Annotated in this window: 56 protein-coding genes and 3 tRNA genes (1 of these 59 running past the window's edge); 24 read left to right on the forward strand and 35 right to left on the reverse strand. The window is 42.4% G+C overall.

Translation table 11 applies throughout. From position 1 onward, the window contains the following. Window positions 1-79: 79 nt before the first annotated feature. Window positions 80-466, reverse strand: a complete 387-nt coding sequence (locus tag KXD93_RS11585) for a response regulator transcription factor (protein WP_258137262.1) — start codon at window positions 464-466, stop codon at window positions 80-82. Between the two features lie 164 nt (window positions 467-630). On the opposite strand from KXD93_RS11585, the gene KXD93_RS11590 reads away from it, so the two are divergent. Beyond that, window positions 631-792, forward strand: coding sequence for a hypothetical protein (locus KXD93_RS11590; protein ID WP_258137263.1), 162 nt, complete (start codon window positions 631-633; stop codon window positions 790-792). Window positions 793-869: 77 nt separating this feature from the next. Here the strand turns inward: KXD93_RS11590 and KXD93_RS11595 are convergent, their stop codons facing one another. Then, window positions 870-2,459, reverse strand: coding sequence for a capsule assembly Wzi family protein (locus KXD93_RS11595; protein ID WP_258137264.1), 1,590 nt, complete (start codon window positions 2,457-2,459; stop codon window positions 870-872). A 281-nt stretch (window positions 2,460-2,740) separates the two neighbouring features. On the opposite strand from KXD93_RS11595, the gene KXD93_RS11600 reads away from it, so the two are divergent. From KXD93_RS11600 to KXD93_RS11625, 7 genes are all read left to right on the forward strand, one after another. Further along, the gene (locus tag KXD93_RS11600) at window positions 2,741-5,791 is read left to right on the forward strand and encodes a glycosyltransferase family 117 protein (protein ID WP_258137265.1); all 3,051 of its coding nucleotides are present in this window, start codon (window positions 2,741-2,743) and stop codon (window positions 5,789-5,791) included. Between the two features lie 76 nt (window positions 5,792-5,867). Next, window positions 5,868-6,083, forward strand: a complete 216-nt coding sequence (locus tag KXD93_RS30550; protein ID WP_308726286.1) for a GDCCVxC domain-containing (seleno)protein — start codon at window positions 5,868-5,870, stop codon at window positions 6,081-6,083. An 86-nt stretch (window positions 6,084-6,169) separates the two neighbouring features. After that, complete coding sequence (locus KXD93_RS11605) at window positions 6,170-6,499, forward strand: ArsR/SmtB family transcription factor (protein ID WP_258137266.1); 330 nt, start codon at window positions 6,170-6,172, stop codon at window positions 6,497-6,499. A 47-nt stretch (window positions 6,500-6,546) separates the two neighbouring features. Further along, entirely contained in the window at window positions 6,547-7,113 is a 567-nt protein-coding gene (locus tag KXD93_RS11610) for a DUF6428 family protein (RefSeq protein WP_258137267.1), read from the forward strand. Between the two features lie 10 nt (window positions 7,114-7,123). Further along, window positions 7,124-7,561: an arsenic resistance N-acetyltransferase ArsN2 gene (gene arsN2 / locus KXD93_RS11615; RefSeq protein ID WP_258137268.1), complete on the forward strand. Its 438-nt coding sequence runs from the start codon at window positions 7,124-7,126 to the stop codon at window positions 7,559-7,561. Beyond that, on the forward strand, window positions 7,558-8,643 hold the full coding sequence (gene arsB, locus KXD93_RS11620) for an ACR3 family arsenite efflux transporter (RefSeq protein ID WP_258137269.1): 1,086 nt from the start codon (window positions 7,558-7,560) through the stop codon (window positions 8,641-8,643). Before arsN2 ends, arsB begins: the two co-directional genes overlap by 4 nt. Continuing rightward, window positions 8,640-9,053 carry an arsenate reductase ArsC gene (locus KXD93_RS11625; protein ID WP_258137270.1) on the forward strand — a complete coding sequence of 138 codons (414 nt, stop codon included), beginning with the start codon at window positions 8,640-8,642 and terminating at the stop codon, window positions 9,051-9,053. Before arsB ends, KXD93_RS11625 begins: the two co-directional genes overlap by 4 nt. A 116-nt stretch (window positions 9,054-9,169) precedes the next feature. On the opposite strand, the gene KXD93_RS11630 is transcribed toward KXD93_RS11625, so the two are convergent. Further along, window positions 9,170-9,706: a hypothetical protein gene (locus tag KXD93_RS11630; RefSeq protein ID WP_258137271.1), complete on the reverse strand. Its 537-nt coding sequence runs from the start codon at window positions 9,704-9,706 to the stop codon at window positions 9,170-9,172. 156 nt (window positions 9,707-9,862) lie between these two features. On the opposite strand from KXD93_RS11630, the gene KXD93_RS11635 reads away from it, so the two are divergent. Both KXD93_RS11635 and KXD93_RS11640 read left to right on the forward strand, forming a co-directional pair. Beyond that, window positions 9,863-11,155, forward strand: coding sequence for a DoxX family protein (locus tag KXD93_RS11635; protein WP_258137272.1), 1,293 nt, complete (start codon window positions 9,863-9,865; stop codon window positions 11,153-11,155). 68 nt (window positions 11,156-11,223) lie between these two features. Beyond that, the gene (locus tag KXD93_RS11640; protein ID WP_258137273.1) at window positions 11,224-12,030 is read left to right on the forward strand and encodes a hypothetical protein; all 807 of its coding nucleotides are present in this window, start codon (window positions 11,224-11,226) and stop codon (window positions 12,028-12,030) included. A gap of 94 nt (window positions 12,031-12,124) precedes the next feature. Here the strand turns inward: KXD93_RS11640 and phoU are convergent, their stop codons facing one another. From phoU to KXD93_RS11670, 6 genes are all read right to left on the reverse strand, one after another. Then, window positions 12,125-12,814 carry a phosphate signaling complex protein PhoU gene (gene phoU, locus KXD93_RS11645; protein ID WP_258137274.1) on the reverse strand — a complete coding sequence of 230 codons (690 nt, stop codon included), beginning with the start codon at window positions 12,812-12,814 and terminating at the stop codon, window positions 12,125-12,127. A gap of 103 nt (window positions 12,815-12,917) precedes the next feature. Beyond that, window positions 12,918-13,676 carry a phosphate ABC transporter ATP-binding protein PstB gene (pstB, locus tag KXD93_RS11650; protein WP_258137275.1) on the reverse strand — a complete coding sequence of 253 codons (759 nt, stop codon included), beginning with the start codon at window positions 13,674-13,676 and terminating at the stop codon, window positions 12,918-12,920. Next, complete coding sequence (pstA, locus tag KXD93_RS11655) at window positions 13,658-14,503, reverse strand: phosphate ABC transporter permease PstA (protein WP_258137276.1); 846 nt, start codon at window positions 14,501-14,503, stop codon at window positions 13,658-13,660. Before pstA ends, pstB begins: the two co-directional genes overlap by 19 nt. Window positions 14,504-14,507: 4 nt before the next feature. Beyond that, on the reverse strand, window positions 14,508-15,422 hold the full coding sequence (gene pstC / locus KXD93_RS11660) for a phosphate ABC transporter permease subunit PstC (RefSeq protein ID WP_258137277.1): 915 nt from the start codon (window positions 15,420-15,422) through the stop codon (window positions 14,508-14,510). 117 nt (window positions 15,423-15,539) lie between these two features. Beyond that, window positions 15,540-16,589, reverse strand: coding sequence for a phosphate ABC transporter substrate-binding protein PstS (gene pstS, locus KXD93_RS11665; RefSeq protein WP_258137278.1), 1,050 nt, complete (start codon window positions 16,587-16,589; stop codon window positions 15,540-15,542). Between the two features lie 118 nt (window positions 16,590-16,707). Further along, on the reverse strand, window positions 16,708-18,111 hold the full coding sequence (locus KXD93_RS11670) for a porin family protein (RefSeq protein WP_258137279.1): 1,404 nt from the start codon (window positions 18,109-18,111) through the stop codon (window positions 16,708-16,710). A gap of 307 nt (window positions 18,112-18,418) precedes the next feature. Between KXD93_RS11670 and KXD93_RS11675 the strand changes: the two genes are divergently transcribed. The 7 genes from KXD93_RS11675 (at window position 18,419) to KXD93_RS11705 (ending at window position 26,271) form a co-directional block, all read left to right on the forward strand. Then, complete coding sequence (locus KXD93_RS11675; protein WP_258137280.1) at window positions 18,419-19,057, forward strand: DUF47 domain-containing protein; 639 nt, start codon at window positions 18,419-18,421, stop codon at window positions 19,055-19,057. 68 nt (window positions 19,058-19,125) lie between these two features. Then, window positions 19,126-19,497, forward strand: coding sequence for a hypothetical protein (locus KXD93_RS11680; RefSeq protein ID WP_258137281.1), 372 nt, complete (start codon window positions 19,126-19,128; stop codon window positions 19,495-19,497). A 120-nt stretch (window positions 19,498-19,617) separates the two neighbouring features. Then, a complete protein-coding gene (locus tag KXD93_RS11685; RefSeq protein ID WP_258137283.1) occupies window positions 19,618-20,085 on the forward strand; it encodes a MarR family winged helix-turn-helix transcriptional regulator in 468 nt (155 codons plus the stop codon). Next, window positions 20,072-20,443: a hypothetical protein gene (locus KXD93_RS11690; RefSeq protein ID WP_258137284.1), complete on the forward strand. Its 372-nt coding sequence runs from the start codon at window positions 20,072-20,074 to the stop codon at window positions 20,441-20,443. Before KXD93_RS11685 ends, KXD93_RS11690 begins: the two co-directional genes overlap by 14 nt. Before the next feature lie 109 nt (window positions 20,444-20,552). Next, the gene (locus KXD93_RS11695) at window positions 20,553-21,938 is read left to right on the forward strand and encodes a TolC family protein (RefSeq protein ID WP_258137286.1); all 1,386 of its coding nucleotides are present in this window, start codon (window positions 20,553-20,555) and stop codon (window positions 21,936-21,938) included. Between the two features lie 6 nt (window positions 21,939-21,944). Further along, the gene (locus KXD93_RS11700; RefSeq protein WP_258137287.1) at window positions 21,945-25,187 is read left to right on the forward strand and encodes an efflux RND transporter permease subunit; all 3,243 of its coding nucleotides are present in this window, start codon (window positions 21,945-21,947) and stop codon (window positions 25,185-25,187) included. A gap of 1 nt (window position 25,188) precedes the next feature. Further along, window positions 25,189-26,271 (forward strand): efflux RND transporter periplasmic adaptor subunit, encoded by a 1,083-nt coding sequence (locus KXD93_RS11705; protein ID WP_258137288.1) that lies wholly within the window; start codon window positions 25,189-25,191, stop codon window positions 26,269-26,271. An 82-nt stretch (window positions 26,272-26,353) separates the two neighbouring features. Here KXD93_RS11705 and KXD93_RS11710 read toward each other — a convergent pair whose 3' ends face one another. The 8 genes from KXD93_RS11710 to KXD93_RS11745 all read right to left on the reverse strand — a co-directional run bounded on the left by KXD93_RS11710 (window position 26,354) and on the right by KXD93_RS11745 (window position 31,653). Beyond that, complete coding sequence (locus tag KXD93_RS11710; RefSeq protein ID WP_258137289.1) at window positions 26,354-26,851, reverse strand: VOC family protein; 498 nt, start codon at window positions 26,849-26,851, stop codon at window positions 26,354-26,356. A 78-nt stretch (window positions 26,852-26,929) separates the two neighbouring features. Further along, window positions 26,930-27,292, reverse strand: coding sequence for a helix-turn-helix domain-containing protein (locus KXD93_RS11715; RefSeq protein ID WP_258137291.1), 363 nt, complete (start codon window positions 27,290-27,292; stop codon window positions 26,930-26,932). 189 nt (window positions 27,293-27,481) lie between these two features. Then, window positions 27,482-27,877, reverse strand: coding sequence for a hypothetical protein (locus tag KXD93_RS11720; RefSeq protein ID WP_258137292.1), 396 nt, complete (start codon window positions 27,875-27,877; stop codon window positions 27,482-27,484). Window positions 27,878-28,131: 254 nt separating this feature from the next. Further along, a complete protein-coding gene (locus KXD93_RS11725) occupies window positions 28,132-28,641 on the reverse strand; it encodes a GNAT family N-acetyltransferase (RefSeq protein WP_258137294.1) in 510 nt (169 codons plus the stop codon). A gap of 275 nt (window positions 28,642-28,916) precedes the next feature. Then, on the reverse strand, window positions 28,917-29,516 hold the full coding sequence (locus KXD93_RS11730; protein ID WP_258137295.1) for an HI_0983 family protein: 600 nt from the start codon (window positions 29,514-29,516) through the stop codon (window positions 28,917-28,919). 38 nt (window positions 29,517-29,554) lie between these two features. Next, window positions 29,555-30,328, reverse strand: coding sequence for a DUF5995 family protein (locus KXD93_RS11735; protein WP_258137296.1), 774 nt, complete (start codon window positions 30,326-30,328; stop codon window positions 29,555-29,557). A 56-nt stretch (window positions 30,329-30,384) separates the two neighbouring features. Next, on the reverse strand, window positions 30,385-30,843 hold the full coding sequence (locus KXD93_RS11740; protein WP_258137297.1) for an STM3941 family protein: 459 nt from the start codon (window positions 30,841-30,843) through the stop codon (window positions 30,385-30,387). A 108-nt stretch (window positions 30,844-30,951) separates the two neighbouring features. Beyond that, window positions 30,952-31,653 carry a S24 family peptidase gene (locus KXD93_RS11745; protein WP_258137298.1) on the reverse strand — a complete coding sequence of 234 codons (702 nt, stop codon included), beginning with the start codon at window positions 31,651-31,653 and terminating at the stop codon, window positions 30,952-30,954. A gap of 239 nt (window positions 31,654-31,892) precedes the next feature. Here KXD93_RS11745 and KXD93_RS11750 point away from each other — a divergent pair, with 239 nt between their 5' ends. From KXD93_RS11750 to KXD93_RS11765, 4 genes are all read left to right on the forward strand, one after another. Next, window positions 31,893-32,078, forward strand: coding sequence for a hypothetical protein (locus KXD93_RS11750; protein WP_258137299.1), 186 nt, complete (start codon window positions 31,893-31,895; stop codon window positions 32,076-32,078). Between the two features lie 136 nt (window positions 32,079-32,214). Continuing rightward, on the forward strand, window positions 32,215-32,637 hold the full coding sequence (locus KXD93_RS11755; protein ID WP_258137300.1) for a hypothetical protein: 423 nt from the start codon (window positions 32,215-32,217) through the stop codon (window positions 32,635-32,637). 76 nt (window positions 32,638-32,713) lie between these two features. Beyond that, window positions 32,714-33,439, forward strand: a complete 726-nt coding sequence (locus KXD93_RS11760) for a hypothetical protein (RefSeq protein WP_258137301.1) — start codon at window positions 32,714-32,716, stop codon at window positions 33,437-33,439. Window positions 33,440-33,527: 88 nt separating this feature from the next. Continuing rightward, window positions 33,528-34,304 carry a hypothetical protein gene (locus KXD93_RS11765; protein WP_258137302.1) on the forward strand — a complete coding sequence of 259 codons (777 nt, stop codon included), beginning with the start codon at window positions 33,528-33,530 and terminating at the stop codon, window positions 34,302-34,304. Window positions 34,305-34,401: 97 nt separating this feature from the next. On the opposite strand, the gene KXD93_RS11770 is transcribed toward KXD93_RS11765, so the two are convergent. The 7 genes from KXD93_RS11770 to KXD93_RS11800 form a co-directional block, all read right to left on the reverse strand. Then, entirely contained in the window at window positions 34,402-34,977 is a 576-nt protein-coding gene (locus KXD93_RS11770; protein WP_258137303.1) for a pentapeptide repeat-containing protein, read from the reverse strand. A gap of 215 nt (window positions 34,978-35,192) precedes the next feature. Continuing rightward, the gene (locus KXD93_RS11775) at window positions 35,193-35,408 is read right to left on the reverse strand and encodes a YodC family protein (protein ID WP_258137304.1); all 216 of its coding nucleotides are present in this window, start codon (window positions 35,406-35,408) and stop codon (window positions 35,193-35,195) included. Window positions 35,409-35,423: 15 nt separating this feature from the next. Further along, the gene (locus tag KXD93_RS11780) at window positions 35,424-35,756 is read right to left on the reverse strand and encodes a hypothetical protein (protein WP_258137305.1); all 333 of its coding nucleotides are present in this window, start codon (window positions 35,754-35,756) and stop codon (window positions 35,424-35,426) included. A gap of 46 nt (window positions 35,757-35,802) precedes the next feature. Further along, window positions 35,803-36,498, reverse strand: a complete 696-nt coding sequence (locus KXD93_RS11785; RefSeq protein ID WP_258137306.1) for a CPBP family intramembrane glutamic endopeptidase — start codon at window positions 36,496-36,498, stop codon at window positions 35,803-35,805. A gap of 262 nt (window positions 36,499-36,760) precedes the next feature. Next, window positions 36,761-37,057 (reverse strand): RNA recognition motif domain-containing protein, encoded by a 297-nt coding sequence (locus KXD93_RS11790; protein WP_258137308.1) that lies wholly within the window; start codon window positions 37,055-37,057, stop codon window positions 36,761-36,763. 194 nt (window positions 37,058-37,251) lie between these two features. Beyond that, the gene (locus KXD93_RS11795; RefSeq protein ID WP_258137309.1) at window positions 37,252-37,842 is read right to left on the reverse strand and encodes a hypothetical protein; all 591 of its coding nucleotides are present in this window, start codon (window positions 37,840-37,842) and stop codon (window positions 37,252-37,254) included. A 208-nt stretch (window positions 37,843-38,050) separates the two neighbouring features. Further along, the gene (locus KXD93_RS11800; protein WP_258137310.1) at window positions 38,051-38,437 is read right to left on the reverse strand and encodes an energy transducer TonB; all 387 of its coding nucleotides are present in this window, start codon (window positions 38,435-38,437) and stop codon (window positions 38,051-38,053) included. A 197-nt stretch (window positions 38,438-38,634) separates the two neighbouring features. Between KXD93_RS11800 and KXD93_RS11805 the strand changes: the two genes are divergently transcribed. Then, entirely contained in the window at window positions 38,635-39,096 is a 462-nt protein-coding gene (locus tag KXD93_RS11805) for a terminase small subunit (RefSeq protein WP_258137312.1), read from the forward strand. A gap of 4 nt (window positions 39,097-39,100) precedes the next feature. Here the strand turns inward: KXD93_RS11805 and KXD93_RS11810 are convergent, their stop codons facing one another. From KXD93_RS11810 to KXD93_RS11820, 3 genes are all read right to left on the reverse strand, one after another. After that, on the reverse strand, window positions 39,101-39,658 hold the full coding sequence (locus KXD93_RS11810; RefSeq protein ID WP_258137313.1) for a hypothetical protein: 558 nt from the start codon (window positions 39,656-39,658) through the stop codon (window positions 39,101-39,103). A gap of 366 nt (window positions 39,659-40,024) precedes the next feature. Continuing rightward, window positions 40,025-40,108 (reverse strand) — tRNA-Leu (locus KXD93_RS11815). Window positions 40,109-40,199: 91 nt separating this feature from the next. Then, window positions 40,200-40,283: transfer RNA gene (locus KXD93_RS11820), tRNA-Leu, on the reverse strand. Window positions 40,284-40,448: 165 nt separating this feature from the next. On the opposite strand from KXD93_RS11820, the gene KXD93_RS11825 reads away from it, so the two are divergent. Then, window positions 40,449-41,468 carry a WD40/YVTN/BNR-like repeat-containing protein gene (locus tag KXD93_RS11825; protein ID WP_258137314.1) on the forward strand — a complete coding sequence of 340 codons (1,020 nt, stop codon included), beginning with the start codon at window positions 40,449-40,451 and terminating at the stop codon, window positions 41,466-41,468. A gap of 112 nt (window positions 41,469-41,580) precedes the next feature. Next, window positions 41,581-41,653, forward strand: a tRNA-Lys gene (locus KXD93_RS11830). Window positions 41,654-41,845: 192 nt separating this feature from the next. Here the strand turns inward: KXD93_RS11830 and KXD93_RS11835 are convergent. The 8 genes from KXD93_RS11835 to KXD93_RS11870 form a co-directional block, all read right to left on the reverse strand. Further along, entirely contained in the window at window positions 41,846-42,328 is a 483-nt protein-coding gene (locus KXD93_RS11835; RefSeq protein WP_258137315.1) for a hypothetical protein, read from the reverse strand. A gap of 24 nt (window positions 42,329-42,352) precedes the next feature. Further along, window positions 42,353-43,030, reverse strand: coding sequence for a YiaD family glycine zipper/OmpA-like lipoprotein (locus KXD93_RS11840; protein ID WP_258137316.1), 678 nt, complete (start codon window positions 43,028-43,030; stop codon window positions 42,353-42,355). Window positions 43,031-43,299: 269 nt separating this feature from the next. Continuing rightward, a complete protein-coding gene (locus KXD93_RS11845) occupies window positions 43,300-45,459 on the reverse strand; it encodes a glycoside hydrolase family 3 C-terminal domain-containing protein (protein ID WP_258137317.1) in 2,160 nt (719 codons plus the stop codon). A 59-nt stretch (window positions 45,460-45,518) separates the two neighbouring features. After that, complete coding sequence (locus tag KXD93_RS11850) at window positions 45,519-47,249, reverse strand: alpha-L-arabinofuranosidase family protein (RefSeq protein WP_258137318.1); 1,731 nt, start codon at window positions 47,247-47,249, stop codon at window positions 45,519-45,521. Window positions 47,250-47,327: 78 nt separating this feature from the next. Beyond that, window positions 47,328-48,554 (reverse strand): glycan-binding surface protein, encoded by a 1,227-nt coding sequence (locus KXD93_RS11855; RefSeq protein WP_258137319.1) that lies wholly within the window; start codon window positions 48,552-48,554, stop codon window positions 47,328-47,330. A gap of 40 nt (window positions 48,555-48,594) precedes the next feature. Then, window positions 48,595-50,196, reverse strand: coding sequence for a RagB/SusD family nutrient uptake outer membrane protein (locus KXD93_RS11860; protein WP_258137320.1), 1,602 nt, complete (start codon window positions 50,194-50,196; stop codon window positions 48,595-48,597). An 11-nt stretch (window positions 50,197-50,207) separates the two neighbouring features. After that, entirely contained in the window at window positions 50,208-53,381 is a 3,174-nt protein-coding gene (locus KXD93_RS11865; protein ID WP_258137321.1) for a SusC/RagA family TonB-linked outer membrane protein, read from the reverse strand. Between the two features lie 602 nt (window positions 53,382-53,983). Continuing rightward, a protein-coding gene (locus KXD93_RS11870; protein ID WP_258137322.1) for a hybrid sensor histidine kinase/response regulator transcription factor crosses the window boundary here: on the reverse strand, window positions 53,984-57,671 show its 3' portion. Its footprint extends 500 nt past the window's final position; 3,688 of the gene's 4,188 nt are visible here — the last part of the coding sequence; the start codon falls outside the window, past its right edge — the gene reads right to left on this strand; the stop codon is at window positions 53,984-53,986.

A 57,671-nucleotide genomic window follows, 5' to 3' on the forward strand; every position in this document is an offset into this window, starting at 1 on the left:
CGAGCGATCGAAGAATGAATATTACATTTAACAAATGTTAGGATTATATAAGGTGGGTTTTGTTTTTGTCTTCCGGACTTTACCGACTTTCCGGACTTCCGGACTTTTCCAAATAAACCAGCCCATTAACCGTATTAACCAATTCCTCCAAACCGAATGGCTTTGTTATGATGGCATCGCATCCGCAGGCAAGCAGGTCGTTTTTATTTAGATAGGCAGAGCAAATTACTACAGGAATATTATTGAGCTGGTGGTGCGCTTTTAATTGGCGACAAATATCATCGCCGCTGTTGCCGTTCAGTTTGTAGTCAAGCATTACCAGGTCGGGTTTATAGGACAGGATCGCCTGAATTATATTGTCGCCATCAGAAGTTATCCGCACTTCAAAGTGTTCGTATAACAATGCTTCCTTAACAATATCCAGGATATCCAGGTTGTCGTCAAGCATCAGGATCCGCTTTAGCATAGTAAGTTCAGTTAGTTGATGTAGAGTATTGGCTATACTATGTTGGATTTAAAAATTAGCGATTGGTTTAACTCTATAACGAAATAAAACCAGCGATATTTGATTTTACCCGGCTAAAATTTGGCACCCAGTTATATTTCGATAAAAAAGCTACCTTTATTATAATGATGTACAAAAGCACCTTACTGTTTTTTGCCGCCGGGGTAGCTTTGGGAGTCGGGGTTGGCCTGATCATTAATAACCTGGCAATAGGTATGGGCTTAGGCGCCGCTCTGGGATTAATATTTGCGCGACGATATAGGGAGAGTCGTAAAGTCAAACGTTAGTTCATAGAACAAAAGGATTATTTAATTCTGAGAAACCAAGGCATCTTTCGGACTTTCCTGACTTTCGGACTAATAAATCAAAAATCATGATACATGCTTCTGAACGTGCTGCGGATACCAAAAGTTATCTGGGTGGTCTTCCGGGTGCCTAAATCATTCTTTTCATTACGCACTAATCCGCCAAGTTCAAAACGCATATTGTATTTAGGGTTTATCAGGTATGATACTGTTCCCTCGGTGTAATACAAGGAGGTTGTTATCCCCTGGCCTATGTTGGTTGTAGTATTTGACGGCGTAGGCAAGGCAACATCCTTACCATAATTCATAATTGCAGAGTTGAGGCCGTATTTTGCATAATTTACCTGTCCCATAAAGTCAAACCTGCCGTAGGTATAATTAAGGATCCCGATAAATTCCCTGAAATTCGCGCCAATAGGATCCGCGAGTGGTTGGCTGTAATCGGTATAACTTGTAATTGCCTGCGGGCTTGAATAGGTATACGGCTTAACCGTATTATATTCAAACAAATAGTTAAAGCCTTCAACCTTAAACAAATCAGCGCCGCGGATACCTACCTGGAAGCCGTTTGCGTTATCTGACAGGCTGCCGGAGAATGCATCTCCTGTTTTAATATTATCTAACAACAGCTGGGCGTATACCGCTGTTTTGTCGAAGATCTTGTATTTGCCGGTGAATCCCACAAGCACATTGTCAGGTTGGGATGATGGGCCGAGCGAACTGGCAAAAAATACGGGATTAATATAATTCGCATCAAAGCCATGGAATTTTCCGTTATCGTCAGCCTCCTGAGCAATCAATGCATTAAAGAAACCCAGCGACAGTTTGTTGGTAACATTCCAATCTAAGTAATGAAAGGCAGCCCATTTACGGCGATTGCTACCAAATGTGTCGAATTTTGGCAGTTGCATATCTTCAAGGTAGGCCCACATCATCATATATTGAACCTTACCAACATTCGCAGTTAACCGAAGCAGCGGGTAATTGGCCGAATAATCAGACAAAAGCAAGGACCGGTAACCATCACCTATAAAGGTTTTATCAGTTCCCAGGGTAATATTTAATTGCTTAATTGGCGAATAAGACATAATTGCCGTTACGTACGACCAATCAGTTAGTCCCGGAGTTTTACCATTATAATTCCTGTCGTAAGCCTGACCGGGCACAAATCCGTACCTGGTTACAACATCTTTATAATATCCCGCAAACTTACCCGAGTTTTCAAAGCCGCTGGTATAAAAGAAGAACTTATCGCCCACGGTACCTCCAAACTGGAAACCACGGGTATTAATATTGGTAGTTATTTTATCCGAGAAATCACGACCATATCCAAAATCGGTTAAATAATCGCCATAAAAAGTGTACTCCTTTGTTTTTACATCGAACAAATGTTCGTTAAATAATTTACGCCACGCCCATGCCTTACGGTTGGTATCAACGCCGCGGTTCATTATAGCATTATACGTAGGGCGTAAAGTACTATCGAGTAAAAATGGCTTTAGCGATGTATGTATCGAACTGTTTGTTGAATAGACGCTTGAATTAAATTTTTGGTCGAGCTGATAGGAATAAGGGATGTAAACAGCCTGTGCCTTACTTAAATTTACTGAAAACGCTATAATTACAAGGAGAAGTATTAGTTTTTTCATAGATAAGCATTTGATGTTTTACACCGCAACAAAATAAGTATTATTTATGATGAAATAAAAATTTGATTTATTAACAGGTAAAATATCGGCGTTAAAACGAACACACAACATACTTGCCGCATTTCAATACTGAATAATACACTATATTTTACCATATTTGCAACCTTTTAAACGGCAACGCATTTTAAATATGTTAAAAGATGTTAAGCCGAACTTGTTTTAGTAAAAAAAGTGTTAAAAATCCTGATATTTACCCTGCAATAAACCATTATTTGTGATCCATGCAATACAAAAAAATAAATAATCTTTTAGGCTGGCTTTGTTTCGCCATAGCGTCAATTACTTATATTTTAACGTTAGAGCCGTCTGTAAGTTTTTGGGACTGCGGTGAGTTTATCTCATGCGCATATCGGTTACAGGTAGCTCACCAACCTGGTTACCCGGTGTTCGCCATGTTGGGTAAAATGTTTTCATTACTATCATTTGGCAATGCTGCAAAAGTTCCTTATTTCACCAATATGGGCTCTGCAATTGCAAGCGGTGCAACCATCATGTTCCTGTTTTGGACCATTACCGCATTGGCAAAAAAATTATTAGCCGGCAAACCTGGCGAAGAAGAAAATCAAGACAGAACCATCCTGATTATGGGTGCAGGCCTGGTAGGCGCGCTTGCCTTTACTTATACCGATACTTTTTGGTTCTCGGCTGTTGAAACCATCGTGTTTGCCCTATCATCATTGTGTACAGCTATAGTTTTTTGGGCGATACTTAAGTGGGATGCAATTGCTGACGAGCCCGGTGCTGATAAATGGATAGTGTTTATCGCATATATTATAGGCCTTTCAATAGGGATCCACCTGTTAAACCTGTTAACCATACCGGCAATTGCCATGGTTTATTATTTCCGCCGTGGTAAAAACATTAATGTTCGCGGGGCAATTGGCACGTTTTTAATTGGCGTGCTTATTTTGGTTCTGGTGCAATATGGTATCAGGGGTTATACTATTAAAATAGCTGCTTACTTCGATCTTTACTTTGTAAATTCATTGGGTACTGGTTTCTGGAGCGGCGCATTTGTTTGGTTCCTTATGATTGTTGCTGCTTTGGTTGCCGGCATTTATTACAGTATCAAATACAAAAAGCCGCTAATGAACCTGGCTTTTTTATGTGTGACATTCGTATATTTTGGCTATAGTTCATTTGCTTACATCCCTATCAGGGCTACCGCAAATCCCGATTTGAACAACTCACATCCGGACAACGCCTTTATATTATACGGTTACCTGAACCGGATCCAGTATGGTGAAAACCCATTGTTATTCGGCCAGTATTTTGACGCTAAGGTTGTTGGCCAAACGGAAGGCGCCACCCTTTATCGTAAAGGTAAAACCAAGTATGAAGACGCGGGCAAAAAACAAAACTACGAATACGATCACACCACATTCCTGCCGCGTATGTATAGCGCCGAGGGTCAGGATCCGCAGTTTTACCGCGAATGGCTTCAAATGGACCCTAGTGCCGCGCCTACGATGGGCGACAACCTGAAATGGCTTGCCAGCTGGCAGATCTATCAGATGTATGTTCGTTACTTCCTGTGGAACTTCGTAGGGAGATATAACGATTCGGACGGGCAGCAAAGCATGGCCGGAATCGATGGCAACTGGACCAGCGGAATATTAGACGGTACCAGGCATCTGCCAAAATCAGTAGTCGGCGGTACGCCAATCCCTAACCAGGGTTACCAGGACGGGCAAACTTATACACCATTATTTTTCTTACCATTGATTATTGGCTTAGCAGGCGCTATTTACCACTTTCAACGTAAAAAACGTGATGCACTGGTAGTATTGCTGCTATTCTTCTTTACTGGTATAGCTATCGTATTATACGTAAATCAACCAAGCATTCAGCCGCGTGAGCGTGACTATTCATACGTTGGCTCATTCTACGCCTTTGCCATTTGGATAGGTTTGGGCGTAATCGCTTTAGCCGAGCTGATCCGTGTTAAGCTAACACCCAAAACTTCTGCATTGGTAGCAACCGGCATCTGCCTGATCGCAGCCCCGGTAGTTATGGCAAAGCAGGAATGGAAGGCGCATGACCGCTCTACTAAGATGACGCCACATGATATGGCCTATAATTACCTGATCTCGTGCCCGCCAAATGCTATATTGTTTACTTATGGCGACAATGACACCTACTCGCTATGGTACGACCAGGAAGTAGAAGGCATCCGCCCTGACGTCCGCATCGTGAACCTCAGCTTGTTTACCGGCGACTGGTATATCCGCCAGATGCAGGGCAAAATGAACCAATCTGAACCATTGCCTATCACCATGCCGTATGATAAGTATAAGGAAGGTGTACGCGATGTGATCTATTTTGAAGATAAAAAGATCCCGGGATCGGTTGATATCAAGGAAGTTTTTGATTTCATTTCTTCCGACGATCCTTCGGTTCAGGGTAACTACGGCAATTACCTGCCAACTAAAAACCTTAAGATCACCGTCAACGCTGATGACGTCTTAAAGAACCATGTTATCACACCGGAACAGAAAGACAAGCTGGCCACCACTATGGAGTGGAAATATACTTCCAATTACGTAACCAAGGAAAACCTGGCCATGTTTGATATATTGGCGCACAACAACTGGAAAAGGCCTATTTGCTTTACCACTACCATTGGTAACGAAAACCTGATTGGTTTGCAACCATACCTTTATAAGGAAGGGTTTACCTATCATTTAATTCCGTTTAAACCGGACACTACTACACACGATCAATTGGGCAAAACCAACAGCCTGGTGATGTATGATAACATGATGAACAAATTTAAATATGGCAACTTTAAAACAGCTAAATATTTGGATCATGAGTCTACCACTATGTTTTACCCGGTTATGGTTACCACTTTCCTTGACCTGGCAGATGGCTTGATAAAGGATGGTCACCCTGACCTGGCTTTAAAAGCGCTGCATAAATATGACGAGGTAATGCCTGATATTAATCCGGGACTGGAAGTTGCAGACCGTAAAATATTTATGGCGCAAACTGCCTACAACCTTCATGACCTGGGCTTGGGAGATAAGTTTATTAAGAGTGTTGACGCTTACCTTGTTGATCAGCTTGATTACAACTACAGGCTGCTTAAAGACAACTCCAGTCAGCTTGATATGCGCACCATTCAATACGGCGTATCGTTCATTAATGCAATGGTTGGCATTACAGGCGACAATCACCAAACTGCTTTAAACAAACAGCTTACTGCACAGTTAAAGGATTACACCAATAAATTTGGCCCTGTGTTGCAAAGGCAACAATCGCAGCAATAATTGTTAAGACGATAATATTTGAAAAGCGGCCTTGTGAAAATAGGGCCGCTTTTTTATTTATCTTGGTCTTTAGTTTATGGCGATAGAAATTCAACTACAATCCACCCTTACCTGCCCTGTTTGCAGTTATCACAAAACGGAAACAATGCCGGTTGATGCTTGCCAGTATTTTTATGTTTGTGATGGCTGCGGCGCTGTTTTAAAACCAATAACCGGTGATTGTTGTGTGTTTTGCAGTTATGGTACGGTTAAATGCCCACCGATACAGGCTGGAGATTCGTGTTGTGGGTAAACTCTAAACGACATACAAATTTTTAACACAGAAATTGAGAAATTAATTTGCAGATTAAACAATATATCGTAATATTGCAATATATAATGGGATTAACAAAAACAGAAATATTCACCGAGGAGCAAAACAGGCTGGCTGTAATGCTTAAAGCGCTGGCGCATCCGGCTCGCATTGCCATTTTGCAGCAGATCATCAATGCAAATGCCTGCATCTGTGGCGACTTGTCTGTTGAGCTTGGCTTGGCGCAGGCTACCATCTCGCAGCATCTAAAAGAATTAAAAACTGCCGGATTAATCCAGGGAACCATTGAAGGCGTGAGCGTTTGTTATTGTATTGAACCAAAAGCGTGGGCCTTGCTTAAGGCACAGCTTACCGGCTTTCTGAATTCTCCTGATCTGCAACCCGGCTGCTGTTAAAAAAATTTGAATTAAACCATCGTAATATTGCAATAAACATTAAAGCCATGAATAAGATAGAATCGATAAACTGGAAGACTTTTAAGGATACATTATTACTAAATCCGGAACTTGACCTGCAATTTCAATACGCGGAAGGTAAGTTAGTAGATGCATCCTACCATATCACAGAAATTAAACAAGCACCCATAACGTCTGTTGATTGCGGCGGCGTGATGAATGCGTGGACAGAAATTATCGTTCAGCTTTGGGTTCCTGAAAATCAGCAGCAAGCGCGATCGATGAAGGTTAAAAAAGCTTTGTCTATTGTTGAGGTGGTAGAAAAAATGCTGCCACTTAATCCCAACGGAACGGTTAAGATCGAGTTCGGCAATTCGGAGTTTGATACCCGCCAGATGTTTCCTAATGAGATCACTGTCGACGGGGAGAACCTGGTCATCGATCTGCGCCCCGATGCGGTACAATGCAAAGCAATTAGCCGTGGCGGCAGCTGCGGAACAAACGACAAAGGTGAGGAATGCTGCGCACCCGTCGCTGAAAAACCAAAAATCCAATTAAAAAACCTTGCTGTTGCTGCCGAAAGCTGCTGCACACCCGGCGGAGGTTGCTGCTAATATTATTACCATGAAGACTCAACAAGCCGACAACTATCGCGAAGCCGTTATTGCCTTATTAGCTGCGGAAAAGCTGCCGACCGACGACCTGCCCAAAACCCTCGAAAACTTTGTAGTTACAACACAAGAGGAAGATCTGACTGGTGTAATTGGATTGGAGCTTTATGGCGACTATGCCTTACTACGTTCACTGGCGGTAAATAAAAATTATCGCAACCAGGGAATAGCCGGTAAACTACTGCAACAGGTGGAAGAACTTGCTACATCTAAAGGAATTAAAGCCATCTACCTGCTTACAGAAACTGCTCCTGCATATTTTAGCAGCAAGGGTTATGATACAATTACCAGGACAGACGTGCCAGCGAAAGTGCAGCAATCGTCCGAGTTTAGCTACGTTTGCCCGCAGTCGGCAATAGTAATGCAGAAACTACTTAACCAGGTACTATGAGCGCTAACGATTGTGCCCCTGCGGCAGAAAGAAAAAAACTAGGTTTCCTTGACCGGTTCTTAACCCTATGGATCTTTTTAGCAATGGCGGTAGGTGTCGGTATTGGCTACTTCATCCCCTCATCGGCGGGATTTATCAATTCCTTTTCCAGCGGGACCACAAATATCCCTTTGGCTATCGGATTAATATTAATGATGTACCCACCGCTTGCTAAAGTGAAATACGAGAATATGGGCGAGGTGTTTAAAGACACCAAAGTGTTGAGCGCATCTTTAGTGCTTAACTGGGTAGTAGGCCCGATACTGATGTTTGTTTTAGCTATCACCCTATTGCGCGATCACCCTGCTTATATGGTCGGCTTGATCTTAATCGGCCTTGCCCGCTGCATTGCCATGGTAGTAGTGTGGAACGAACTGGCCGAAGGCAACCGCGAATATGCTGCCGGATTAATTGCGCTAAACAGCATCTTCCAGGTATTATTATACAGCGTTTATGCCTATGTTTTCATTACCGTACTGCCGCCGCTGTTTGGCTTAAAAGGGTTGGCGGTAAACATCACCATATCCGAAATTGCGAAAAGTGTAGGTATTTATTTGGGTATCCCGTTTGCCGCCGGCATCATTAGCCGTTACACATTGATTGCCGTTAAAGGCGAACAATGGTTCAGGGAAAAGTATGTACCCTTTATCTCGCCGATAACCCTTATTGCTTTGCTGTTCACCATAGTGGTGATGTTCAGTTTAAAAGGGAACCTCATTTTGCAGATTCCGTTTGATGTTATCCGGATTGCTATTCCGCTGGTAATTTATTTTACCATCATGTTTTTACTAAGCTTCTTTATCGGCAAATCATTTGGGGCTGATTATTCACGAAGCACATCTATTGCATTCACTGCCACGGGCAACAATTTTGAATTGGCAATTGCTGTTGCTATTGGTGTATTTGGCATCAATTCGGGCGAGGCCTTTGCAGGGGTTATCGGGCCATTGGTTGAGGTACCGGCATTGATCGCCCTGGTAAATTTAGCCTTCTGGCTGCGTAAAAAATATTATCCAACAAAACTAACAACCAAAACAACATGAAAAACATACTGGTACTATGCACCGGCAACAGTTGCCGCAGCCAGATCGCCGAGGGTTATTTAAGATTTTTTGCCGAAGGTAAAGCCAATATTTACAGCGCAGGAATTGAAACCCACGGCGTAAACCCAAAAGCTATCCAGGTAATGACTGAAGATGGTATTGACATCAGTAAGCATACTTCAAATAATGTTGATGAGTATATAGCGATCCCATTTGACTATGTAATTACCGTTTGCGACAATGCAAATGAGGCTTGCCCGTTCTTTCCGGGTAATGTTAAGCGCTTTCACCAAAACTTCCCCGATCCCGCAAAGGCCACCGGCGATGCGGAACAGGTAATGAATGAATTTAGAAGAGTAAGGGACATGATAAAAAATTATGCCCGTGATTTTATAAGCCGCGAACTTTAAATTTACCAAGCTAATTATCAACAGGTCAAATTACCAACCCTGCCAAACTCGCCACCGGTGTTAAAATGGTGGGGGTAGTGATAGTTGCGGAATGTGCTGAATACTTCTTTATGTGTTTAGTTAGTCTTTGTAAAATAAGTTGTTTGGGCAATACTCAACGATCCGCCCTGGATATTTGGTGATGTGCCCATATAGTTATAAACAGCGGTTAAAACCAAATGTGTATCGTCAAGCTGGTTAATGGTGTTGCTGGATGAAAAGGAACTATTGCCATGAAGCGTTTGCGGTATAGCATCTGTAAGCGTTAATTTTAAATTATTGCTGCTGATATCATATTTGTAATGGTTGGCGCTGATCAAAACGGTGCCGCCCGCAATAGTTTCCTCCTTGCCGCCAAACGAATAGGTGCCACTGTATGAAATAAGGGCGGTATTGTCGCGGTTAAACTCATAAAAGTCGCCGGCTGTAAAAGCATTGCTGGTAAAAGTTGTATCGTGTGCCGATGTCGAGGCATCGGTAACCTGGTGCAAGGTTAATTTAGTAACCTGCCATTTGCCAATAATCTGTCCCATTTGAAAGGCGCTTTTATCTTTGTGACATGCCGATAAACCAAGCAGACAAACGAACATAAAGAGCAGGTACTTATTTTTCATGTTATATAATTTAGGCGTTTAGCTATTAGTATTACGATGGGGTAATCGCTTTCGCTACAAACGATGAAAATCAATTGTTATTTTCTGTGTTTGAGTACTATAATTTATTTTTCACTATTTTAGGTGTTACTATCACAGTTTAATAACCACCTGATTATGACAACCACAGCCGCCGAACCTGCTTACTGGTCATCCATCCAAAAAATAGCCTTTCGCTTTTTTACATTATTTTTTGTTCTGTATATATTTTTTAACCCTAACGGGGTAATACCGTTTACCGATGGGTTATTTAATTTTTACATTCAGCCCTTTCACACATTTATACCCTGGCTGGCAAAGCATGTGCTTCATCTGGGCAAAGCAATAACCATTTTCACCAACGGCAGTGGAGATACCACTTACGATTACTTGATTATCCTTTTCCTTACAACGGTATCTTCAGCGGGTGCAATAATTTGGTCAATAACTGGTAGGAAGACCCGTAACTATAACAAACTGCTTTACTGGCTTACTGTGGTGATCCGGTATTACGTAGCGATTACCATGGTAAGTTATGGCTGTGCTAAAATAATTAAGCTACAGTTTCCGTCACCGTCATTTGGCAAACTGACGGAACCTGTGGGGAACATGTCGCCGATGGGCCTGGCGTGGACCTATATGGGGTACTCAACCGGTTTTAATTACTTTACCGGCTTTGCCGAGCTGATTGCCGGACTGTTACTATTTTTCAGAAAAACTACTGCGCTGGGGGCTATTATAGGACTAGTAGTTGCAGGGAATATAATGGCCATTAATTATTGCTTTGATGTGCCTGTAAAACTGCTTTCAACCTTCCTGGTTTTAATGTGCCTGTTTTTGATGATAAGAGACACAACCCGCCTGATCAATTTCTTTTTCAGGAACAGGGAGGCCCTCCCATCAAACCTGTCGCCGCACCGTTTTAAAGCCCGGTGGAAGAACATTACGCTTTGTGTAATTAAATTCATTTTAATAGCCTTCACCATCTGGTCTAATTTTGCTAATTGCGTGTCGCTGGCAAAACAGTATGGCGATAACGGAAAAAAACCGCCACTATATGGGCTTTACAAGGTAGAAAGCTTTGCAATTAATAATAATATACTCCCTCCGCTGACAACTGACACCACCCGGTGGAATAAATTTTGGATAAGCTACCCTGGTGGCTTTACAATTAAACTGATGAACGACAGCACAAAATACTATCCGGCAAAAACTGATACTATAAAACATCAGATTGTTGTAAATCTTCCCACAGATACTGTGCGCGTGTATACTTTAAATTATAGCTTTGAAAAACCTGATATAATGATCTTAAAAGGTAACTGGAAGCAGGATTCGGTATTAATCCGCCTGCATAAAATGGATCCAAAAAACTTCCCGCTTTTAAAGCGAGGGTTTCATTGGGTTAATGAGTTTCCGTACAATAAATAGGTTTAAGTTTTTTCGTTCTAAACATATGCTCGCATTTAACAATACATTTGCTTAACTTAATTTCTAAAATGAAAAAATACCTTATCACTGGAATTACATGCTTTTGCATCGTAATTGCAGCTTGTAAAAAATCAAGCCACAACCCTAAACAAACCAATACCGCCTCAACATGTAAGTTAACGTCTGCTATATTAAATGCTACCAGTAACACACCAACTACAGAAAATTTTACTTATGATGCGAAGAATCGTTTGATAAAAGATTCCCAAGGAACTTCGTCGTTTGATTTTTCCTACACAGACAATAAAATAACGATTATAACCGCCATTGATACAAAAGAGTTAACCCTCGAAAACGGCAGAGTAATTTCGTATTCCGATAATACAGGAGAAACAGGAACAATTACTTATAACAATGATGGCTATTTAGATAAAATAACTTACTATTTTAATGGCGTATTAGACGCTACCGACACAAGAACTTATGTTAATGGTAATTTAACTGGCTATATAGAAACCCCGAGCGCAAACAACCCACAAAATCCGACTTTAACCGAAACATTTGCGTATGATACAACAATTACCGCAAGTAGTTTCTACGAGGTTAGCCCGTTATATTACTCAACTCCTTTTTATATTGCAGGTTTATATGGTAAGGAACCTAAAGGCCTTTTGATAAAATCATCTATCACATATAACACACCAAATGAACCAGTCAACAGCGTGAATAATGATTTCAAATATGATAAAGACCCGGTAACAGGTAATTACAGTACCATAACTACACATCAAATTGGCACGCATGATATTAGGGGAAAAGCAGTTAATTTCGATTTTACAAATATAACTAAGCTGTCTTACGCCTGCGACAAGTAAACAACAAAGGCGGATATCACTACCCGCCTTGCTCTCATTTATTAATCAATCAACCTAATTAATATCGTTTTAGAATTTCGGAAATCCAAAATCATTAATCTTCTTCGCCTTCAATGTGTTTCTGGCTGCTTTCCAAATGCTTCAGGATCTTGGCCTCTACGTAAAATATAATCTCTTCTGCAATGTTCTTCGACTGATCACCAACACGCTCCAGCTTGCGGATAACCGAAAGAATATACAGCGCCTCGGGGATGCTGTTCATATCAGCCTTAATTACTTCAGCAACTACCAATGGTGCATTTTCGTTAATGGCGTCCAGTACATCATCACGTTTAAATATGCTGCGGGCTAATACAGTATCTTCCTTTTCAAAAGCTGTACGGGTATCTATCAGGATATTAACAGCCTCGTCGTACATGCGGATAAGCGAAGTGCTTTCCAATGCCTTTACATCAAAGTTTACTGACGATTCAACAATGTATAATGCAATACCTGCGGCAATATCACCGATACGCTCAAGGTTTGTATTGATCTTTAACGCTGCCAGTAAAAACCTTAAGTCAACAGCCACCGGGCAATACAGGGCGAAGATATTTTCGCAATCGCGATCTATCTTCAGCTCAAATGCATTTACTCTTTTTTCCTTTATTAAAACCTCGCGGGCCAGGTCCTTGTCAAACTGAACCATGGCATCCTTTGCCTTGTTCAATTGCGACTGAACCAGTATCCACATGCTGATCAATTCCTTTTTCAGCGCGGTAATTTCGTTTTCTAATGGTGTCATTTTCTGCCCCCTAACCCCCTAAAGGGGGAATTTTTAAGTTTATAAATATTTTTAACAACTCTATCTCAGCCTCCGTTTTTTACTCCCCTTTAGGGGCCGGGGGCTAACTGAACCTTCCTGTAATATAATTCTGTGTCCTAACATCGGTTGGCGCGGTAAACATTTGTTTTGTGTCGTCAAACTCAACCAGTTCGCCCATGTAAAAGAACGCTGTTTTATCGCTTACGCGCGCCGCCTGCTGCATATTGTGTGTTACTATAATAAGGGTATAATTTTCCTTTAGTTCATGAAACAGCTGCTCAACGCTCGATGTCGAGATCGGGTCGAGGGCCGAAGTTGGCTCATCAAACAAGATCACTTCAGGCTCCATAGCAATAGCGCGTGCAATACACAAACGCTGCTGCTGCCCGCCAGAAAGGAATGTTCCCTTTTTGTGCAGCGAATCCTTAACTTCTTTCCACAATGCGGCTGATGTTAATGATTTTTCAACAATAACGTCCATATCGGCCTTAGCCATTTTAAGGCCGTTTAGCTTATAACCCGCAACCACGTTATCATAAATGCTCAGGTTTGGGAATGGGTTTGGCCTTTGGAAAACCATACCGATCTTGTACCTTACGTAGATGGGGTTCATGGTATAAACCTCATCGTCATATAACTTTAAGCTTCCTTTTGCCGTTGCGCCGGGTATTAACTCGTGCATGCGGTTTATGCAGCGCAAAAAGGTAGTCTTGCCGCAGCCCGACGGGCCCATAACGGCAATAACCTGGTTTTTTTCAATGCCGATAGTCACGTCTTTTACTACGTGATTATCGCCAAACCAGGCATTAAATTTTGATGCGCTTACAACTGTATGTTCCATTTTCTTGTGATCAGTTTTGTAAATATGTTTAATACTAAAACAAACATTAATAATATAAATGATGCGCCCCAGGCAAGGTTATGCCATTCGTCGTACGGACTGGTGGCATAAGTAAATATCAAATGGGGCAAACTCTCCATTGGCTTGGTGATTGAAGTTGAGAGGTAAGGGTTACCAAACGCGGTGAACAACAATGGCGCTGTTTCGCCAATGATACGCGCTACCGAAAGCATTATACCCGATAAGATCCCGGCAAAACCGCAGGGAACAATTACCTTCATAATAACCCGGTGATAAGGCACTCCTAATGACAGAGCAGCCTCCTTTAGCGATGGTGGCAATAAGCGCAATGTTTGCTCGGTTGAGCGAATAACTATCGGCAACATCATGATGGATAATGCTATACTACCAGACAGTGCGCTGAAGGTCCCCAGCGGCTTTACTATCCAGAAGTAAACCACAATACCCACAACAATTGATGGTACACCCTGCAAAATATCAACACACAAACCGCTGTAATAAGCCAATTTGGTATGCGGATTTTCGCTCAGGTAGATCCCGGCAAACATGCCCACAGGTATTGCAATTATTGATGACATGATCACCATGATAAAACTACCTATCAATGCATTGCTGATACCACCGCCCGCTTCGCCAACCGGCGCAGGTACGTGCGTTAAAAAGTGCCAGTTTACCTGGGTAACACCTTGCTTAATAATGTATAGTAAAACTATTATTAAAGGTATGGTAATTAAAAAGGCTAAAAAAACGATAAGCCCTTTAAATAGCATACTTTTTGTATTTCTTATTCCTATGCGTGCATCCATATCGTTAACTGTTAGTAAATCTGGTGATTATCCTTTTACCTATTAGGTTGATGATCACGGTAACAAAAAATAACACCAGGCCAAGTTCTATAAGTGCCGAAAGATAAACGGTATGGTCGGCCTCGGTAAATTCATTGGCTATAACGGAGGCCATGGTATTGCTCGGGCCGAAGATCAGGTCCTTAAAGGTATGTGCCAGCGTACTGGTATTACCTATCAGCATGGTTACTGCCATGGTTTCGCCCAGTGCACGACCTAATGATAACAGCACCCCTGCAAATAATCCCGACCTTGTATACGGCATAATGACGCTGCGGATAACTTCGAAACGTGTTGCGCCTAAAGCGTAAGCACCCTCCTTTAACGGTGATGGCACCATACGGATAAGGGTGATCCCTAGCGACGCTGCGTAAGGAATGATCATAACAGCAAGCACCAATGATGCGGTAAAAATGCCGATACCATAAGGTGCAACGCCAATTTTCGCCTCAAACGTGCGGATAACCGGCACTAAAACAAACAATCCCCAAAAGCCATAAATAATGGAGGGAACAGCAGCAATAAGCTCGATACTGTTTTTTAACAGGTTTGATAGCCAGCCCTTAGGGTTATACTCGCCAAGGTAAATTGAAACCGCGTATGAAAAAGGTATAGAGAGGATAAGCGCGATGAACGAAGTAAGCAACGTACCTATTAAAAAAGGATATGCACCATAAATATTTGCCACCGGATCCCAAACCTTGCCCCATAAATATCCTATTCCTAATGATTTGATGGACGGCATTGATTCAATTATCAGTGTTATTAAAATACCGATAACAATCAGCACCAAAATAACACTCATAAAGATCAGGATCCGCCTAAAAACGGTTTCCCATTTCATCTGGGTGTACGAGAGGTCTAATCTTTTATTTTTCACAAAATTGGGTTTTGTTATTTAACACAATTACCAGCCCCGATGATTTCAGGAAACTGGTAATTGTATCTTAATTTTTGAAGTTATTAATTCAATATTAGCAACTCCCTAATTTACTAATTATAATATTGGTTTACCATCATAAGTGGCTGACTTCAATATTTTCTCAGCAACTTTTAAGGCAGATTTTGAAAGCGGCGCATAGTTTAAAGGTGCGCAGTTTTTCTGTCCGTCATGAATATTAAACCAAAGTAACTTTAAAAGTTGTTTAGCCCTGTCAGCGCTGCGGTCGCTATATTTCTGCTCTTTGTAAATTAAAGCCCAGGTAAAGCTGGTGATAGGGTAACCTTTTGGGTTATCAGTATTTGTTAATGAAACCTCAGCGTTAGCAGGTAATTCAACGTTGCTTGATGCTGTAGTTGATTCAAGAGTCGGGGTAATAAATTTACCGGTCTTGTTCGCGATATCAGCATAGGCCATTTTATTTTGGATAGCGTAAGCAAGCTCGTTGTAGCCAATAGCTCCGGGAGTTTGTTTTACTAAACCGGCAACACCTTCGTTACCTTTACCACCTAAACCGGCCGGCCAGTTTACAGCAGATGCCTTACCAACTTTAGCAGCCCAATCAGGGTTTACCTTAGTTAAGAAATCGGTAAAGATGAAAGAAGTACCGCTACCGTCTGAACGGTGGATAACTACTATCGGTGTTTCAGGCAATTTAGTGCCTTTGTTTAATGCAGCAATTTTAGGGTCGTTCCATGTAGTGATCTTACCTAAGTAAATATCACCCAAAACAGAACCGTTTAAGTTTAAACCGGTTGTAAGGCCCGGTACGTTGTAAGTAACAACAACAGCGCCTGATGCCATTGGGATATGCAGAACCGGGACACCGATCTTTTTAGCCTGGTCGGCATTCAAAGGAGCATCTGATCCGCCAAAGTCAACAGTTTTGTTGGTAAGCTGCAGGATACCGCCGCCTGAACCAATTGACTGGTAATTAACTTTTACGTTTGTTTTAGTAGCATACTCAGCAAAGATCTTTGAGAACAACGGGTACACGAATGTACTGCCTGCGCCCAGCAAAGTATTGTCTTGCGCTGATGCTGATAATGATAGTGCGCTTGCAGCAATCGCCACAGCAGCTACCTTTAAACTTTTAATTACTTTCATTTTTTTGTTTTTTGTATGAGTTTTAGTTTGTTCCCTTAAGTTCTTTATTGGCTTCTCTTTTTTGTTATGCTGATCAGCCCCTATAGCAAATCAGCATAACAAAAGGAGTATCTTATTATTATTTACCAAAAGTGAAGAAGAAAGTCATTCTGTAAACCAAAGTATGGTTATCAGGTAAATAACCCGCTGTAGTTGGTGCTAACTTGTCTTTGTATTGTGTAAACCAAACGTTTGGCATGAAGTGTATGTTTTTAGCAGGAGTAAAATCTAAACCGGCTGTAACAAATTGCTCTTTGGTAGTTGGATCGTAAGAGCCATAGTTAGTATTAACAGAATAAGGATCAGCACTGTTAAATTTAGTATCCGGGTTATAAGTATCATAACGGGCGAAGTAACCCCATTTGCCTTGTACAATTGCACCTCTGATCCATACCGAAAAGCCCTGAGCTGTTGCATCTTCTGCCTGGGTAGTCGTTTTATTTGTAACCCCATTTTTAAACTTCTGGGTATAAGCTTCAGCACCTATAGTAAAGTATTTAGCATTATAGGCTGCAAATATCTTATACATATTATGAGATTGTTCAGCCAAAGCAGCAGTGTTCGGCGCAGTTTGTGCGTAATCTGCGTAAATGTCTACATATAATTTTTTGTCCAAGAACTTACCCCACAAAGTACCGTAGAATATTTTATAGAAACCTGTATTAGCATTAGCTGCTGATAACAAGCTTGCAGTACTGTTATTACCAACCATTGCAACATAACCAAAGTTCTTAGTTTGCGGATCAAAAGTTCCTTGCAAGGCAGCGCCAACATCGTATGAGTTGTCTTTGTGGTAATCAGTAATTGTTCTTTCAATTGAACGGTAGCTCCAGGTTGCTTCCGCCAATGAAGTTGGTGCATTTGTACCAGGCTCATTTAATGCGAAAGTAGGAGTGCTCATTTCACCAATAACTAAATCCGTTCCGTTCCAAAGATCTCTAACTCGTAAGTTGAAGTTTTTGATGTAAAAACTCATCTTGCCATCAACCAGGTTATCACTGTTTTGTATAGCTGTTGTACCATTAACGCCTGTATTTGCACTTGGCTCCGATGCCAGCAATACTTCAGCCTTAAACTTTTTGGTTATATCATAATCATAACCTAAATAAAGACGACGGAATTGGAAAGCATTTCTGCCGGTAGGTACTCCTGTGTAGTTATTTTCCTTGCCCTGGCTTGAAGTTATTGCCGGAGAATGTGCGTTATAGTAAAAATCACCAAAAGTATAACCCCATAATCTTCTTTGAGGCTTCCATGAGGTATCTTCAGCAGCCTTAACTTCCTTCTTTGCAACAACAGGTGCTTCTGCTTTTGCTTTGTCGTCGGCTTTAGCTTCCGTTTTCTGATCGGCAACTGTAGTAGTTACCTTTGCAACCGGTGCTGCGTCTGAATTTAAATTTGTTTGAGCTTTAACAGAATAACCTACCAGTGTTAAGGTTACTACTGCGGCTATGCTAAAAAGTCTTGTAAACATTGTTTTCATAATCAATTAAGGATTAAATAAATTTTGCCTCAAAAGTGGGGCAGCAGCATTATCTTAATGTTAAGACATCATTAATCTTTGATGATATTATTTAAATGTTAACTTAACGTACACATCACTCAAAAACAGTATAAAAATGCGACTTTGGCAATTTTAACATTTGTTAAATAATTGATTAGCAATAACTTCCATCCACTTTTCGTTACACGAAAATTGATAACACAGATTTAACATTGAGCATATTCTGTTTAATATCCACTTAACATTCCAGCGTTATTTTTGGGTTTTACTAATAATAACAGTGTTTATGAGGGTTTTACTGCAGGATTTCCTGTCAAATAGGGGTTTGTTCTTTAATCAACTGGATCTGGCCGCGAAAAACGCGTTGGACATGGCAACCTGCCTCAATTCAATTGTAAATATTACGGCTGCAGAAGAACGCGAAAACCTTTTTAAACAGGTTAACCGTATGGAGCATATTGGCGACGATATTACCCACAAACTAAATCTTGCCCTCGACAGGATAATATTTACGCCATTAGCCCGCAACGACATTCATGCACTTGCCGCCGCTATGGACGATGTTGCCGATATGATAAAGGAATCAGGCAGCCATATCATACTTTATAATATAGACGAGTGTACCCAACCAATGGTAAGCCTTGCAGCGCTGATATTAAAGGCATGCGTGGAGATACAAAATGCGGTGAACCTATTAAAGGTTAATAATGCCGATAACAATATATTGCTGGCCTGCCGCCAGGTGAAGCAATACGAACGCCAGGCCGACCGTACCTATTATACCGCAGTTGCCGAACTTTTTTTGAATGATAAGGACGCTATCAACCTTATAAAGCACCGCGAAATACTGCAATCGCTTGAAACCACTGTTAACAAATGCAAAACAGCCGCCGAGGTGCTGGAGGTTACGCTGATTAACAGGTAACAAAGAAAATACTTTGATAAAAATTCTTCGGCTTGCTTTTTGCTTTCTTTATTACTTAATTTTGCATCGTGAAAAATAAAATCAATTATGTGTTCAGTTTTAAGGTATTAGCCATTATGGCTATTTATCTTTTTATTGCTGTAGCGCATATCTTTTATCTTTCAAATAATACAGCTGCAAAAATTAGCCACAGCACATCTTTATTTAAACGTAAAGTTGAAAATGTACAATGCGTTAACGCTGTTAAGCGTACCGATAAGGCTACAATTGAAGAAAACAGCGTACAGTCTGTAGTTAAAATTGCGGTTTTAGATCTTTCATTCCCTTTTATTAGCCGCGGCGAGCCTGCCAATAAAACTAAACAGCCGGTGCCGGAAAGCACACTTACTTTCGGCGGCGACCGCTACGCTTACCTCTCGCTCTGCACCTTCAGAATCTGAAAACTTTCCTGATTTGGATATTGAATAACCCTGCCAGTTATTCAATGTTCCTTAATTTTTAGGCGTTTTTAATGCCGAAAAATTGAATTGATCCCGGTTTTTCACTTCAATACTATTGAAATGCAGCCTCTTAAAAAGATCTCAAAAAGTTTAAAGCACGCAAGCTTATTATACAACAAGCTACTTTACCAGCAGCTAGCCGGAATGGGCCTGGATAATTATGCGGAAATACTTCTTATTATTTCAGACTCAGAACAGCCACTTAGTCAAAATCAACTGGCTGAACTGTTTCAAATTGATAAGTCGAGAATGGTAAATATCCTGTTTAAATTATCGCAAAATGATTTCATCACGATAAAACAGGATCCGGACGACAGAAGAAGGCATAACATCTATTTGACGCCAAAAGCAAGGAAAATCATTCCCGAAATAGAAAATATATTAAATAACACAACAACAATGGCAAGCAACGGAATCCCAAGTGAAAAGCTGGACTGTTGTATTGATGTTTTAGAAATAATGCGAAAAAATCTGTCGACCATATTGGCAAAAAAAACCATCAAAATGTTTAACGATGCGACGTTATAAATTAGCCAAAATTTATTTCTGCCTGGCAGTATTGCTTTTTGTTGCAAAACCATTTATCGGCTTTGCAATACTTTGCCATGGCAATTTGCCGCCTGCCAATAACATCCTTGTTAAAGCATTTACCAAACGAAAGATAGAGAACTCTGAAAACGACAGCTCAAATATCATCGCTGATCAAAAAAAGCTTCGCGACAGGCCAAATCTATTTTCGCCCCGCTTTTGCTTTTTCCTGGGGCTACTTTTTGCCTCTGTATTTTATACTACAAACGGTAACATAAATAGTTACCTGCGCCGACTGCTCTTTGGCTTGCCTGTGCAACAACTTGCCTACCTGCAAAACCGCGCACTTCTCATTTAATTTTCGCAACAGACCGCTCTTTTTGGTAAGTGCGGTAGTTTTTCATACGGGGCAAATTGTCCCTGTTTCCTATTGTTCATTTTTCCTCAAATTAATTCTGAAAACAAAAATGTTAAGTTTTAAAAAATGCGCGGCTGTGTTGCTATTGCTTTTTATTGCGATAGCTGCAAATGCCCAGCAATCATCCCCTGTAACGTTAAAAGAATTGCTGAACCGGGTGGACCAAAAAGCGCCTGAGCTGATTACCGATTCGGCAGCAATACTCATCAGGCAGTCACAAGCTGCCGAAACCCGCAGCAACTGGCTGCCCAATTTGAAATTAAATTACCAGGCTGATATAGGTACCAGTAACAATACCACCGGCCCTTACTTTGGCTTTGGCATTATCCCGTCAAGTTCTGGCGGCATCCATAACAGCAACGTAACTACGGCCGTTGGCGACAACCTTGGCATAGCCGCGCTCGACTGGGAGATCTACAACTTCGGCAAATACGGCGCCGAAAACAGGGCAGCAAATGCTGATGTAAAAGTTGAGCAAAACCAGTTTGCCCAATCAAAGTACCAGCTACAGGCTTATACCATAGGTAACTACCTGTTGTTATTGCGCCTGCAGGATTTTCTCAATATCCAATACCGCAACATCGAGCGCAACCAGCAGATAAGGCGATCAATTGAATCGCTTGCTAAAAGCGGCGTGCGTGCCGGTGTTGACACCAGCATTGCCGAGGCCGAACTATCAAAGGCGCGCTTAACTTATATCGAACTAAAAAATCAATTTAAGCAGCAGCAATTACAGCTATCGGCAATCACGGGCCTCCCCTATCAGTCTATTGTTCCTGATAGCACGGTTGAAGCCTCGCTGATCAGCCAGCCCACCGCTTATTTGTTTAATGCTGATACTGCTAACCATCCGCTTATTAATTTCTACCGGTCGGTTTACCAGGACAACCTGCAACGGGAAGATGTAGTAAAAAAAATGTACAACCCTAAAATATCGCTGGAAGCAGCAGTTTGGGGCCGCGGATCGAGCGTTAACGCCGCCGGCGACTATAATGAAGTATCATCCGGCTATGGCTTTCAACGCGGTAATTATTTGGTTGGATTAGGCATCTCGTACAATTTGTTTGACCTGCGCCGGCGCCAGTTAAAACTGCGTACTCAAAAGGCCAGCACCAATTACGCCCTTAAAAAGCTTGAAGAACAACAGCAACTGCTGACAACAAGCTCAAGCCAGGCAGATGTGGAAATGCAAACCGCTTTGGAGCGCCTTACCGAGATCCCCAAACAACTGAAGGCTGCAAACGACGGCTACCGGCAAAAGCTCTCGCTTTACAAAAGCGGGTTAACCGATATTATTGAGCTTAACGCTGCACTAAATATCCTTTACCGCGCCGAAACAGATTACATGCAGGCCAAATACCAGTATGCAAATGCGCTTTTCCAAAAGGCCATTACTCAAAACCAGGTAAGTACAGTTTTAAACTTTATAAAATAACCAGCTATGTCAATGGTAACATCAGCACTTAAAAGGCCCATCACCGTTGTGGTGATAACGCTTAGCCTTTTAATTTTTGCAGTGCTTAGCGCAATAAACATACCTATAGATATATTCCCGCAGCTTAACCTGCCCACTATCTATATTATTGAATCGTACGGGGGCATGTCGCCCCAACAAATGGAGGGCTTTTTCTCTACTCGTCTCCAGGATCAGTTCCTGTATGTAAACGGCATCAAGAACATCAGCAGTAAAAACATCCAGGGATTAACGCTCATCAAGCTCTCGTTTTACGAAAGCACCAACATGGCCGAAGCATCGGCCGAAGTTGCGTTGCAGGTAAACCGTGCCCAAAGCTTTTTCCCGCCGGGTGCATTGCCGCCGCAGGTAATTCGTTTTGACGCCTCATCCCTGCCCGTAGGCGAATTGGTGATGGACAGTAAAACAGAGAGTTTGAAGGACATTTACGATATGGCGGCTACCAAGATCAGGCCCATGTTTGCAACTATCCCCGGCCTGTCGGCGCCGCCACCGTTTGGGTCAAACGCGCGGTCTATCATCCTGAGTGTTGATCCCAACAAGCTCCGCAGCTTTAACCTTACACCTGATGAAGTGGTTGAAGCCTTGTCAAAATTCAATGTGATGTCGCCATCGGGCAACTTAAGGCTTGGCGACCAGATGTATTTAACCACAATGAATTCGCTGATAAAGAGTGCGGATAACTTTGGCAACATCCCGGTGATCACAAAAAATGGCGTGCCTGTTTATGTAAAGGATATTGCCCGCGTTTCGGATGCAGCCGATATCACCGTTGATTATGCCCTGATAAATGGCAAGCGGTCGGTTTATATCCCTGTAGTTAAAACCGCCGATGCCTCCACATGGACGGTGGTACAGGATTTAAAAAGCAAGCTGCCCGAAATGCAGAACCTGCTGCCGGATGATGTAAAGATCTCCTATGAGTTTGACCAATCCGTCTTCGTGGTAAACGCAGTAAAAAGTTTAATGACAGAGGGCGGCTTAGGTGCCTTGCTCACCGGCCTGATGGTACTCTTATTCCTGCGCGACTGGCGAAGCAGCCTGATTGTAGTAATAACCATCCCGGTGTCTATATTAATAGGTGTGTTGCTGCTGAGCCTGTTCGGGCAAACTATCAACATTATGACGTTGAGCGGCCTTGCTTTAGCGATAGGGATTCTGGTTGACCAGGCAACGGTAACCATTGAGAACATTCACCAGCATTTGGAAATGGGCAAATCAAAACGGTTGGCAATTTATGATGCCTGCGAGGAGATTGCATTCCCGCTGTTACTGATCCTGCTTTGTATTTTGGCAGTATTCGCACCATCGTTTTTGATGAACGGCGTGCCAAAGGCGATGTTCCTGCCGCTGTCAATGGCTATTGGTTTAACCATGATCGTATCATATGTAATTGCCCAAACGTTGGTACCCATTATGAGTAACTGGCTGATAAAGGCCGAACGTTACCAGCATTATCACCACGACCAGGTACATGCCCATGCCGGCGAAGCCCTTGACAAACGGGAAGAACAACAAATAGAAAAGCATCGCCAGGAAGAAGAAAGTCATCCGGAACAAAACGACCTGTTTGAACGGGTGAAGGTGCGCTTTGTAGGAATTATAACACGACTGATGCCTGGCAAAAAGCTCATCATTTTGGTTTATTTATTTGGGGTGATCATACTTGCCGGCGTTGGCTTTGTGGTCATTGGCAAGGATATGATGCCGAAGCTAAACAATGGCCAGTTCCAGGTGAGGCTAAAGGAACCGCAGGGCACCCGGCTTGAACGTACCGAAGATAAATTTAAACAGGTGCTGCAGATCATCGACAAAACGGTTGACCACCACGTAAAGATCACCTCGGGTTATATTGGTTTGATCCCGAGCAGCTTTGGCAGCAGTAACCTGTATGTATTTAATACCGGTACGCATGAGGCCGTTTTACAGGTAAACCTTGATGAAGATTACAAGGTGAATATGGACGAGCTGAAAGATGCCCTCCGCAAAAACATTGCGGCCGCCATGCCCGAAATGAGCATCAGCTTTGAACCTATCGACATGACGGAAAAGATCATGAGCCAGGGTGCATCAACACCCATACAGGTACAGGTTGCCGGTAAAAATATGCAACAGATTGAGGCTTACGGTAACAAGGTTTTGGCAAAGCTGAAACAAATCTCTTACCTGCGCGACGTGGAGATCGATCAGCCGCTTAAATTCCCGGCTATTGCCATCACGCTCGACAGGCTTAAGGTGTCGCAGCTTGGTTTGAACATCAAGGACATCTCCCGCTCGGTTACAGCAAGTACCTCATCCAGCCGGTTTACGGAAAAGAACCTTTGGCTTGATGATAAAAACGCTTATACCTATTCGGTACAGGTGCAAATCCCGGAGTATGTAATGAATACGATGGATGAGCTAAAAGAGATCCCGCTGGTAAAGGGCCAAAGCAGCCCTACCCTTGCCGATGTGGCCGACTTTAAGGTGAGCTATGTTCCCGGCGAGTATGACCGCAGCGGGCCAAGGCGTTTCATCACCATTAGCGCTAATATTTATAAAAAGGATTTGGGTACAGCCACGGCAGATGTCCAAAAGGCGGTAAAATCAATCGGCGACCCGCCAAAAGGTTTGCTGGCGCAGATAGGCGGTATGTCGAGCTTGTTGACGGAGACGTTAAACAGTTTACAGAGCGGCCTTGCATTTGCCATATTGGTTATATTCCTGTTACTGGCGGCAAATTACCAATCGTTTAAAGTATCACTTACCGTTTTGTCAACCATTCCTGCGGTCATATTAGGGTCGTTAACGGCGCTGCTGCTTACCGGGTCTACCCTTAACCTGCAATCGTACATGGGTATGATCATGTCCACAGGGGTATCCGTAGCCAACGCTATCCTGATAGTAACCAATGCCGAGAAGTTGCGGCTGGAATATAAAGACGCCACAAAGGCGGCCATTACCAGTGCATCCATCAGGTTAAGGCCTATATTAATGACGAGCCTTGCCATGATAGCAGGTATGATCCCAATGGCATCGGGCATGGGCGAAGCCGGTGAGCAAACCGCGCCGCTTGGCCGCGCTGTTATTGGTGGCTTATTTGCCTCAACACTTGCCGCCCTGTTTATTTTACCGATGGTGTTTGCATGGGTACAAAACAAAACCACCTACGACGAACCATCCTTAATGCCCGAAGATTTAACCACAACCACACCTTTAAATGTACAGTAACATGAAATACGCACCATATTTTATAACGGCAGCCGCCTGTTTGTTCGCTGCCTGCTCGGGCAACCAAAAACCGGTAGACCTGACCAATCAATCCAAAGAAAAAACCGCTAAGTACACCTTTGCACCCGTATCTGAAAAAGCTTTATCAAGCTCGGCACGGCTACCGGGGCAACTGGTACCTTTTAACGAGGTAAACATTTTCCCCAAGGTTAACGGCTTTGTAAAGCAGCTTTATGTAGATCGTGGTTCCATCGTAAAAAAAGGCCAGCTGCTGGTAACTCTGGAAGCACCCGAAATGGAATCGCAATTGCAGGCTGCTAACTCGCGCTACCTGCAAGCCAAAGAAAATGCGCAGGCCAGCAAGGAAAAATACCAGCGCCTGAAACAAGCTGCAAGTGAGCCCGGCTCCGTATCGCCCCTGGATATTGACAACGCCACCTCAAGGATGAAGGCCGACGAAGCGCTTGCCCAATCCGAACTCTCCAACATGGCATCGGTAAAAACAATGCAGGGCTATTTGAACATCTATGCGCCTTTTGATGGCATGATCATTCAGCGTAATGTATCGCCAGGCGCCCTGGTTGCTCCCGGCAAAGCTACCGACCAGCCCATGCTGATCCTGCAGGACATCCACAAAATGCGTTTGGAAGTTTACATTCCCGAAGATTATGTAGACAAGGTTGATTTGAGCCAGCCTGTTTCATTTACGTTTAACGCCATGCCGGGTGGCAAGCAAACCGCTAAAATAAGCCGGTCAGCAAATGCCCTTGGCAGCATGCGATCGGAGGCCATCGAAATTGATGTGCAGAACACCAACGGCACCCTTAAACCGGGCATGTACGCCGAAGTGAACATCCCGATGGTATCGGGCGCGAAATCACTGCTGGTGCCGAACAATGCCATCATCCGCTCAACCGAAAAAGAATATGTAATTAAGGACGACAACGGCAAAGCCGACCTTGTTGAGATAAAAGAGGGATTGGTAAGTAACAACGATACCGAAGTATTTGGCAACCTAAAGGCTAATGATAAGGTAATACTCCACGCCTCTGACGAAATAAAGCAGGGCGACAAGATTCAATAAAATAAGAGGTTGTTTTATTGTTTTATGAGCCGGCAGCTTTAATAGTTGCCGGCTTTTTTATAGAGAATGTCTATTATGCAGGCTACTTCGTAGTGTTTGTGCTCATTTTAGCAAATTCAACATCGTTAGGCTCCCATAATTCAATCATATTGCCTTCCGGGTCCATCAGGTGAACAAAGCTGCCGTAGCTTACCTTTTGTACTGAATCTGTGGGCAAAATTCCGGCCGTTTTAAGCTTAGCTAACAGTGCACCCAACTGCTCCACGCGGTAATCAACCATAAATTGCTTTTCTAAAGGGAAGTATTTGGTAGTTGCTTTAAAAGGCACCCATAAGGTAAAACCCTTTTTTGTGCTATCGGCACCCTGGTGCCATTCAAAGTTAGTGCTGCCCTGTACCATGTGCATGCCCAGGTTTTTTTCATACCAGGCCCCGAGAGTTTTAGGATCTTTGGCCCTGAAGAAAACACCGCCGATGCCGGTTACGCGCGGGCCGGTATTGGCCGGCATGGTAAGGCGGCTGAAGCCATAGCCCAGTAAAAAAGCAACGCAAAGCAAGCCCATAAGTGTAAACTTTTTCATGAATCTGATTTTTGATTTAAAGATAAAGAATCTGCGGATCTTTTTTCCTAAACTAAACAAGGGTGATTTGTGAAGAGCTTAGCTTGCTTTTTGCTCGTTCAGCAGGCCGTTTTCCTTAAGGTCTTTTATTTCCAGCTCGTAGGCGCGCATCCGGGCATGAAGGATATCCAGTTCGGTACGCATCATCTGGATCTCGGTAATAAGCTTGGCCGATTCGGGTTTGTTGATCTTCTTTTCGCCGGTGCCGAGGATGAGCCATTCGGGCGAATATTTTAGCTGGAAGCAAAGCTTGCGGATAAGGTAATAGCTAACATCCTGCTTTTTGTTGATCACCTTACTGATAAAGCCCTGGTCTACACCAATTGCCCCGGCAAGTGCTAGTTGGCCACCATGCTCCTTTACAATTACCTTTAACCGTTTTACTATTGCTTCGTCCGACATTTCGCCTGCAATAATAAACAAAGTAGCGGGATTGTCAAATGTTAGTTTTAAGAAGTTGATCTGTTAAAAAACATGACACCGTTTTGCTTGTAAAACGACCGTAAAACAAAAAAGGTTGTAAAAATTATTGCTAATCTTTACAACCCTAACAACCTTGAAAACTAAACTATTTATTCAACCAATTACCTATTATCCTGCCATTACAAACTCACCGCTGTGCTGATGAACCACATCAAGTAATTCATCAAGCTTTACATTGTAAGCTTCGATAGAGATTTGTCCGTTATTATATTTTGATGAAAGTACTTTAAGCTCCTGTACTTTTGACAACCTTAAGGTTTCATTTTTGCTGCTGTAAACCGCCGACATTGCTGCTGCAGCCATATTTTGCGGGATATCGTCATAACGCAGTGCAGCCTTTAGCGTGGCTATTTTTTGCTCCGTTAATTTCAATAAGAACATTGGCGGTACGCTTCTGCTTTCACGTAAAACTGTATTAACTTTTACAGCCTGTTTTTTGTCGAACTTTAAGATTAAGACTATTATGGTTACCCCTGCTACCAAAAAGAAAAAGAATACGTCCATCGTTTTAAAACTTATCAATAACCAACCAATATTTGATTCCTGGTGTATTTTTACGATAGTGACAACTAAGTAGTTACGTTATTTTAAAATTTATTTTCACGATAGTTCATGGTTCATAGATAATGGTTCATGGTTTTTAGAAAAGGCCATATTTTGGCCACTTCAAAACGATATTAATAGTCATTATCAACTACAAACCATTGCCAGCAAACCACAACTAACTACCTCCTTTTCCGGCCATGATCCATGAACCATCAACTATGAACCAAACGTTTCTCGTAACACAAAAAGCGCATTCCGGGCCTGAAACCGAGGCCGATCTCGCCCGAATATTGGTAGCCCAGCTTTGGGAAAAGCCTTTGTGTGGCCTGGTTTTGGGTATTGGTATCAACACGTAATACTTTTATGCCGCGGTCCTTTGCCACCTCCTCGGCCTGCTGCATCAATGCACCGGCAACTCCCCTGCCCTGGTATCGCGGACTAACAGCCAAACGATGGGTTACAATAGCAGTTTCGTTAATATCCCAGCCAACTTCGGCATACTCGGGTTCCTGGTCGGTTGTGATGGCGCTGATGCCGGCAACATTGCCATCAATTTCGGCAACCCAAAGCTGGTTAAGGGCAATGTCCTTTTCAAAAGCTCCGGCATTAGGATAGGTGTTGTCCCATTGCATGTTGCCGGCGGCGTTCATTAAGGGAACCACTTCGGCAATTAGCTGCATTATTTGTGGGATATCGGTAAGGGTTGCGGGGCGGATGAGCATAGGGGTAAAATTAAAAATATTTTCAGTGACTTTCGAAAAGCTTCAACTCAAGTCGTCATTGCGGGGAACGACGCAAACTCTGCACAGAACAATCAATGGACCTTTATGCTGATTTGATCTTACAGCAGCTTGATTTGTAACCACAATTTTATTGCTCCATGATCTGCATAGCTTATAGATTGCGTCGTTCCTCGCAATGACGACGGTTGTAGATTATTCTTAATTAATAAGTATCAACACCGTAATCCCTAAACTAACTCATTACATCTACCAATCTATTTCACCTCCACCCTCGGAAAATCACTTTTAGCAACTGCGTTTATTATGTTCATCCGCTCATTCTTCAGGTTTCTCATAAACGGCGTTACGTCATCGTCATAGGCCCTTTTGCTTAGTCCGAATAGCAGCACGCCTTTATGCCCGGCCTTATCGGTGTAGTTTTTGTACCGGTACGCGTTTAATTCAACGGTGGACATATTACGGCCATCGCCGTCGCTCAATATAAAGTCCAGCAAGTATTCACCGGTTTCTGATTTTTTTTGCACCATGAAATTAGCCACGGCATCTTTTTTCTTGCGTTCCCTCAGTTCGTTAATTTTTACGCCTACAATATTTTTCGCCGGCGTATCTATCAATAAATATTCCACCATTAGCATGCTTTTATAACGATCGGGGTTTTCTCCTGCCGGCAGATATTCTTGTTTATAATAGTTGGTTCCCGGACGCGAACTCCACGACAATTTGTATTCCTGGCCGTTTACCGTGAGTGTTTCGCTGGTATTGAGATAGTTTACCACCTCATCTTTTTTTGTGCGATTAAAACTTGCCGTTATAATAAGCAACGCGGGCAGCAAATAAACCATTACTTTTTTCATTGAATCTGATTTTAGGTTTGGTAAAGCTATACAATCATTTATCCCACCACAATCTTTTGCTTGCTATCTTCATGCAATGCATTAATAATCTTTGCCGCGTTTTTCCATTCAAACAGGTGGATAACCCAAACCGTGAGGCGCATAAAGCCTTTCATGTGGATCAATCCGTCGGCCAGCTTTGTGATGGTTTGATCGCGCTGGGTAATGCAGGTATTGTAATCCGCGCCCTGCTTTGTTACCAGCTCTTCGGCGAAGCACCAGGCGCCATCGCGGGCATTATCAATGCTGAACTGGATGAGGATAGATGTTTGGTCGTTATAATGCAGCCCCAACAGCGATAATAGGGGCGACATCCGGTCGATATCATTAACTACCTGGTAGGTAAGCGCCGATATTATGGTATTTATAGCATCGAAATCCTTTTGCACACCGGCCAATTGCCCGCCCGAAACTTCGGCAGCGGCAATGCCAAGATCGAGGTTGATATGAGCGTTCATGCCGAGCAGCAACTGCTGCAAGATCAATGCTGATGAGCTTCTTGTAGCCTCAAAAGCAACCTGCCACGATGCCGAAAGCGGCTGCTTATTTTTCCAGGCCGACAAGGCGTCCAAATAACGACTGGCAAAAATGACATCAAATTTCTCCATTTGCACGCCATCGGTGAATAGGCCTTTAGCAATCCCGGCCCTAACGCTGGCGGTTACCTTATAATACAGCGCAGCAAAATAACCCATGCGGTCGTTGGTTTTAATGCTGTCGGCAATAATATCCGCTAACTGTTCAAGTACATCATCAATAGTAGTGGCTGCCATGGCTTGTGGGTTAAGGTTCAGGACGTTATTAAAAGAGCGATGATCAAAAATAATACTTATAAAATGATATCGCCGCTGTATTGCGCAAAATATTCAAGCACTTCGTCATAAATCGCCTCATCCTTGCCCTTAACAAAACGCAGCGGGATATCGATCTCGCTGCCATAATCCGACACCCACTTAAGGCTCACCCTGATCAGCGACGAGCTCCTGCCCCGCACCAGGCCGATCTCCTTAACATCCGTCCAGTTGATGGTGATATTGCGGATATAATCTATTATGCAGTTTTCATTAAGTTCGAGGGCGGTTTTGCCCTGCATTGCGGGAATCAGTCGTTTTACAACCAGCAAGCCACATACCAAAAAGAAGATCACCGCGAACACCCCATAAATTGCCCATGCCCAGGTACTGTTGCTGCCTTTAACATTGGTAAATAACATCAGCATCAATACCAGCATCACCACGATAGTAGCGAGGGTATAACTTAAGCTGTAGGGGAATTCTTTTGATTTCATAATACTTAGTTTTGGTCCATGGTCGATAGTCCATGGACCATGGTTTTTTATTTTTCAAACATTGACCATGGACTATGGACCATCGACTATGGACTCCTTCCTCCCCTCTCAATGATTATGCTTCTTATGAATATCCTTTACCAGGCAAAGCTTTTTGATCTCTTCAATTTTGATGACAAAGGGGGCATACTTCAGGCGGTTGCCGATCAGTTCGGTAACATTGTCGGAGTGGGCAATCACCTCGTCTTCATTATCACCGGCCAGCAGGCGCTTGTACATGCGATAGTCGCCCCATTCAATGTAATAAACCTCACCGGGCAGGATCTTCTTATCATGAATAATCTTGAGTGCCACCCAACAACCATTCTCCAAATAAGGATACATGGAATGCCCCCAAACAGGAAGCGCAAAATCACATTCCTCGATGCCCGGGAAGTTCATGTGACCCACCGGGTGCGAGTCGTTGATATCATTATACACCTCGACGCCCGAGGCAGTGGCTATAATTTCGTACATCGGGATGCCCTCAAATAGCTTGGCGGGACTACTTTTTTCAGAATTAGCTGTATTTTTCTTCGGCGTTAAGAAATCACTGTATTTCTCCTTAAATATCTTTAATTTTTCGGGATCGATGTTCTGCCGGCTCTTTATTATCTCTGTAATTGAACTTGTGGAGTTAAAGCCGAGCACTTCGGCCAGCTCAGCATTACCATTAAAGGCCTTACCGCGAAGTTGGTTATAGAGTATAATAAACTCCAAAGTTTCGGGCCTTACCGTTTTAATTTTATTGGGTTTTGATTCTTCATCCATAGCAATAAAAATTAATAAAGATTTTTCTTTGTTTTAATAAAGAATATTCTTTATGTTTGTAGTGTAATAATTCACTAAAGTACTACAATTTTTATCAATACCAAATACAATGCATAAAGAATATACAGAATATTTTACAGGAAGAGAACCGCCCGGGTGAGAATGAGCACAAAACGTTAAGCAACTTCTACCACTAACAACGACCATGGTCCATAGACCATGGACTAAACGACGACACCATGCACCTAGCCTACTCAGCCATCGGCACAACAAATAATAACCCGCAAAACGGAACAACACAACATGAACCCGAAAACGAGCAGCTATTGCGCTACCTGGCTTACCAAAGCACCTGCGAAAAGTTTAGCCGCGAAATTGCCGCCATACAGAAGTACCTGCCTGGCTGGAAACCGGAATTCAGGTAAAGTTCACTGGTTCAATGGCTCATTAGTTCATTGGTGGTATGGCGTACGGGCCCTTCAGCAGGAAATGCCACCGGAACTATCCATTGAACTATCGAACTCTTCAACTAATGAACAAATAAACTAATGAACTAAAAAAATGATAAAGATCTCTCAAAAACTAAAAGACAAACTGTGGTGGCTCATCATCTCGGTTGATTACGATTACAGCCGCATCACCATTGCTGACCACGACCTTACCGCCGACGCCCTTACCCTTTGGCTGGAAGACAAGCACGATTTTAAAAACACGCTTGACGAATGCCTGCAGGTTGATATCCCCGTAAAGCAATTCGCCAGGATAATTAAGGAGGAAAACCTGAACAGCTACTTCGGCTCAAAAATGCATGAATCGAAGAACTACGTTTACAAGGCGCAGATTGAAATAAACCCGCCCCTAACCTGGTACCGCGATGATGCCAGCCTTTACGAACAACGCCACGTGCGCGAAACCGTATTGAAACACCTGCTAACCCAATTAATAGAAAGCCAAACGATAGGCGATGACATGATTTTATATTGATAGAATTATGCCAATAAGCATATAATACATAAACACTAAATCCGACATCGAACATCCGAACTCCGAAATAAAAAGCATGAACTACATCACACAAATAAAAGGCTTCTGGCTACTTCACGAGAAGCACGCCTTTAACGCCACAGATACTGCCCTGTACTTTTACCTGCTGGAAGTATGCAACAGCACCAACTGGGTAAACCCGTTTAAACGCAACACCGCCAAATTGCTGGCCGATTTGAAGATCTCCAGATCCTCGCTCGAAAGATCGCGCAAGCGGTTAAAGGCGGTGGGCATTTTAAAGTTCAGATCGGTTAATGGAACGGCGAATGTCACTTATCAATTATCCGACCTGGAGGCAATCTTCAGGGATAAATTTACCACCACTGAACAGGGTGCTGACAAAGCTGCTGACAAAGGTATTGACAAGGCTGCTGACCAACTAAATAAAAACAGTAAACCAAAACAAGAAGTAGTAGTAAGCTGCCAGCAAGCTTTTGGTTTTTATGTGGAGACAAAGAATAACCGCATCCTTAGCGACCGTTTCAGGCTCGACAACTATGCCATGCAGGATTATTTTAAAATTTTTTACGATTCAAAAATTGATCTTGGCGACCTTAACAACAAAACCATTGAGGAAATTGCCCGGAACTTTTATTACTGGCTGCCTAAACACCTTGCGGCGAATCAAAAAGAAAAAAGTTGCGCCAAAAAAGAAAATTATGGTCGCACGGCTAATGCCCAGCCTTTAAGGGGCGTTGCTGCCGCGATGAAGTTTGCAGGTGTTGAAATGCGGGAGGGATAATATGGAAGAGAGATTAGAGACTAGCGATCAGAGATTAGTTATCGGAGAGAGATTAGAGACTAGCGATCGGGCTATTCTAAGGCAGGAGATGGTTAGGAACTTACCCAAGCGGGACTTGTTTACAACCGTATTAGCCGCTGTTGCAAAGGCGTTTGCCGATACCAATACCAAGGAGATCAGCGAGGCCGACTGCGATTACATGGTGAATGTGCTTACTGACAACATTATTAAATATCACCCGGCTATCCGTTTAACCGAGATCCCGGAGGCTATTGCGCTGGGTATCCGCGGCAGGTATGGTGAGTTTTATGGTTTAAGCGTGGTAACTATCCTGAAGTTTATTGAACAATACCTGCTCTCGGAAAACCGCACCACCATTGTTAAGGAACGCGTGATCGACGATATACCGAAGCCTGTACCCGGTCTGCAAACGCAATTTGAAACGGCTAAGCAAAATGCGCTTTATGCCCTGCAACGCAAAAAGGATAAAAAGGACAATTCGACCATAGCAACTGCGGTTTATGATTTTTTAGACCGGGTAAAGCTCATCCACTTCACAACTGCCGAAAAGCAGGACATGATGACCGATGCCGTGCGCGAATTGATAGAAGAATTGAAGTATAAACTGCTAATCTCGGCTTATATCGAGCGGGCAGCCATTAAAAAGGATATTGAAGCCTACACTGCAGTGATCACCGAACACAGCGCCGTTAACGATCGCCTGTTTACCCTCGCAAAAATGCGCGCTAAAAAACTGGCACTCGATGCTTTTTTGAATGGGGTTATTTTGGATGAAGCTGATTTGGATAAAATGATTGAGGAAAAGCGGGAGGTATTTTTAGGCCAACAAAATCTAACAACATGAACTTAATTAAACAACCTGGGCCGTGGTTAACACCCATTTTATTTATGGTGATATTGATAGTGATGCTGATCATCGTTAAACACCATAATGCTATCAACTAAACTATCTTCAACTGGTACTTACTCAGCAACCCATGAATGCCCTGTGCTGAAAAAGCGGCTTTTTTAACGGAGTTTATTTCGGGGTCGATGTCGTAATTGTAGGCGGTGATAAAGTTGGCCGAACTGATATCGGTGCGGTTAAAGATGGCGCCGTTAAGGTCGCAGTCGCGAAATACCGAGCCGGCAAGGTTGGCCTGGGTAAAGGTTACTTCCTTTAAGGTGCATTTGCTGAATTTGGTTTTCAGCATCTTCTTTAGCATAAACGACGAATAATCCAGGATGCAACCCTCAAACCCAACACTGAACAGGAAATCGATACACTCGGTAAAGTTTACACCAAGGATCTTGCAGTTTTTAAATTCAACAGCGCTCATTGTACAGCGCGTAAGCTTCATAAGCGACAGGTTGCAGCCATCAAAAACGCAATCAATAAACTTGTTATTGGCAAAGTTACTGTTACTGAAATCGCACTTTTTAAAGGTGCAGTTATTGAACTCCTTGCCGCTTACGGTGGTGCCGGCATAGTTTTGGTCTTCGAATGTTTTATCGTCGTGTGTGAGTGAGGAGAGCATTAATTAATTGTGAATTGGTGAATGAGTGAGTTAGTGATTTGGGGAGAGAATGATTTAGTGATTTTTAAATATTGATGAAATGTGTCATGCTGAGGCACTCGAGCACGACACGCGGGCAAAGGCCTAAGCACCATGCTCAGCGCGCGGATTTGGCCATTGCGCTCATCCTTCGAGTGCCTCAGCATGACAGCCACCTAAGACTTTCGGACTCAAAACTACGCCTCTACCTCGTCAACAAACAACAGTAGGTCCTGGTGGAAGACGTCGCGTTTAAATTCGGTGCCTGTAAAGTACACTACGCTCACGTATTCGTCGCTTTCTATCAGTTCGCCGGCGGTAGGGCCATCACTCACCGAGTAGCCCTCAACGGCCATTTTAGGCCCATCGGCCACCATCACAACAACATCGCCTAAAACAAATTTCTTTTCCATGATATTTACAATTAGCTATCGTTCAATTTTAACCAGTTCCTGGGCTTCTTTAACCAGTTCCTCTACTGCACTTTCGGCGGCGGCAGGTGCACTTGCATATTGCAGCTTGCGGAAGCGCCAGATGGCAAAGGCAGGCTCCTGGAAACGGTTGATCAGTTTAAAAAACTTGGGGAAGTTATGCACCTCGTCGAGCAATACACCGGTAACTATTCCATTGTTGTCCAGGATCTCGCGAATGGTATATTCCTTGTCCCGCGTTATCCAGATCTCAAAATCCCGCCTGATCTCCTCGCTTTTGTCGGCATCGATCTTGTCGTTGATACAAATTACTTTATCTCCGGGTTTCATACTGCAAATTTAAGCACAGAAATCGGGAATTTGTTTGAATTGAGGGTCATTTTAATGGCAGATGGTAATGTATAGCCAGCCTGAAAACGAGAAAAGAAACAAGGTCGACAATTGCGTGGCTCACTATCAGGATCCTAATATTGCGGTACCATTGATAATGAATGGCGAATACCACCCCAAAAAGCGAAGCGAAAATAACTTCCTGGTAGCTATGGTACCTGAAATGGATTAGCCCAAACGCAAGGGCCGAGATAATTACCGGCATGTATTTGTTGTTAAAGATAAGCTCCAGCCTTGGCACCAGGTATCCCCTGAAAATAAGTTCCTCGGTGGCACCCGCAGTTACGGCGCTAAAAACAAGCAGCGGCAAGCTTTTATTAAGGATCGTCATCATGTGGTACAAGATCCCCCGATTGTCGCGCAAGCCAAGCAAAGCAGGCGCTTTTGATACGATCCCGGCGCCTATTGTCAACAAGTATAGCGCACCAAACGAAGCCGGGTAAAACCAAAATTTCTGTTTGCTTTCTGTCCACAGCAGCAGCTTTGATTTTTCAGCATAGGTGGCGTACAAGTACAATATCACCACCTCGAACCAGATCACCAGCCGCGAGATAAACAGTGTATTTACCGTATACCCATTACCGCGGAAACTGATGAAGCCAACCAGCGGATAGTAAAAACAGGCAATAAGGATGCCGGCTGTAAGGATGATCTTGTGACGGTTGGAGAGGGTAAGGTCCATGAATAAACTTCAGGCGTTTTTGTTTAGCCTAAATGTATGACAATATAATGGATGGATAAAAGGTCAAAGAAATAATATCGAATAATGAATTTCGAATATCCAACTCCGAAGTTTTTCATTCAATATTCAACATTGGACATTCGGTGTTCGATATTAAATCAATTGGCGTTCCCCTTTAGGGGCCAGGGGCCGGTGCACAAAAAAAGCCCCCCGATCCATCGGGGAGCTTTTCTCAACAAAAAAAAATATTTTTATTTGGCAATTAATTACGCCTGAAACCACCTTTGTTACCACCGGCGCTACCGTTAAAACCAGGACCTTTGTCCTCGGCAACGTTAACCGTGATACGGCGACCATAATAACTTGCTCCGTTCATGCACCTAATCGCTTCCTTTGCCTCGTCATCATTAGCCATTTCTACAAAACCAAAACCTTTACTCTCTTTTGTTTCGCGGTCTTTAATGATCCTGAGCGATGTAACGGGCCCAAAATCACCAAACACAGCAGTTAATTCGGCCTCATCCACCTCAAGTGGCAAGCCTGCAATAAATACTTTCATCAATGTTTTTAAATTTATGCAAAGATACGCAAAAAAGGCCGAATTTCGGGTACCTCATTACGAAAAGGCAGTGGCCTCAGGGTTTTATTACGTTGGGATTACTTTTGGATTTAGGATGCCGGATTTTCGTTTCGGAATTAGCGAACAATGTTCTAGACTATGGACTATGGACCATCGACTATGGACTTCCTCCCCTACTTCAGCTTTAAATTAAAAGAGCCTTCAGCTTTGTAAACGGGAGCGTTGGCTTTGTCGCCGGTTGAAAGGAAGGCGTGGAATGTTCCTTTGGCAAGTACGCTGTCCTGGTAGTATTTATCAACGTGGATATTTCCAAAATCCTTTTGACCGTCAAACCGGCTCAGCGAATACTGGAACCCGGGCTTCATGCTTTCAGCGTTTACCAGGAACTGGCTGCCGGCAATATTGCTATCCTTGTTCTCATGCACAATGCCTGATGAACTGATGCCGAAGCTCATGGTATGTTCCTTGTTAATTGCAGTTATGCCGAAGTACCTGTTGTTTTCCTCAGCATCGTCATGCACGTTAATAAATGCAATTGAATCTTTGGACGCATCAAACACATAAGTTGAATCTTTGATCTTTATAGAGAGTGTTCCCGAAGCGGCTAAGAAGTTGCCGGGTGATGTGGCCGCTACACTATCGGCAAGGGTTGTTTTCAAAGTTGCAGGATCTTTTTGGTCACTATCCTTCTGGCACGATGCAAGCACCGACATAAAGGAAATTGTGACAAAAAGAATAAGGTAAGTAAACCTCTTCAACTGCATATTTAAATTATTAATTAAATCTACAAAATTATAAACGAAGATAAAACGCCAAAAGTTGCCTCGCTGCCAAATTTAACTAACAATTTAACATTTTTTAACCATATAAAGGTAACAATATTATAACTGGTTTTGTTCCCGCAATTTATTCATTTTTTTACTTAAAAGAAAAATATATTCCAGGCTAATTGTGGCAGTATTTCAGTTGAGCTTATTTTGCAGGAAAATAAATCGGTATCGCATAGTTCACCCGAACAGAACGACCGCCTTGCATCCCGGGAATCCATTTCGGCGATTGGGTAATTAGTCGGATAGCCTCCTTATCCGCGCTATCTGAAAGGCCGTTTACAATTTTTATATTAGATAAGGTGCCATCTCTTTCAACAACAAAAGAAATGCGCACAGTACCCTCATTGCCACGGGCTTTTTCATTTTTACGAAAATATTCCATAAGCTTGATTATCCCGCCTGGAAATTCTGGCATCACCTCCACCCGTACAAACTTACTTGAATCTTTTTTGTTGGCAGTTGTATCGGTATTTTGAGCTTTTGCAGCAAACGCTGATAGACATAAAACAATGAGAAAAATTCCCTTCATAATAAATTACTTTTAATAGAGACGCCACTTGTTGGGCGGTTTAAATATAAGAAATAAACATAAGCGGTTAAATATGGCAATTGTTTATTTTCAAACCGAAACACGACAGATTTTTTGCTAAAAATATTTGCATTTTTAAATTAAATTCCGTACTTTTACATTCACGATATGCCAATCGGCATTTAAATCATAAAACCATGTCTCCACCTTATTTCGCTGATTCACCCCACCTGGTGAAATGCATCAACAGTTATTTTGATTACCTCGATGGCGAGTTCCATTATGAGGACAAACCCGGCAAGACAAGCGCTGATGAACCAGTGCCACAACGCAAGGTTTATGACCGCGAACCGGAACCGGCTACCCTTGCCGGCCTTGCCCTGCATTTAGGGTTCAACAGCGTGCAGGCATTTGAAGAGTACGTGGAAACCGGCGAACTTTCAGAAACGCTAAAATGGGGACGCCTGCGCATCGAGGCCTATTACGAGAAAAAGCTGCACGCACAATCATCCACCGGGGCCATATTCGTCTTAAAAAAATTGGGATGGACCGATAAGTATGAACCAAAGGCGGCTGTAGCAACGCCAACAGTTATGGACATAGTTGTGCATAACAGCGGCCCACTACCGGCCGGTAATGAAAAGGACGTGATTTTATAAGCAGCTACCGGGTGTAATAACTATCCTGCACGGTTTTATTAGTTTGGGTATTGTTGTTTACAGTTTCCGTAATGGTAAACTCCGTATGCAAAGTGAATGCTGAAGAAGTAAGCGTAATTATTTTTGCCGATTGCGATACCAGGTGAAATACCGGCAGTGTAGTTGTGGAAATACCGGTAATAGTGGGTGCGCTCAGGCTTCCTATCGAGGGCATTGATAAGCTAAACGCTGTGCCCACAAAGCTGTAAGTCCCGGTTACTGACTCGACCGCTGGTTGCGACGACAGGTTAGTACTGCCTATTCCTTCCGAATTATATACGCTTACGGCAGTAAATGATCCGCCTTTATTGAATTGCACATAGCTAACTGTTTTGTTAGAAGTTGTAAAGGATGAGTCGGATTGCAGCCCACCATTAACATACAGCGTAACGTTTTGCTTTTGCAGGTTCCACTTACCAACTATAAGTGCCTGTTGGGTATTGTTTTGGGCTGAGCTATCTTTTTTACAGGAAGCGGCGGCTAATAAAACTACCGCCATCAGCAATAAACTGAGCTTTTTCATTATAAAGGTTTAAAAGTTGTTGTATCACAAATATAAATATTATTAAAGATTAAAAAAATGTTTCCACAAAAGGCTTCGGTGCTGTTTTATATGAATTATCTGTCGGATAGTCAGGTGGTTGTCAACCAGGGCGGCACAAGTTCAGGTAAGACTTTTTCGCTTATGCAGCTACTTTGAGGCTGAATCCAGGGTAAATAACCTCAGGATCAGTGTGCTCGAAAGCGAAGTTTCGTTACTACAAAAGCAAGTAAATGAACTGGACAAAATGCCGGAATCGAAATCAAAAAAGTCAGCGCTGGTTGATCAGCAAAACGCGCAGTTGTTAAGCGCTGTCGATAAAAAATAAAGCTTATTCAATGGTGTGTGTGCCCGGAACGAGATTCGAACTCGTACATCCTTACGAATGCCACCCCCTCAAGATGGTGCGTCTACCAATTTCGCCACCCGGGCTTTTTAAGTCTAAAGTCTTTAGTGGATAACCCGAAGTCTCGTAGTTTTTGACTCGGGACTTCAGACTATCTACTAAAGACTTGAAAGGATGTGCCCGAAGAGAGACTCGAACTCTCAAGAGACAATTCTCAACGGCTTCTGAGACCGCAACGTTTACCAATTTCGCCATCCGGGCTTTTTTGAGAAGCTTTGAACTTACCTGTAACGGCAGGCCCGCATCTAAACAAGGTTGCAAATATAATCGTTTCAGTCAAAACGCAATCCATTAAATATAAAAAACAACAATTGGTTGCATTTTGACCGCTTATAAATTACTTTCGGGAAGCTAATCCGTTTAAAAATGAAAAAATTCCGACCGTTAATCTTCTTTTGCATCCTGCTCTTTTCATTATCCGCCACTAGGATAATAGCGCAATCAATCGTTCAGATCCAGCAGGGCAAACCAAGCAGTATCCGCGGGCTCTCGGTTGTTGATGACAGCATTGCCTGGATAAGTGGCAGTCGGGGCTACATTGCTATTACCCATAACGGCGGCAAAACCTGGGACTGGCAACAGGTAAAGGGCTTTGAAAAAGCCGATTTTAGGGACATTGAAGCATTCTCAGATAAAAATGCAGTGATGATGAGTTCCGGAACACCGGCACTGGTTTTAAAAACAGTTGATGGCGGTGTTACCTGGCAGGAAAAATATCGGAATGCCGACACCACCTACTTTTTTGACGCCATGGATTTCGACAGCCCTAAGCACGGTTTAATTTTGGGAGATCCGATAAAAGGAAAGTTGCTATTGTTAGAGACTAATGACGGTGGCAATACATGGAACCCATTTAAAGACCCGCCAACCGCCTTACCAAACGAAGCATGCTTTGCGGCAAGTGGCACCTGCTTGCGCCTTACCAATAAGGCGATCCTCATTGCCTCCGGCGGAAGTAATGCCAGGTTGATTTCTTATTCGTTTAATAAAAAAGCGTGGAGTTATGCAAGTTTCCCGATAACACACGGACAACCGGCCCGTGGGGCCTTCTCCGTGGCAGCAGGTAAAAACAATGCAATAATGGTTGGCGGGGATTACTCAAAGGACAAAATAACCGACTCTATTGCTATAAGTTACCGCCCATATCCCTTTAAAATATTTGATGCGCCGGCCAGGGGCCCGGCAGGCTTTCAATCCTGCGTAGAGTTTGTTGCCGGCGATATTTTCATTGCGACAGGTACTCCCGGCAGCAACATTACCATGGATGGCGGCACAACATGGAAACAAATTGACGCCACCAGTTTTAACGTTTGCGGTAAGGCAAAGCACGGAAAATTAATTTTATTTGCTGGAAATGGCGGAAAAACAGGTATTTTAAAACTGTAGAAAGCTGGAAGTGAAGCCATTAAAAATGCTGAAAAATAAATTAAAATAAGGCTTGCACACCAAGTTGAATAGTCCTATATTTGCACCACTTTAAACGGAAACGATAAAGGATGATTCTGTAGCTCAGCTGGTAGAGCATAACACTTTTAATGTTGGGGTCCTGGGTTCGAGTCCCAGCAGGATCACGAAAAAGCCTCTCTAAGTAATTTAGAGAGGCTTTTCGCATTTATACAGATTTTGCTCGGAAATCAATAAACATTGTGCGGATTTGGTTAATCCTTTACCTTACACCCTGTTGCATAAAAATCTCTGATCGCGTTGCCTGACAGTAAGCTCAAGCTGTCCCAACCAGGTAACGCGATCAAAGATTTAAATTCTTATTGCACCTTGCTAAATAACAAGACAACATAAGCTGTTTTGTTGCCAAGGCTGACCGGTAATTTTAAGGTCATGGTATTACCGTCAATACCTGCAACTATTAATTGGTAGCCTTCCTGCACTTTTCTTGCGCTATCTCCCTGATAAAGTTTCTTAAACTGGAATATTTCTCCGTTACTTTTATCGTAAGACCAAAAAATAGTTTGCGAAGCACCTTTAGTCAAAGTATAAATACCATTACCGCTATTGGTGAGTTTCCAGCTGCTGCCATTAAAGTCTTCCGGCGATGCCTGGTTAAATATGGTTTGAACGGAGCCTGGTAGTAATCCGTCGTAGCTTATGTTAGTAAGCGTCCAGGTACCTACAAATCTAGCCCGTGAGGCGCCTGCGATATTTGCCGGCAGTTTTTTAACAGTAGAACAAGCTGAGAAGGCCAAAATAAATACAGCCGCCAGTGAAATTATAGTTAATTGCTTTTTCATAATTCTTTCAATATTTTATTTTAACTATTGGCCCTGTGCTGCTTGTTGCTTCATTTGATCGTTCGCAACAATCACTATTTCCACACGGCGATTTTGCGCCCGCCCGTCAAGTGTACTGTTGGGTGCAATTGGTTCTGTTTCGCCTTTACCTTGCGTGGTTAACCGTGAACCATTTACCCCCTGCTGCACCAGGAATGATTTCACAGCAACTGACCTTCTAATAGATAAATCCATATTATGAGCGGCGGTTCCTGTACTGTCAGTATGCCCGACCACCAAAATATTGGTTTGTGGATTATTTTTTAAGGATTGGGACAACTGCTGAAGGCTAGTTTGAGCACCGGGTTTCAAGTTGGTTTTGTCGACATCAAACAAAATCCCCGAATCGAATTTCACTAAAATGCCTTCACCTTCGCGGGACACCGACGCTCCCGGAACAGTCTGCTTAATTTCGGCTGCCTGTTTATCCATTTTGTGACCAATTAAACCACCTGCCGTGCCACCAACTGCGCCGCCTACAAGCGCACCTATTGCGGTATTACCTGCCGCATGGCCAACAAGAGCTCCAAGGAGACCACCGCCTGCTACTCCTATTGCTGCGCCTTTTTCTGTTTTTGTGTATGCACTGCACCCTGCGAATAACATACTTGCTGTAGCTAAAAATAAACTAAACGTAACTGCTTTTAATTTTAAAATTTTCATTTGTAATATTTATGTGATGATCAAACAATAAATCCAGTACAAAGTTTCAAAAATTTAATATCAAATATATGTGCGAAAGAATATTAATCTATATTACATATATTATAATATTAACTGCACTGGTTAATTGATCGGTTTTCAGTAGTTAACCGCTAATTATGTTCAATGTATGATCGGTTAAAGGCGCAGGAGATTGCGCCTTTTCTGTTAGAAACAAATTTCTTAAATCCGGATATAGCTCAAATTAAATAACTTGAGCCATATCGTGCTTACTTGCTTATTCTAAATGAAGTCACCTGCCTGATATCCTTCGACGAGGAAGCGGCCATTACTTTATATTCGCCGGGCTCAACCACCCATTTACTTAATTTATCATCAAAATAAGCAAGATCGCTTATACTAATATTCATCGAGACAAGAGATTTTTCGGTGGGCGTTATCATGATCTTTTTAAATGCTTTAAGTTCCTTTTCGGGCCTTAACACAGAAGAATTAACTTTGCTGATATACAATTGAACTGTTTCCTTACCTGCAGTTCGGCCTGTATTTTTTATCTTAACTGATACCACTATTTTATCGCCCGGCTTATAGCTTTTCTTGTTGGTAGCCAAATCAGTATAAGTAAAATTGGTATAAGACAATCCATAACCAAAACAGTACAAAGGATTGATATTTTTGGTGTCATACCAGCGATAGCCAACCAATATTCCCTCTTTATAATCAGCCGTCATATTGTTACCAGGATAGGTATTTAAGGCGGAAGCGGGTGAGTCTTTTAATGAGACGGGAAAAGTAAACGGTAGACGACCGGATGGGTTTACAACACCTTTTAAAACATCGGCAAGAGCATTCCCCGCCTCTGATCCATTAAACCACGACCAAACTATGGTATGATTTGACTTTTTAATTTCGTTCAGATCATACGGTGCACCAGCCATTATTACAATGATGGTATTGGGGTTAGCCGCACTCACAGCATTAACAAGCGCTTGTTCGCCAAAGGGCAGGGAAAGGTTTTTGCGATCATGTCCCTCACTTTCGTACTCACGGTTGGAGCCAATGCACAGTATGGCGACATCAGTTGTTTTTGCAAGCGCTACAGCTTCGTTAATTAAGGTTTGATCCGGCTGATCAGATCCAGCGTTTTGCGCATCGGTTTTGCTTGCCGAATAATTAGCCTTATACCCCTGCGCGAATTTAATTTCGGCTGTTTTACCAAATCTTGATTTTATGCCCGCCAATGCGGTTATCTCATATTTGGCCTTTACCCCTGCACCGTAACCTCCCAGAGCAAATGTACGTGTGGCATTATCGCCAATTACAGCGATGCTTTTTATATTACTTGTTTTTAAAGGGAGTAAATGCGCATCATTTTTTAACAAAACGATAGATTCTGATGCAATATCATATACCGCTTTGCTATGCACCGGTGTGGCAATTGACCCTTTAGGGTGATTGGCGCTCATTGAGGTATGGTACATCAGCCATAAAATCCTGCTCACTTTATCGTCTATCGTTTTTACTGAAACCTCGCCAGCTTTAACAGCCGCAAGCAGTGGCTTGGCGAAATACCATTGATCATAAGGGCCGCTTGATCCCATTTCAAGGTCCAGTCCGCTGTTTGCCGCTGCGACTGTATGGTGTGTTCCACCCCAATCTGATATTACAATTCCTTTAAAGCCCCATTCTTTTTTTAATACTTTGTTCAATAAAAAATCATTCTCTGAACACCAGTAACCATTTAACTTATTATACGCCGACATAACGGTATAGGCATTGCCCTGCTGTACGCCTGCCTTAAATGCCGGTAAATAAATCTCGCGCAATGCTCTTTCATCAATTATTGCGTTTACCTCGCCGCGGTTAACCTCCTGGTTATTGGCAGCAAAATGTTTAATACATGCAGCCACATGCTGGCTTTGAATTCCCCTTACAGACTGAATAGCCAATTGACTGTTCAAAAATGGATCTTCTGAATAGTATTCATAAGTACGCCCGCAAAGCGGCATCCTGCAAATATTAAATGCCGGGGCCAGCATTATAATTTTTTTGCGGGCATTTGCCTCCTCCCCCAGTACTACTCCATATTTATTTGCCATCGCCGGGTTCCAGGTAGCCGCTATTGCCGAACCATTTGGCAAAAAGGTGGCAGAATCAGTTGTCCAGTTAGCAGAGTTCCAATCAAAACGCTTTATTTCTTCGCGCACGCCTAAGGGGCCATCATCGCAGGTGAGCTCAGGGATGCCTAAACGCTTTACGCCTGCTGAAGAAAATAAAGCGTTGCCATGAAGCATTTCTATTTTTTCTTCAAGCGTCATCTTTTTAATGATGCTGCTGATCTTTGCATTAATCGCGGCTTCTTTTTTCGTTTGTGCCGAAACATTACTGAGCAGCAGAAGTGCTACAGAACAACTTATTATATACTTCATAAATATTGATTTCAATTTAGCTTGCATAAAGCTATTACAAATACTTTGCTATAGTTGCTTTATTTTTTGCTTTCGGCTACGATAAAAATAACTGACATTGGCGGTGCGGAAACTTTTATACCGTTTTGTAATGCGGATGAGGATGCCGTAAGTGTTAAATAGCCCGACGGACCGCCGTTTGCACCGCTAGGGCCGTTGCCGTTTATATAAACCTTTCCTGAAAATTCACCGTTATCTGTTCCTCCGGTAAGGGTATAGTAATAATACTTACTGCCTTTGTCGAAGTTTTTAATATCAACATTTACTGTTTGTGATGCTGTGCCTTTATTAACGATCACCACACCAGCCTCGCCCGATGTGAATGAAGATGCATAACTCAATACATCACTATTGGTTTGTACTGTTGAACTTACCATCCGGTCGCCAAAATACTTCTGGAAATAATACATGTAGTAAAAAGCTGGTCTTGGGTTCCATTTGCTCACGCCATCGGTTTCATCGCCCGCGTTAAACATACCCATATCATCACCACCATTCCAGCCGTTTGCAAGGTCCCAGCGGCTGGCCATCCCAAACTGATTTTTAAGCAATTCGCCTAAAACCATTGTAGCGTGCATCCCTGCTATATAGGATGTCATTTGTTTTGACCCTGTTGTAAATAAATTCCATTCGGTTAACGCTATAGGTTTTAATGAGACACCTCCCTGCGAAGTAGTGGTTTTCATCCAATCCATAACAGTCTTTGATTCTGTTACCGGCGAATTAAGAATAGTAGCAGCCGTTTCATTATCAGATCCGGTAAAATAATCATGCACGATATAAAAGTCGGCATAATCGCCGGCGGAGGCAAATAAGCCGGAGTTCCATGTTTTATCAACTGTATTCCATGAATTTACGGGATCTGTTTGTATTAATTGTGCGCCAATTTTAATTTTAGCACCTACATCAGTTGCGGCTTTGCGCATAGAATCGGCAAATACTTTAAAATGCTTGCCATACAGTGTCCCTGTAATAATTTGTGGCTGACCATCCTTATTTTGGGATACATCAATTTCCCAGCCTGCCTGCCATGGGCCGTCACTTTCGTTCCCTATCTCCCAGTATTTGGTGCGCCCCTTATCATGGCGCACCCAGTTAGCAGCCAAATGCGCGGCCACCTGATCGGGGTGGGCACTGGTGCCATAGCGGGCATAACTATAATTAACCGTGATGATCCCGGTACTGTTAGTTTGTTGTAAAGCTGTATAATAGTTATCCAGCGACAATGTCCAACTTGCAGTATTATTACCCAGCCAATAGCCTGCTGCGACGCTGTTCCCGTTTGAATCATACAAAGTGGCCGGTGCGTCGGCAGGTATTTGTCCGTCCCAGAAATAAACGCTTGAGATATTACCACCTGGAAAACGGAGAATATTGGGCGATAGGTTTTTAATGTTGTTTACCAAAACCGGTTCGGTAACTATCTGGGTCATATACGGATTGGTATTATTACCAAACAGGTATTTAGGAACCTTTGTAATTACGTTGCTATAGTCAACATTTACAGTTACAGTAGCTGCGGTAGTTGGTTGAGCAACATTGGCATTAAGTGGGGCGGTAAAAGTTTTGGGTGCCCAGTCATCTAAAAAAAAGCCCGCTGACTTGGCTACCACAGGATCTGTTTGCGGAGTTATAACGGTGGTGGCTGTGGTATCAGTTTTAACCGGTGTTATTGTGCTGTTGTTTTTTTTACAGGCGCACAATGCCAGCAAAAAAATTGGATAGTATTTTAAATGGGGTATCAACTTCATATATTTATTGTCTTTGTAAAAAATGCAGGGACCTCTTGTTAAAAGGCCCCTTGCATTAATTAATCAACTAAAACTTTATCATTTAATTTTTACTACCCGGATGTTATCAATTGCTGCTGTAAAAGCTGTAACCGTGGTTAAACCATCATTCATATACCAGATATTCATACCTGTGTTACCGCTGGCGCCCACAAGGTCCTTAATAGAAGCTACCTGCGTACCTGTACCGTTATTGGTTAAGAAGGTTGATAACGGAATTGTAACGGTTGTCCAGCCGGTTGTGGTAAACGGCGTTGTTTTACCCGCGCTGTTTATCCAGGGCCTGTACCGGGCTATATAAGTAAAGCTATAATTTACTGCTACGAAAATAGAACCCGCAGTCCACGGAGTAGATTTCGGAACCGATAATTCGAACTTCACGGCGTAACTGGATAAACTGCTGTCAATATCTGCAACCGGAACCCATTGACTGGCATTCATATTTACTCCACGGCCACCATTATACCAGGCATTGTCACCCGCAGAAAGGTTGCTTGCCGTCAACACGTTATAGTAGCCGGTATTACCGGGAAAATCAGTAGAACTGTTTTGCGTATTTGACCCCCACGGGTACCCGTTTATAGAATCCCAGTTTTGAAATACGCCGTCAACAAAATCATGAACCTTATAAACGGTAGAGGCTGAACCTGATTTTGTTGTAACACTTACAATGCCGCCATTCTGCGTAACACTGGATGGCACCGCCAGGCTAATGTACGTGCCATCGGTTGAAGGCGTATAATTAGTAATTGCAACACCTGCATAAGTTAAACTTTTGATAAAGAAAAAGTTAAAACCGTAAATTTTGACAGAATCACCTACGTTAGCCGCTTCATCCGAAATGTCTGAAATTGTTGGCGCAGGAGCCACAATTGAGAAAGAAAACGTGGTTTGACCATGCGTTGTTACATAATTTATAGTATTGAGCTGTTTTGCCGGTACCGTTGGGAAGGCAATAACCGAGGGTATTAATGCAATAGCGCTGGTATCAGAAAACCATGCGTCATTAAAAGAGCCGGCTACACCATCAAAATAAATTTGAAGAGCACCTTTTAGATTTTTCCCGGAAATAACAACCCATTGACCGGTGCCCACACTGCTTAAAAGTGAATCGCCCGGATGTGCGACATAGTTACGGATTGATGTAATAACCGGCGTGCCTGTAGATGATAATTTATCTTTTTTGCATCCCGATTGTGCGAGGAGTATTGCAGCGAGTATAACAAGCAATAAATAGTTATTGACATTGTAAAGTAGCTTTTTCATATTTTTTATTTAAAGAATATTATAAATAATTCTAATTCTGTTAGTAATACGCCACAGGTGCTTGCAACAATTTAGGATCGGCCGTTTGGTCATTTGCCGGTATTGGCAAGGTAAACGTGTTGATTGTTGCCGGGGTAATGATCAGTCCGTTGGATCCAGGCTTCGCAATTCCGGTATTCGCATCATAAGTAAACAGTGATCTGTCAACAACCGTTTGCCCGGGTTGCAGCTGGGTTTGATGATTAAGTGTATCTATCGCTGCCTGCGGCTTGTAATAAGAAAGCCGTACCAAATCAAACCAATACTGGCCCTCAAATGCCAATTCAACTCTTCTTTCGTTCATCAGGGTTGAAGTTGTGATGGTTGATACTACAGGTAAGCCGGCCCTTGATCTGATAGCATTAAAATATTGTAAGGCCCTTCCATCAGAAGTAGAACTATTGTTACCCAATATAGCCTCCACATATATTAAATACACATCTCCCAACCGCAAAACGGTATTGTGTTCAATTGATGACCAACGGTCCATAGTTGGCGCATTGTTATCGGCAGGAGTACCCACTATATGTTTTTTAACATTTACGCCGGTTGCTGTATAACCTCCGCCCGCAGCATTTAACTCCGGGTAATAATCGCCGGTGAGCATAAAAGTAGCTTTACGACGGATTGAATCGCGTGTGGCGTACAATTTATACAAACTAGTGGTTGGGCCAATTGCCCCACCCCACCCAGCACCAGGCACTATGCTTGCGCTGGGGGCAAATTGTGCTTCTATATCATTACCCTGGCCATAGCCTACACCTGCCGCCCATTGAAATGCAAACAGCGATTCGGAGTTGTCGTTGTACTGGGTTCTGAACAGGTTGTAATAACTGGGAAAAAGTGTCAGGCCGCTTGTATTACAAACATTCCCTGCAAAATATATCGCGCTATCCAGGTCTGATTGGTTCCTGGTACCGCTTTGGCCCAGGCCCGCCCTGGTTAAATATACCTTAGCCAGCATACCCTGTGCCGACCACGTAGTCACTCGCCCCGCCTGGTCTGATTTTGGTAAATTTGTAGCTGCAAATCTTAAATCGTTTATTATAAATTTATAAACATCAGTAAGCTTATTGCGCGGCACAAGCGGGTTGGCAATTAGTTTATCGTTATCTTCAATAATAGGCACCGGTCCCCACAATTGGGCAAGGTGAAAATAAGCGGTTGCACGCAGGAACCTTAATTCTCCAAGAGCTCCGTTTTTACCTGTTGCGGATACGCTATCCGGCAACTGGGTATTGATAGCCTTTATATTTACATTACAGTGGGCCACTACATTAAAAAAGCCCTGCCATGCCTGTGTAACATAGCTATTATTGCTGGTTATAGAAAAGGTAGTAAACTGAGCCAGGTCTGCATTGTAAGGCTGCAGCATATTGCCACTCATGATATCGCCGATACCAAGCAAGGGGAAATTATTCCAGTCAAACCACGGTTGGGCGTAAATGGCCGAAGTGGCAAGCCTCAGATCGGATGTACTTTTATAAAAATTATTGGTTGTGATTCCTGTCAGCGGAGGCCGGTCAAGGAACTGCTTTTTACAACTGCTTATTATCATGACGATGATAAACAAAGAGAATATATTTATTTTAATCAGTTTCATAATAGTAAATTTTAATTATTTAGAGATATGTTGGCACCAATTGTAATAACCCGGGGCTGTGCATAATATCCATTATCCATCCCGGCTAATAATGGGTTCCATGAACCTATTTCCGGATCGTACCCGGTATATTTTGTTATGGTAAACACGTTGGTTACATTGGCATAAACACGTAATGATCTTAAATGGATCTTGGATAAAATACTTTGCGAAAAGCTGTAGCCTAAAGCAATGCTCTTGCACTTTAAAAAAGAACCGTCTTCAACATACCTGTCTGAAAAGATTGTATTTTGATTGCCGCTGCTCTGGCTAATCCTGGTAATATTGGTTTGGGGATTGGTAATAAATACATTATTAATATCCGATGCCGAGCCTGCAGGATTAACCAACCCGATGTGTGCGTAGTTACTTACAGCCTGGAAATATCCAAAATTTTGGTTTGGATCATCCCCATTTACCTTTACCTGGTTAACAACTTTATTACCATACTCGCCTGTCATAAAAACAGTTAGATCAAAGTTTTTGTAACTAAAAGTGTTATTTATGCCATACTGAACTTTTGGCAAAGGCGACCCCAAAGCGGTTTGATCATTTGCATCAATTTTTCCGTCATGATTATTATCCTTAAAAATAACGTCGCCTACCCAAACCCCGCCGGAACCATTCGTAATAGGAATTGACCCGCCTCCGTTTTGCATAAGGGCCGGATATTTAGCGAAATCGGCAGCATTTTTATAAAGGCCAAGCGTTTGATAACCATAAAACTCGCCAATAGATCCTCCTACAACAGTTTTGGTATATACGTTACTTCCTATGCTCCCGTATATTGCCGGTGTACCCGGGTTTAAGGCAAGAATTTTATTCTGATTATGAGAGAATATCAGGTTGGTTTTCCAGTTAAAGTTTTTTGATTGAATATTGGTGGTTGCTATTGAAAACTCAACGCCTTTATTACTAACAGCGCCAATGTTAACATAAGGTGCAAGGATAGCGCCCGGCGAATAACCTCCTGATGCATAAGTTCCTGAATAGTATGGCTCGGTAAGGCTTAATAGCAGGTTATTTGTTTTGCGGGAATAAACATCGCCTGTAAATACAATCCTGTTGTTTAAAATACTGAAATCTAAACCCAGGTTAAGTTCTTTTGTCGTTTCCCATTTAATATTGGGGTTTCCCAAAGTAGCGGTTAGCTGTGAATTACCTGCCAACCCTGTTGCTACAGTGGTTAACGTAGAACCATAAGCATACTCACTTATGTTTTGGTTATTTACCAAACCATAACTTACCCTAAGTTTTAAATCGTTAATTACCTTTACATTTTTCAGAAAAGCTTCATGGTTCAACTTCCATGCAATTGCACCCGAATAGGAAGTATTCCACCTGTTACTTGTGTCAATTTTTGAAGTACCATCCCTGCGTATAGTGGCAGTTAGTAAATACTTATCATCGTACGTAAAGTTGGCGCGGGCAAAATAGGCCTCAAGTGCGCCATCGGCTTTTGCACCCGCATTGGTCGCCGTTTTTGGGTCGCCTGTACTTATTGTAGTTACATCATTACTTGTAAAATTGGTGCGTGCGGCCAAAACCGAGCTACTTTTAACCAATTGCGCTTCGTGCCCGACCGTAGCGCTGAAATAATATTTTTTACCAAACATGTGCTGGTATGACAGGTAATTTGTGATTGCGTTATAAAAGTTTTGTGCGCTCTGTGAACTGCCCGAGTTTACCGGTATGCTATAAGCTCCCATGGTAACGGTTGGCGTAAATTGATCTTCAGTAGCAAAATCAAAATTCCCGGATACTTCATTACGCAAACTTAGGTCCTTTGTAAATTGAATTTCGGCATAAGCGCTTCCGATTAACTGGTACCTGCTTTTCAAATCCGTCACGATTGTAGCTAAGGCAAACGGGTTAGCACCGTAAGCACCGTAAATATTAGGGTCATTACCGCCCCAGGTACCATCGGGGTTTTTCACCGCTACATCGGGTGTTTGGTTTAATGCCTGCAAAATTACACCGGTATTTGTTGTAGCTACGTTTTCTGCAACATGAGAGAGCGCCAGATTTGTGCCTATTTTTAACCAGTTTGTAGTTTTGTTATCGATGTTTAGGTTAATAGAAGTTCGTTTAAAATCAGAACCTAAAGCAATCCCCTCCTGGGTAAAGTATGTGGCCGATAAATAATATTTTGTCCTGGCATCGCCACCGCTAATTGCAAGATTATGGTTTTGCATAGGGGCTTTTCTGAATAATGCCTTTTGCCAGTTAGTACCCAGGCCCAAATATTGCGGATTAGCAAACTGTGGCCTCAAATCATAGCCAATAATGGCCGATTTTTCATTCATAAACGTTGCATACTGCTGCAAATTCATCACATCGTAATACTTTGGTAATGATTGACTACCCGCATATCCATCATAGGTTATTAGCGGAGGGCCCGAAGCTCCCTTTTTTGTAGTAATTATTACTACGCCATTTGAAGCCTGCGAACCGTATATGGCTGTAGCCGAGGCATCCTTTAATACATCAATTGATGCGATATCCGACGGGTTGATAGTGGATAGCGGGTTGCTACCCTGACCCGCAATTGGCGATTGAACATTGGGTGGAATCTGTACTCCATCAATTACATACAACGGGGGGGCATTGTTAAAACCGCCTATCCCGCGTATTTGTATATTCACATCGCCACCCGGCTGGCCCGAAACCTGCTGCACTATAACACCGGCAACTTTCCCCTGTAAAGCCTGGTCAAATGTAGTTGGCTGTGTTTTTAAGAGGTCGGTCCCCGAAACCGATGATATAGATCCGGTAAGATCAGGCCGTTTAACTTTACCATAACCAATAACAACTTCATTTAATATGTTTACTGACAGATTTAATGTTACATTAATTGTACTGGTTTGCCCCACATATATTTGCTGGGTTTCATAGCTTACATAACTAAAGACCAGCACGTCGCCTGTTTTTGCATTAATGGCATAAGTACCGTCAACAGCCGATACAACTCCGGTTGTTGTGCCCTTAATTTTAATGTTAACCCCGGGTAGCGGCTTGGAATCGTCAGCGCCTATTATCCTTCCGGTAACCCTTTGGGTTTGTGCATAGCCTGAAAGCGCCAGCAACATGGCCGACATAAATAGCAAAACGCCGCATTTTATTCGTTTTCGTAAGTTTTTTTCCATTTTAAAAATGAATTTTAAGGTGTGTAAATAATTGGTTCATAAATTTTGGTTGGTTGGTGTTAATCTTTCTTCATAATTTTTCCTCACATTATTCGTCCAACGGGGTATATAGCAAAGTCGAAAGCGATCTTTTAAAATCATCTCCAAGCATTGTTTTTATTTCTGCAATCGATTGCCGAAACAACCTGTGAAAAAACCTATACCATACGGCAAGTAAAGTTTTCAGCATAGCAAAAAAATAAATTAACCTCGTTGGGTTTTTGCGTTTATAATTGGTGAGTATGTGTATTATTTACAATTAATTTAATTGGCTGCATGGAACACATATTCTCGGGAATGAAACTATGATTGTTTCGAAAAGCAGGATAGGCAGTATTGATAATGATTATAGACCAAATGTTAACTAACACATAACAAACTATAAATCAGTGTATTAAATTAAACCCACACCGGATATCATGTGCGTTATTTAAGTTTTTTTCGATTTACAGCCCAAAAGAGGAACAAAAATTTTACAAAAATGCCCCTTAACAGCCGGTATTTCAGGAAATAAAAAATTGAATTTGATGAGATAAAGATTACAGCGGCGCGTTAATTGCTGATCATGCCGGAGATTTCTTTTTGCGGGTTGCGTTAATATATTCTGAGGGAAGCATATTATATTCTTCCTTAAACAACTTTGTAAAATATTTAGGCGTGTTAAAACCAACTTCATAGGAGATCTGGCTTATACTCATCTGGCTATCGGCCAGTAATTGGATTGCCTTTTTTAACCGGATTGACCTGATAAATTCGAGCGGGGATTGTCCCGTTAACATTAATACTTTTTTGTAAAGCGATACCCGGCTCATATTCATTTGCCGGCTCAGTTCTTCTACAGAAAGATTATAGTTTAAAATATTCTGTTCTATATACTCAACCATATTTCTTAAAAACCGCTCATCTTCAGATTGCAATGGCACCTCCTGTAACTGCACACTCATCTGCTTTTTGTAGGTTCGTTTAAACGTATCCTGTAAGGTGAGCAAGTTTTTTATTTTTGAAAGTAAGATCTCAAAATTGAATGGTTTGGTCATGTAATCGTTAGCACCTATTTCTAATCCCTTTAACTGTTCCTCTTCCCCGGTTAACGCAGTTAATAAAATGACAGGGATATGCGAGGTCCGTTTATCGGCCTTGATTTTTTTGCAAAGTTCAATCCCGTCCATTTCGGGCATACTTATATCACTAACCATAATATCAGGGTGTTGCGATAGGGCCTTTTGCCAGCCATCCTTACCATTCGCCGCCTCTATAATAAAGAATGTGTTCTTCAGGTTGTCCTTTAAGTAAAACCTAAAGTCGTCGTTATCTTCCACCAGCAATACCACAGGTTTTTTATCCACCATCTGGTATTTAGGTTCATTCTTATTTTCCCGGGTTGGTAAAGGATCCTGCTCCTCATCATTATTTGTATTGATGGCTGTTGGGGTTAAACTGAAGTTATCCTGTAATAACAATGGCAATTGAATTATAAAACAGCTACCATGATCCGGTTCGCTTTCCACACTTATTTTGCCCCCGTGCATCTTTACAAATTCAGATGTAATTGATAAACCAATACCGCTGCCCTGGTTAAGCAGCGACCCCGGAACATCATGCTGAAAAAACCTTTCGAATATTTTATCGTGTTTTTCCTGAGGGATGCCAATACCCGTATCAATTACTTTAATCTCAAGTAGCTGACATTCCTCCGTTGATTCATCCTGTATTACATTAAGCAACACGCTTATATGACCACCTTTAGGCGTAAATTTGAAAGCATTTGAAAGCAGGTTGAATAAAATTCGCTCTATTTTGTCATGATCGAAACTTGCCATTAAGGTTTCTACATCCGTATCAAACACAAAACCTATGCTTTTTTCATCTGCAATGTCAGTAAACCCTAAAGTGATGTCTTTAATAAATTTAACTATATCGCCGGGCCTGGTTTGCAGCTTCAATTCCTGCACCTCCATTTTACGGAAATCAAGCAGCTGGTTTACCAGGTTTAACAATCGCCTGGCATTTTTTCTTACCATCCCCAATTGCTCCTTTTGATCGGCATCATCGGTACAATTAAGCATTTTATCAACAGGCGCCATAATCAGGGATAAAGGCGTCCTGAACTCGTGGCTTACATTAGTTAAAAACTTAATCTTCATCTGGTCAAGCTCATGCATCCGCTTAACTTCCTGCCGCTCCTGTTCTATAATAAGTTTTGCTTCCTGTTTCTCCTGTTCAGCAACGAATTGCTGTCTTATCTTTTTTATTCCGCGCCGACGGATCAGAAGAAGTATCCCAATAATCAGTACTACATAACTAATATACGCTAACGGCGATTTCCAAAATGGGGGTAGTATTTTAACTTTCAAAGTGATGTAATCGGGATCCCATACACCGTCAGAATTTGCTGCCCTAACTTTAAATACATAATCACCACCGTCGAGGTTGGTATAGGTTGCTTTCCGGCTCGCATTGCCGGCTGTAAGCCATCCTTTGTCAAACCCCTCCATCATATACTGATACTTCACCTTATTAGGATTGAAGAAATTTAGTGCTGCAAACCCAATAGTAAAGACATTTTCGTTGTGATTAAGCGTTATTGAACGGGTTGACGAAATAGCTTCTGACAATATAACATGCCCGTTGATGGCCTCGGTGGCTGTAACACTTTTATCAAATAGCTGAAAATCAGTAAATATTAGTTTGAGTTTATTACTATTGGGCTGGATGCTCAGGGGGTCAAAAATATTGAAGCCGTGCCCGCCGCCAAAAATCAGTTCGCCTTTTTGGGTTTTCAAAGCCGCATTTACATTAAATTCCCTGCCTTGCAAGCCATCAGTTTCGTCAAAGTTTTTAAACTGAAAATTATAACCCTTGCCCGTTGCGGTTAATTCAATTCGACTCAATCCATCAGAGGTACTTAACCACATCATCCCTTTATTATCCTCCAGTATGTTCAATATCAAATTATCAGGAAGCCCATTTCCCTTTACAAAACGGGTAAACTTGCCTGTTTTAGGATTAAAGATACTTAGCCCTTCGCGGGCGCCAATCCATATCAGGCCCCGGCTATCCTGTGTAATACTGTTTTCGTTATTGCCTATCAGGCTGTTACTATCATTGATATCACGATTATAATGAACAGCCTGGTTGGTCTTCTTCATTATCACATCAATACCATAATAGCCTCCTACCCAAATGTTACCATCCTTATCCTCGAAAATTGCAGATATATAGGGGCATCTTATTTCTGTTGGCTTAAAGGGATGGTAGAATATTTTTTTTGACCGGTCAAAAATCTCCAAACCACCGGCGAAGGTACCGATCCATAAGCGGTGTGCTGAATCCTCTATTATACTCCACACCCTGTCATCCGCGATACTGGTTGCTACCTTGTCGTCATGCCTGTAATGGGTAAAAGTTTTTCCGTCAAAACAATCCAGCCCCCCAAAATAAGTTCCTATCCATAGTTTCTGCTCATGATCAATACATAAGCTAACAATTATATCGTTGCCCAAACTGTTACTGTCTTGCGAATTGTACTTATACTGTGTGTATTTCCCGGTTTTCCGGTTAAAGTAAATCAACCCGCCACCATTTGTTCCTATCCATAAATTACCTTGCTTATCTTCAACAAATTTATCAACGTCCTCAAAGCTCAGGCTGTTTGGATCAGAAGCGTAATGCCTGTAGAGCGGGAATTTAATAATACTCTTGTGATAATAACTGATCCCTTCCTTAAAAGTCCCGGCCCACATAATACCTGAATTATCCTTATAGAGCACTACAGTATTTTGCCTTAATGATTTGGCATCATCCGGCCTGTTTAGTAAATAAGTAATCTTAAAATTCTTTTTATCGAGCAGGTTTATTCCCCCGTGGTCTGTTGCTATCCATATCAAGCCGTCATCAGCCTGAACAATGTTATTAACGATACTGGAATTTAACCCGGCTGTACCTGATCTTTTATCAATATATCTGAACACGTTAGTTGCCGGGCTAAAATAATAAACCCCTGCGTTTACATTTGATGTGTAAAACCACAAATCATTGTCGCGATCTGCTGTAATAGAATAAGATCGTGTTTTACCATTGCTGGCTTTACTTAAAATATCTGAGCGGTAAGTAATTTTATTAAGCTTCCCATCCAGCTTTTCAATCATGCCGTCACCATAAACAAACCACATATTCCCCCTTGTGTCGCCGGCAATATCGGCCACATTATTGCTATATAATAGCCGGAATGAGTCTGCGTTGTTTGAATAA

This window comes from Mucilaginibacter phenanthrenivorans, from assembly GCF_024721155.1.
Lineage (GTDB): Bacteria > Bacteroidota > Bacteroidia > Sphingobacteriales > Sphingobacteriaceae > Mucilaginibacter > Mucilaginibacter phenanthrenivorans.

Excerpts from the sequence above, each read along its gene's own strand:
- KXD93_RS11585 (WP_258137262.1), bottom strand. The coding sequence starts at position 466 with ATGCTAAAGCGGATCCTGATGCTTGACGACAACCTGGATATCCTGGAT.
- KXD93_RS11590 (WP_258137263.1), top strand. The coding sequence starts at position 631 with ATGATGTACAAAAGCACCTTACTGTTTTTTGCCGCCGGGGTAGCTTTG.
- KXD93_RS11595 (WP_258137264.1), bottom strand. The coding sequence starts at position 2,459 with ATGAAAAAACTAATACTTCTCCTTGTAATTATAGCGTTTTCAGTAAAT.
- KXD93_RS11600 (WP_258137265.1), top strand. The coding sequence starts at position 2,741 with ATGCAATACAAAAAAATAAATAATCTTTTAGGCTGGCTTTGTTTCGCC.
- KXD93_RS30550 (WP_308726286.1), top strand. The coding sequence starts at position 5,868 with ATGGCGATAGAAATTCAACTACAATCCACCCTTACCTGCCCTGTTTGC.
- KXD93_RS11605 (WP_258137266.1), top strand. The coding sequence starts at position 6,170 with ATGGGATTAACAAAAACAGAAATATTCACCGAGGAGCAAAACAGGCTG.
- KXD93_RS11610 (WP_258137267.1), top strand. The coding sequence starts at position 6,547 with ATGAATAAGATAGAATCGATAAACTGGAAGACTTTTAAGGATACATTA.
- arsN2 (WP_258137268.1), top strand. The coding sequence starts at position 7,124 with ATGAAGACTCAACAAGCCGACAACTATCGCGAAGCCGTTATTGCCTTA.
- arsB (WP_258137269.1), top strand. The coding sequence starts at position 7,558 with ATGAGCGCTAACGATTGTGCCCCTGCGGCAGAAAGAAAAAAACTAGGT.
- KXD93_RS11625 (WP_258137270.1), top strand. The coding sequence starts at position 8,640 with ATGAAAAACATACTGGTACTATGCACCGGCAACAGTTGCCGCAGCCAG.
- KXD93_RS11630 (WP_258137271.1), bottom strand. The coding sequence starts at position 9,706 with ATGAAAAATAAGTACCTGCTCTTTATGTTCGTTTGTCTGCTTGGTTTA.
- KXD93_RS11635 (WP_258137272.1), top strand. The coding sequence starts at position 9,863 with ATGACAACCACAGCCGCCGAACCTGCTTACTGGTCATCCATCCAAAAA.
- KXD93_RS11640 (WP_258137273.1), top strand. The coding sequence starts at position 11,224 with ATGAAAAAATACCTTATCACTGGAATTACATGCTTTTGCATCGTAATT.
- phoU (WP_258137274.1), bottom strand. The coding sequence starts at position 12,814 with ATGACACCATTAGAAAACGAAATTACCGCGCTGAAAAAGGAATTGATC.
- pstB (WP_258137275.1), bottom strand. The coding sequence starts at position 13,676 with ATGGAACATACAGTTGTAAGCGCATCAAAATTTAATGCCTGGTTTGGC.
- pstA (WP_258137276.1), bottom strand. The coding sequence starts at position 14,503 with ATGGATGCACGCATAGGAATAAGAAATACAAAAAGTATGCTATTTAAA.
- pstS (WP_258137278.1), bottom strand. The coding sequence starts at position 16,589 with ATGAAAGTAATTAAAAGTTTAAAGGTAGCTGCTGTGGCGATTGCTGCA.
- KXD93_RS11670 (WP_258137279.1), bottom strand. The coding sequence starts at position 18,111 with ATGAAAACAATGTTTACAAGACTTTTTAGCATAGCCGCAGTAGTAACC.
- KXD93_RS11675 (WP_258137280.1), top strand. The coding sequence starts at position 18,419 with ATGAGGGTTTTACTGCAGGATTTCCTGTCAAATAGGGGTTTGTTCTTT.
- KXD93_RS11685 (WP_258137283.1), top strand. The coding sequence starts at position 19,618 with ATGCAGCCTCTTAAAAAGATCTCAAAAAGTTTAAAGCACGCAAGCTTA.
- KXD93_RS11690 (WP_258137284.1), top strand. The coding sequence starts at position 20,072 with ATGCGACGTTATAAATTAGCCAAAATTTATTTCTGCCTGGCAGTATTG.
- KXD93_RS11695 (WP_258137286.1), top strand. The coding sequence starts at position 20,553 with ATGTTAAGTTTTAAAAAATGCGCGGCTGTGTTGCTATTGCTTTTTATT.
- KXD93_RS11700 (WP_258137287.1), top strand. The coding sequence starts at position 21,945 with ATGTCAATGGTAACATCAGCACTTAAAAGGCCCATCACCGTTGTGGTG.
- KXD93_RS11705 (WP_258137288.1), top strand. The coding sequence starts at position 25,189 with ATGAAATACGCACCATATTTTATAACGGCAGCCGCCTGTTTGTTCGCT.
- KXD93_RS11710 (WP_258137289.1), bottom strand. The coding sequence starts at position 26,851 with ATGAAAAAGTTTACACTTATGGGCTTGCTTTGCGTTGCTTTTTTACTG.
- KXD93_RS11715 (WP_258137291.1), bottom strand. The coding sequence starts at position 27,292 with ATGTCGGACGAAGCAATAGTAAAACGGTTAAAGGTAATTGTAAAGGAG.
- KXD93_RS11720 (WP_258137292.1), bottom strand. The coding sequence starts at position 27,877 with ATGGACGTATTCTTTTTCTTTTTGGTAGCAGGGGTAACCATAATAGTC.
- KXD93_RS11725 (WP_258137294.1), bottom strand. The coding sequence starts at position 28,641 with ATGCTCATCCGCCCCGCAACCCTTACCGATATCCCACAAATAATGCAG.
- KXD93_RS11730 (WP_258137295.1), bottom strand. The coding sequence starts at position 29,516 with ATGAAAAAAGTAATGGTTTATTTGCTGCCCGCGTTGCTTATTATAACG.
- KXD93_RS11735 (WP_258137296.1), bottom strand. The coding sequence starts at position 30,328 with ATGGCAGCCACTACTATTGATGATGTACTTGAACAGTTAGCGGATATT.
- KXD93_RS11740 (WP_258137297.1), bottom strand. The coding sequence starts at position 30,843 with ATGAAATCAAAAGAATTCCCCTACAGCTTAAGTTATACCCTCGCTACT.
- KXD93_RS11745 (WP_258137298.1), bottom strand. The coding sequence starts at position 31,653 with ATGGATGAAGAATCAAAACCCAATAAAATTAAAACGGTAAGGCCCGAA.
- KXD93_RS11750 (WP_258137299.1), top strand. The coding sequence starts at position 31,893 with ATGCACCTAGCCTACTCAGCCATCGGCACAACAAATAATAACCCGCAA.
- KXD93_RS11755 (WP_258137300.1), top strand. The coding sequence starts at position 32,215 with ATGATAAAGATCTCTCAAAAACTAAAAGACAAACTGTGGTGGCTCATC.
- KXD93_RS11760 (WP_258137301.1), top strand. The coding sequence starts at position 32,714 with ATGAACTACATCACACAAATAAAAGGCTTCTGGCTACTTCACGAGAAG.
- KXD93_RS11765 (WP_258137302.1), top strand. The coding sequence starts at position 33,528 with ATGGTTAGGAACTTACCCAAGCGGGACTTGTTTACAACCGTATTAGCC.
- KXD93_RS11770 (WP_258137303.1), bottom strand. The coding sequence starts at position 34,977 with ATGCTCTCCTCACTCACACACGACGATAAAACATTCGAAGACCAAAAC.
- KXD93_RS11775 (WP_258137304.1), bottom strand. The coding sequence starts at position 35,408 with ATGGAAAAGAAATTTGTTTTAGGCGATGTTGTTGTGATGGTGGCCGAT.
- KXD93_RS11780 (WP_258137305.1), bottom strand. The coding sequence starts at position 35,756 with ATGAAACCCGGAGATAAAGTAATTTGTATCAACGACAAGATCGATGCC.
- KXD93_RS11785 (WP_258137306.1), bottom strand. The coding sequence starts at position 36,498 with ATGGACCTTACCCTCTCCAACCGTCACAAGATCATCCTTACAGCCGGC.
- KXD93_RS11790 (WP_258137308.1), bottom strand. The coding sequence starts at position 37,057 with ATGAAAGTATTTATTGCAGGCTTGCCACTTGAGGTGGATGAGGCCGAA.
- KXD93_RS11795 (WP_258137309.1), bottom strand. The coding sequence starts at position 37,842 with ATGCAGTTGAAGAGGTTTACTTACCTTATTCTTTTTGTCACAATTTCC.
- KXD93_RS11800 (WP_258137310.1), bottom strand. The coding sequence starts at position 38,437 with ATGAAGGGAATTTTTCTCATTGTTTTATGTCTATCAGCGTTTGCTGCA.
- KXD93_RS11805 (WP_258137312.1), top strand. The coding sequence starts at position 38,635 with ATGTCTCCACCTTATTTCGCTGATTCACCCCACCTGGTGAAATGCATC.
- KXD93_RS11810 (WP_258137313.1), bottom strand. The coding sequence starts at position 39,658 with ATGAAAAAGCTCAGTTTATTGCTGATGGCGGTAGTTTTATTAGCCGCC.
- KXD93_RS11825 (WP_258137314.1), top strand. The coding sequence starts at position 40,449 with ATGAAAAAATTCCGACCGTTAATCTTCTTTTGCATCCTGCTCTTTTCA.
- KXD93_RS11835 (WP_258137315.1), bottom strand. The coding sequence starts at position 42,328 with ATGAAAAAGCAATTAACTATAATTTCACTGGCGGCTGTATTTATTTTG.
- KXD93_RS11840 (WP_258137316.1), bottom strand. The coding sequence starts at position 43,030 with ATGAAAATTTTAAAATTAAAAGCAGTTACGTTTAGTTTATTTTTAGCT.
- KXD93_RS11845 (WP_258137317.1), bottom strand. The coding sequence starts at position 45,459 with ATGAAGTATATAATAAGTTGTTCTGTAGCACTTCTGCTGCTCAGTAAT.
- KXD93_RS11850 (WP_258137318.1), bottom strand. The coding sequence starts at position 47,249 with ATGAAGTTGATACCCCATTTAAAATACTATCCAATTTTTTTGCTGGCA.
- KXD93_RS11855 (WP_258137319.1), bottom strand. The coding sequence starts at position 48,554 with ATGAAAAAGCTACTTTACAATGTCAATAACTATTTATTGCTTGTTATA.
- KXD93_RS11860 (WP_258137320.1), bottom strand. The coding sequence starts at position 50,196 with ATGAAACTGATTAAAATAAATATATTCTCTTTGTTTATCATCGTCATG.
- KXD93_RS11865 (WP_258137321.1), bottom strand. The coding sequence starts at position 53,381 with ATGGAAAAAAACTTACGAAAACGAATAAAATGCGGCGTTTTGCTATTT.